Origin of the sequence: Massilia pinisoli, assembly GCF_024753285.1 — a bacterium.
Taxonomy (GTDB): Bacteria; Pseudomonadota; Gammaproteobacteria; order Burkholderiales; family Burkholderiaceae_D; genus Telluria; species Telluria pinisoli.
In genome coordinates, this window is record NZ_JANUGW010000029.1 from 1 (window position 1) to 57,671 (window position 57,671).

General features: G+C 68.5%; 50 protein-coding genes and 1 riboswitch (1 of these 51 running past the window's edge). Of the genes, 32 read left to right on the forward strand and 18 right to left on the reverse strand.

The genetic code is table 11. From position 1 onward, the window contains the following. Nucleotides 1–214: 214 nt before the first annotated feature. The 4 genes from NX784_RS26275 to NX784_RS26290 all read left to right on the forward strand — a co-directional run bounded on the left by NX784_RS26275 (nt 215) and on the right by NX784_RS26290 (nt 8,258). Nucleotides 215–1,048: a response regulator gene (locus NX784_RS26275; RefSeq protein ID WP_258819630.1), complete on the forward strand. Its 834-nt coding sequence runs from the start codon at nt 215–217 to the stop codon at nt 1,046–1,048. Between the two features lie 230 nt (nt 1,049–1,278). After that, nucleotides 1,279–4,353: a hybrid sensor histidine kinase/response regulator gene (locus tag NX784_RS26280; RefSeq protein WP_258819631.1), complete on the forward strand. Its 3,075-nt coding sequence runs from the start codon at nt 1,279–1,281 to the stop codon at nt 4,351–4,353. Nucleotides 4,354–4,508: 155 nt separating this feature from the next. Continuing rightward, nucleotides 4,509–5,534: a GGDEF domain-containing response regulator gene (locus NX784_RS26285; protein WP_258819632.1), complete on the forward strand. Its 1,026-nt coding sequence runs from the start codon at nt 4,509–4,511 to the stop codon at nt 5,532–5,534. Nucleotides 5,535–5,951: 417 nt separating this feature from the next. Next, nucleotides 5,952–8,258: a TonB-dependent receptor gene (locus NX784_RS26290; protein ID WP_258819633.1), complete on the forward strand. Its 2,307-nt coding sequence runs from the start codon at nt 5,952–5,954 to the stop codon at nt 8,256–8,258. A gap of 115 nt (nt 8,259–8,373) precedes the next feature. Here the strand turns inward: NX784_RS26290 and NX784_RS26295 are convergent, their stop codons facing one another. Then, a complete protein-coding gene (locus tag NX784_RS26295) occupies nt 8,374–8,820 on the reverse strand; it encodes a hypothetical protein (protein ID WP_229421059.1) in 447 nt (148 codons plus the stop codon). A gap of 236 nt (nt 8,821–9,056) precedes the next feature. Between NX784_RS26295 and NX784_RS26300 the strand changes: the two genes are divergently transcribed. Continuing rightward, a complete protein-coding gene (locus tag NX784_RS26300) occupies nt 9,057–10,712 on the forward strand; it encodes a response regulator (RefSeq protein ID WP_258819634.1) in 1,656 nt (551 codons plus the stop codon). 12 nt (nt 10,713–10,724) lie between these two features. Here NX784_RS26300 and NX784_RS26305 read toward each other — a convergent pair whose 3' ends face one another. Next, nucleotides 10,725–11,231 (reverse strand): hemerythrin domain-containing protein, encoded by a 507-nt coding sequence (locus NX784_RS26305; protein WP_370662977.1) that lies wholly within the window; start codon nt 11,229–11,231, stop codon nt 10,725–10,727. A gap of 145 nt (nt 11,232–11,376) precedes the next feature. Between NX784_RS26305 and NX784_RS26310 the strand changes: the two genes are divergently transcribed. Further along, nucleotides 11,377–12,084, forward strand: coding sequence for a sensor histidine kinase (locus NX784_RS26310; RefSeq protein ID WP_258819635.1), 708 nt, complete (start codon nt 11,377–11,379; stop codon nt 12,082–12,084). Nucleotides 12,085–12,121: 37 nt separating this feature from the next. Here the strand turns inward: NX784_RS26310 and NX784_RS26315 are convergent, their stop codons facing one another. Next, nucleotides 12,122–13,426, reverse strand: a complete 1,305-nt coding sequence (locus tag NX784_RS26315; RefSeq protein WP_258819636.1) for an NAD(P)/FAD-dependent oxidoreductase — start codon at nt 13,424–13,426, stop codon at nt 12,122–12,124. A gap of 79 nt (nt 13,427–13,505) precedes the next feature. Beyond that, entirely contained in the window at nt 13,506–14,003 is a 498-nt protein-coding gene (locus NX784_RS26320) for a hypothetical protein (protein ID WP_258819637.1), read from the reverse strand. A 204-nt stretch (nt 14,004–14,207) separates the two neighbouring features. On the opposite strand from NX784_RS26320, the gene NX784_RS26325 reads away from it, so the two are divergent. The 4 genes from NX784_RS26325 (at nt 14,208) to NX784_RS26340 (ending at nt 18,235) form a co-directional block, all read left to right on the forward strand. Beyond that, a complete protein-coding gene (locus NX784_RS26325; protein WP_258819638.1) occupies nt 14,208–14,336 on the forward strand; it encodes a hypothetical protein in 129 nt (42 codons plus the stop codon). A gap of 119 nt (nt 14,337–14,455) precedes the next feature. Beyond that, nucleotides 14,456–14,561, forward strand: a riboswitch (TPP riboswitch). A 121-nt stretch (nt 14,562–14,682) separates the two neighbouring features. Further along, nucleotides 14,683–15,939: a D-amino acid dehydrogenase gene (locus NX784_RS26330; RefSeq protein WP_258819639.1), complete on the forward strand. Its 1,257-nt coding sequence runs from the start codon at nt 14,683–14,685 to the stop codon at nt 15,937–15,939. 179 nt (nt 15,940–16,118) lie between these two features. After that, nucleotides 16,119–16,829 (forward strand): PEP-CTERM sorting domain-containing protein, encoded by a 711-nt coding sequence (locus NX784_RS26335; protein WP_258819640.1) that lies wholly within the window; start codon nt 16,119–16,121, stop codon nt 16,827–16,829. Between the two features lie 140 nt (nt 16,830–16,969). Next, nucleotides 16,970–18,235 (forward strand): DEAD/DEAH box helicase, encoded by a 1,266-nt coding sequence (locus tag NX784_RS26340; protein WP_258819641.1) that lies wholly within the window; start codon nt 16,970–16,972, stop codon nt 18,233–18,235. A gap of 6 nt (nt 18,236–18,241) precedes the next feature. Here NX784_RS26340 and NX784_RS26345 read toward each other — a convergent pair whose 3' ends face one another. Further along, nucleotides 18,242–20,932: a bifunctional acetate--CoA ligase family protein/GNAT family N-acetyltransferase gene (locus tag NX784_RS26345; RefSeq protein ID WP_258819642.1), complete on the reverse strand. Its 2,691-nt coding sequence runs from the start codon at nt 20,930–20,932 to the stop codon at nt 18,242–18,244. 76 nt (nt 20,933–21,008) lie between these two features. On the opposite strand from NX784_RS26345, the gene NX784_RS26350 reads away from it, so the two are divergent. Continuing rightward, nucleotides 21,009–21,974, forward strand: a complete 966-nt coding sequence (locus tag NX784_RS26350) for a cation diffusion facilitator family transporter (RefSeq protein ID WP_258819643.1) — start codon at nt 21,009–21,011, stop codon at nt 21,972–21,974. 13 nt (nt 21,975–21,987) lie between these two features. On the opposite strand, the gene NX784_RS26355 is transcribed toward NX784_RS26350, so the two are convergent. Beyond that, nucleotides 21,988–22,323, reverse strand: a complete 336-nt coding sequence (locus NX784_RS26355; RefSeq protein WP_258819644.1) for a hypothetical protein — start codon at nt 22,321–22,323, stop codon at nt 21,988–21,990. A gap of 126 nt (nt 22,324–22,449) precedes the next feature. Between NX784_RS26355 and NX784_RS26360 the strand changes: the two genes are divergently transcribed. The 5 genes from NX784_RS26360 to NX784_RS26380 all read left to right on the forward strand — a co-directional run bounded on the left by NX784_RS26360 (nt 22,450) and on the right by NX784_RS26380 (nt 28,230). Continuing rightward, the gene (locus tag NX784_RS26360; RefSeq protein ID WP_258819645.1) at nt 22,450–22,809 is read left to right on the forward strand and encodes a hypothetical protein; all 360 of its coding nucleotides are present in this window, start codon (nt 22,450–22,452) and stop codon (nt 22,807–22,809) included. A 64-nt stretch (nt 22,810–22,873) separates the two neighbouring features. Next, nucleotides 22,874–23,272: a hypothetical protein gene (locus tag NX784_RS26365; RefSeq protein WP_258819646.1), complete on the forward strand. Its 399-nt coding sequence runs from the start codon at nt 22,874–22,876 to the stop codon at nt 23,270–23,272. Next, the gene (locus NX784_RS26370; protein WP_258819647.1) at nt 23,272–24,681 is read left to right on the forward strand and encodes a TolC family protein; all 1,410 of its coding nucleotides are present in this window, start codon (nt 23,272–23,274) and stop codon (nt 24,679–24,681) included. The genes NX784_RS26365 and NX784_RS26370 overlap by 1 nt, the downstream gene beginning before the upstream one ends. Then, the gene (locus tag NX784_RS26375; protein WP_258819648.1) at nt 24,678–26,048 is read left to right on the forward strand and encodes a multicopper oxidase family protein; all 1,371 of its coding nucleotides are present in this window, start codon (nt 24,678–24,680) and stop codon (nt 26,046–26,048) included. The genes NX784_RS26370 and NX784_RS26375 overlap by 4 nt, the downstream gene beginning before the upstream one ends. A gap of 103 nt (nt 26,049–26,151) precedes the next feature. Further along, nucleotides 26,152–28,230 (forward strand): TonB-dependent receptor, encoded by a 2,079-nt coding sequence (locus tag NX784_RS26380; protein WP_258819649.1) that lies wholly within the window; start codon nt 26,152–26,154, stop codon nt 28,228–28,230. Here NX784_RS26380 and NX784_RS26385 read toward each other — a convergent pair whose 3' ends face one another. From NX784_RS26385 to tssF, 3 genes are read right to left on the reverse strand one after another with little or no spacing between them, the layout of a single operon-like run. Continuing rightward, entirely contained in the window at nt 28,231–30,705 is a 2,475-nt protein-coding gene (locus NX784_RS26385) for a heavy metal translocating P-type ATPase (protein WP_258819650.1), read from the reverse strand. It lies immediately after the preceding gene. Nucleotides 30,706–30,756: 51 nt separating this feature from the next. Continuing rightward, the gene (gene tssG, locus NX784_RS26390) at nt 30,757–31,758 is read right to left on the reverse strand and encodes a type VI secretion system baseplate subunit TssG (protein WP_258819651.1); all 1,002 of its coding nucleotides are present in this window, start codon (nt 31,756–31,758) and stop codon (nt 30,757–30,759) included. Further along, nucleotides 31,749–33,608, reverse strand: a complete 1,860-nt coding sequence (gene tssF, locus NX784_RS26395) for a type VI secretion system baseplate subunit TssF (RefSeq protein WP_258819652.1) — start codon at nt 33,606–33,608, stop codon at nt 31,749–31,751. The genes tssG and tssF overlap by 10 nt, the downstream gene beginning before the upstream one ends. Before the next feature lie 103 nt (nt 33,609–33,711). Here tssF and NX784_RS26400 point away from each other — a divergent pair, with 103 nt between their 5' ends. Continuing rightward, nucleotides 33,712–34,422, forward strand: coding sequence for a glutathione binding-like protein (locus NX784_RS26400; RefSeq protein ID WP_258819653.1), 711 nt, complete (start codon nt 33,712–33,714; stop codon nt 34,420–34,422). A 6-nt stretch (nt 34,423–34,428) separates the two neighbouring features. Here NX784_RS26400 and NX784_RS26405 read toward each other — a convergent pair whose 3' ends face one another. Continuing rightward, entirely contained in the window at nt 34,429–35,157 is a 729-nt protein-coding gene (locus tag NX784_RS26405) for an SDR family oxidoreductase (RefSeq protein WP_258819654.1), read from the reverse strand. 215 nt (nt 35,158–35,372) lie between these two features. On the opposite strand from NX784_RS26405, the gene NX784_RS26410 reads away from it, so the two are divergent. The 4 genes from NX784_RS26410 (at nt 35,373) to NX784_RS26425 (ending at nt 39,889) form a co-directional block, all read left to right on the forward strand. Beyond that, nucleotides 35,373–36,122, forward strand: coding sequence for an SDR family oxidoreductase (locus tag NX784_RS26410; protein WP_258819655.1), 750 nt, complete (start codon nt 35,373–35,375; stop codon nt 36,120–36,122). A 66-nt stretch (nt 36,123–36,188) separates the two neighbouring features. Then, complete coding sequence (locus tag NX784_RS26415; RefSeq protein WP_258819656.1) at nt 36,189–37,085, forward strand: LysR family transcriptional regulator; 897 nt, start codon at nt 36,189–36,191, stop codon at nt 37,083–37,085. Nucleotides 37,086–37,175: 90 nt separating this feature from the next. Next, a complete protein-coding gene (locus NX784_RS26420) occupies nt 37,176–39,095 on the forward strand; it encodes a putative bifunctional diguanylate cyclase/phosphodiesterase (RefSeq protein WP_258819657.1) in 1,920 nt (639 codons plus the stop codon). 188 nt (nt 39,096–39,283) lie between these two features. Then, nucleotides 39,284–39,889, forward strand: coding sequence for a TetR/AcrR family transcriptional regulator (locus NX784_RS26425; RefSeq protein WP_258819658.1), 606 nt, complete (start codon nt 39,284–39,286; stop codon nt 39,887–39,889). A gap of 13 nt (nt 39,890–39,902) precedes the next feature. Here NX784_RS26425 and NX784_RS26430 read toward each other — a convergent pair whose 3' ends face one another. Next, complete coding sequence (locus tag NX784_RS26430; RefSeq protein WP_258819659.1) at nt 39,903–40,892, reverse strand: aldo/keto reductase; 990 nt, start codon at nt 40,890–40,892, stop codon at nt 39,903–39,905. Between the two features lie 115 nt (nt 40,893–41,007). On the opposite strand from NX784_RS26430, the gene NX784_RS26435 reads away from it, so the two are divergent. Then, a complete protein-coding gene (locus NX784_RS26435; RefSeq protein WP_258819660.1) occupies nt 41,008–41,904 on the forward strand; it encodes a LysR family transcriptional regulator in 897 nt (298 codons plus the stop codon). 9 nt (nt 41,905–41,913) lie between these two features. Then, entirely contained in the window at nt 41,914–42,111 is a 198-nt protein-coding gene (locus NX784_RS26440; RefSeq protein WP_258819661.1) for a hypothetical protein, read from the forward strand. On the opposite strand, the gene NX784_RS26445 is transcribed toward NX784_RS26440, so the two are convergent. The 5 genes from NX784_RS26445 to NX784_RS26465 all read right to left on the reverse strand — a co-directional run bounded on the left by NX784_RS26445 (nt 42,112) and on the right by NX784_RS26465 (nt 44,852). Next, on the reverse strand, nt 42,112–43,041 hold the full coding sequence (locus tag NX784_RS26445) for a pirin family protein (RefSeq protein WP_258819662.1): 930 nt from the start codon (nt 43,039–43,041) through the stop codon (nt 42,112–42,114). 1 nt (nt 43,042) lies between these two features. Beyond that, a complete protein-coding gene (locus NX784_RS26450; protein ID WP_258819663.1) occupies nt 43,043–43,426 on the reverse strand; it encodes an OsmC family protein in 384 nt (127 codons plus the stop codon). A 78-nt stretch (nt 43,427–43,504) separates the two neighbouring features. After that, nucleotides 43,505–43,924 carry a DoxX family protein gene (locus tag NX784_RS26455; protein WP_258819664.1) on the reverse strand — a complete coding sequence of 140 codons (420 nt, stop codon included), beginning with the start codon at nt 43,922–43,924 and terminating at the stop codon, nt 43,505–43,507. Nucleotides 43,925–43,974: 50 nt separating this feature from the next. After that, on the reverse strand, nt 43,975–44,676 hold the full coding sequence (locus NX784_RS26460) for a pirin family protein (protein WP_258819665.1): 702 nt from the start codon (nt 44,674–44,676) through the stop codon (nt 43,975–43,977). 50 nt (nt 44,677–44,726) lie between these two features. Next, nucleotides 44,727–44,852: a hypothetical protein gene (locus NX784_RS26465; protein ID WP_258819666.1), complete on the reverse strand. Its 126-nt coding sequence runs from the start codon at nt 44,850–44,852 to the stop codon at nt 44,727–44,729. A gap of 62 nt (nt 44,853–44,914) precedes the next feature. On the opposite strand from NX784_RS26465, the gene NX784_RS26470 reads away from it, so the two are divergent. The 3 genes from NX784_RS26470 to NX784_RS26480 are packed head-to-tail and all read left to right on the forward strand — an operon-like array spanning nt 44,915 to nt 47,516. Next, nucleotides 44,915–46,597, forward strand: a complete 1,683-nt coding sequence (locus NX784_RS26470) for an AMP-binding protein (protein WP_258819667.1) — start codon at nt 44,915–44,917, stop codon at nt 46,595–46,597. Then, nucleotides 46,594–47,184 (forward strand): NAD(P)H-dependent oxidoreductase, encoded by a 591-nt coding sequence (locus NX784_RS26475; RefSeq protein ID WP_258819668.1) that lies wholly within the window; start codon nt 46,594–46,596, stop codon nt 47,182–47,184. The genes NX784_RS26470 and NX784_RS26475 overlap by 4 nt, the downstream gene beginning before the upstream one ends. Beyond that, complete coding sequence (locus NX784_RS26480) at nt 47,184–47,516, forward strand: MmcQ/YjbR family DNA-binding protein (RefSeq protein ID WP_258819669.1); 333 nt, start codon at nt 47,184–47,186, stop codon at nt 47,514–47,516. The genes NX784_RS26475 and NX784_RS26480 overlap by 1 nt, the downstream gene beginning before the upstream one ends. A 57-nt stretch (nt 47,517–47,573) precedes the next feature. On the opposite strand, the gene NX784_RS26485 is transcribed toward NX784_RS26480, so the two are convergent. Beyond that, the gene (locus NX784_RS26485; RefSeq protein WP_258819670.1) at nt 47,574–48,620 is read right to left on the reverse strand and encodes a nitroreductase family protein; all 1,047 of its coding nucleotides are present in this window, start codon (nt 48,618–48,620) and stop codon (nt 47,574–47,576) included. Nucleotides 48,621–48,752: 132 nt separating this feature from the next. Further along, on the reverse strand, nt 48,753–49,553 hold the full coding sequence (gene pepA / locus NX784_RS26490) for a flocculation-associated PEP-CTERM protein PepA (RefSeq protein WP_258819671.1): 801 nt from the start codon (nt 49,551–49,553) through the stop codon (nt 48,753–48,755). 952 nt (nt 49,554–50,505) lie between these two features. On the opposite strand from pepA, the gene NX784_RS26495 reads away from it, so the two are divergent. The 6 genes from NX784_RS26495 to NX784_RS26520 form a co-directional block, all read left to right on the forward strand. Beyond that, a complete protein-coding gene (locus NX784_RS26495; protein ID WP_258819672.1) occupies nt 50,506–51,477 on the forward strand; it encodes a LysR substrate-binding domain-containing protein in 972 nt (323 codons plus the stop codon). Nucleotides 51,478–51,572: 95 nt separating this feature from the next. Then, nucleotides 51,573–52,412, forward strand: coding sequence for an alpha/beta fold hydrolase (locus NX784_RS26500; RefSeq protein WP_258819673.1), 840 nt, complete (start codon nt 51,573–51,575; stop codon nt 52,410–52,412). Between the two features lie 190 nt (nt 52,413–52,602). Continuing rightward, complete coding sequence (locus NX784_RS26505; protein ID WP_258819674.1) at nt 52,603–54,621, forward strand: sensor histidine kinase; 2,019 nt, start codon at nt 52,603–52,605, stop codon at nt 54,619–54,621. A 75-nt stretch (nt 54,622–54,696) separates the two neighbouring features. Continuing rightward, entirely contained in the window at nt 54,697–56,559 is a 1,863-nt protein-coding gene (locus tag NX784_RS26510; protein WP_258819675.1) for an amidohydrolase, read from the forward strand. 13 nt (nt 56,560–56,572) lie between these two features. Further along, nucleotides 56,573–57,274: a YoaK family protein gene (locus NX784_RS26515; protein WP_258819676.1), complete on the forward strand. Its 702-nt coding sequence runs from the start codon at nt 56,573–56,575 to the stop codon at nt 57,272–57,274. Nucleotides 57,275–57,537: 263 nt separating this feature from the next. Next, nucleotides 57,538–57,671: the start of an alpha/beta fold hydrolase gene (locus NX784_RS26520; protein WP_258819703.1), read on the forward strand. It continues 697 nt past the right edge of the window; the window shows 134 of its 831 coding nt (coding positions 1–134); it begins with the start codon at nt 57,538–57,540; its stop codon lies off the right edge, out of view.

Here is a 57,671-nt window from a genome sequence, read left to right on the forward strand (position 1 = left end):
GCGCACCGACGCCGGCGTCGGCGGGACATTTCGTCAGCGCATTTATGCTGTGGTGCAAAATCGACGCCGCCGCATGTTGTTGTTTTGCGACCGCTCCCTCGTCCCATCCGACCGCTTTTCTCCTGCGGAAACGTATCCAGTCGTGCCGCCCCCGCCTTCCGATTTGGTGTACGATGCATCCTCTTTTCGTTTAGATAACATTATCGACTGCGCTATGCTTTTTCCCGGCAGGTCCGCCCAATCCTCCAGTTCGTTCGACTGGTCCACTTCCCGGCTCGGCGATCCGCAGCAGTGGCCACCGGCGCTCCGGCTGGCCGCCGACTTCATGTTCAACACCCCGCTGCCGCTGCTGCTCGTGTGGGGACGCGACATGACGGTCCTGTTCAACGATGCGTACGGCGCGCTGGCCGGCCCCGCGTACGGACGGGTTCCGGGCGGGAACGTGCCCCCGGTGATGCCGCCGCCGCTGGCGGTCGGGGGCACCGAACTGGAGCGGGCGTGGGACGGCGAAGCCACCTGCGCGGCCGATCGCGACCTCGCGTTCGCGGGCAGCGTGGGCGGCGGCCGCTACGACGTGCACTTCACGCCCGTACGCGCGGACGACGGCAACGTGGCCGGTGTGCTGTGCGCTCTGGCGCCCGCCCCGGCCCCGGCGGAAACGGATCTGGACGAAGCGGGCGGCCCCATGCGCATCCTCGTCGTCGAGGACAACGTCGATTCGCAATACCTCGTGTGCGAGATGCTGCGCGCCTTCGGCCACGAGGCGGACGGCGTCGGCCATCCCCACGACGCGCTGGCGCGGCTGGCGGCCGGCCGCTACGACGTGTTGTTCACGGACGTCAGCCTGCCCGGCATGTCCGGCGTGGAACTGGCGCGCCAGGCCGTCGCGCAGGCACCCGACATGCGCGTCATCTTCGCGTCGGGCTACGGCGACACGCTGCTGCGCCACGTCGAATTCCCCTACCTGTCGCTGCAGAAGCCCTACGAGCTCGACCAGCTCCAGCAGGCCCTCGACAAGGTGGCGCACCCGCTGCCGGCGCGCACCTGACCGATGCGGCAAAGGTGTGCAACGCCAGGCCCGGGCTGGGCTAGAATCGATGTACGGCTCGTGACGCGCCGTGGACCGACATGCCCGCACGTTCCGCGCGGCCCGACGGTCCTGCGCGCAGAGGCCGGACCAATGATCGAATTCGAGCCCACCGGCAACGCATCCCGCCCTTCCGAGCCAGGCGCGCTCGGCCTGGCGCCGTCCTCGGTGATCTCGCTGGGAGGCGTACGGTGAACGACGAGCGCGACGAGTTGCGGCAGCCTCCGGCGCAGCCCACTGCCGCCGCGCCCGCTGTTGCCTCCGATCCGGCCACGGCCGCGCGCGAACTGCAGGAAGCGCGCGCCGCGCTTGGCCTGGCCAATGCGCGCATGGAAAACATGCTCGAGAGCCTGACCGACGGCTTCTGCGCCGTCGATCATCATTGGCGCATCATGTTCATCAACGGGCGCGCGCTGGAAATGCTCGCGCCGCTGCAAAAGACCCGCCCCAGCCTCATCGGCCACGACCTGTGGGCCACGTTCCCCGAGCTGCGCGGCAGCATGCTGGAAACCGTGTACCGGCGCGCGATGGTCAGCCGCGAGACGGCGATCCAGGAATTCTTCTGGCCCGCGCTGAAGCGCTGGTTCGAAGTGCGCGCCCATCCGTCGCCGGACGGCCTCACCTTGTACTTCCAGGACATCGACCGGCGCAAGGCCGATCAGCAGGCCCTGCAGCAAGGCAACAGCCGCCTGCAGGTGGCACTGGCCGCGGGCCGCCTGGGCGACTGGCGCTGGGACGCCAGCACCGACCGCGTGATGCTGGGTGAACGGGCGGCCGCCATCTTCGGCCTGCCCGCCGAGCAGCCGCTCGCGTGGAGCGAACTGCGCGCCCGCCTCGACCCCGGCGACCGCGAAAGCGTGCGCCGCGCCGTGCTGCAGGCGTTTGCCGGCCACAGCGACCTCGAACTCGAATGCCGCCTGCCGGGCCCGAACGGTGAACCGCGCTGGGTGGCGCTCGTCGGCCGCGCCGATTACGCCGACCCCGTGCGGCGCGACGGCGTCCTGGGCATGACGGGCGTCGTGCAGGACATCACCGCGCGCCGCAGCGCCGCCGACGCCTTGCGCCAGAGCGAGGAAGTGCTGCGTGCCCTCGCCAACACGATCCCGCAGCTGGCCTGGATGGCCCAGTCCGACGGCGCCATCGTCTGGTTCAACGAACGCTGGTTCGAATACACCGGCACGACACCGGACCAGGTCGTCGGCTGGGGCTGGCAAACGACCGTGGAACCCAGCGTGCTGCCGGCCGTGCTGGAACGCTGGAATACCAGCATCAAGACCGGCAACCCGTGCGAGATGGAATACCCGATCCGCAGCGGCGACGGCACGTACCGCTGGTTCCTGACGCGCGTGAATCCCGTGCGCGACCGCCACGGCAAGGTGTTGCGCTGGTTCGGGACGAACACGGACGTGGACGAGGTCAAGCGCGCCGAGCAGGCGCTGCGCGACGAATCGCACGTGCTCGAACTGCTCAACAGCACGGGCAGCGCGCTCACGTCCACGCGCGACCTGCGCTCGCTGCTGCAGGTCGCCACGGACGCCGCCACCGGCATCGCCGGGGCGCGCCAGGGCGCGTTCCTGTACCTGGGCCGCGACGACGGCATCGACGGCGACGGCAAGGGCGGCAGCCTGTTCACCTTGTACACCGTGTCGGGCGGCAGCCCGGCCGGCATCGAGGCGTTCGGCGCGGCGGGCCCCAGCGGACTGTTCGGGCCGGGCCTGGCCGACCGCCCCGCCGGCCTCTTGCGCTCGGACGACGTAACGCACGACCCGCGCTTCCGCGAGGCGAAGCCGTTCGGCCTGCCCGCCAGCCACCCGGCCGTGCGCAGCTATCTGGCCGTCCCCGTGGTCGCCCACTCCGGCGAATTGCTGGGCACGATGTTCTTCGGCCACCCGGAACCGGGCGTGTTCGGCGAACGCACGGAGCGCATCGTGAGCGGCATCGCTGCGCAAGCCGCCGTCGCCATCGACAACGTGCGGCTGTACGAAGCGGCGCAGCGATCGGCCGAGGAACGCAAGATCCTGCTGGAGAGCGAACGCCAGGCGCGCGCCGAGGCCGAGCGCACGAGCCAGATGAAGGACGAATTCCTCGCCACCTTGTCGCACGAGCTGCGCACCCCGCTGTCGGCGATCCTCGGCTGGGCGCAGGTGCTCCGCCGCGGCAGCCGCGACCAGAACGACCTGCAGAAAGGCCTGCAGACGATCGAACGCAATGCCCGCGCGCAGGCCCAGTTGATCGAAGACCTGCTCGACATGAGCCGCATCACGTCCGGCAAGGTGTTGCTCGACATGCAGTCGGTGGCACCGGCCGGCTTCATCGACGCCGCCATCGAGACCGTCCGCCCCGCCGCCGACGCGAAGAACATCCGCATCGAGAAGCATTACGCCGCCGACCCCGGCCTCGTCGCCGGCGATCCGGCCCGGCTGCAACAGGTCGTGTGGAATCTGCTGTCGAACGCGATCAAGTTCACGCCGCGCGACGGCCTCGTCAGCATCGACCTGGACCGCAACGACACGAGCGTCGTCATCACCGTGCGCGATAACGGCGCCGGCATCCGGCCGGAATTCATCACCCACGTATTCGAACGCTTCCGCCAGGCCGACGCGTCGATGACGCGGCGCCACGGCGGCCTCGGCCTGGGTCTCGCGATCGTGAAGCACCTGATCGAGCAGCACGGCGGCACGGTGCGCGCGGAAAGCGCCGGCGAAGGCAATGGCGCCACGTTCACGATCGAATTGCCGCTCGCGAAGCAGCAGCCGGGGCCGTCCGCGCGCAACGCCCGCAGCGCCATGATCCTGCCGACGCCGGCCACGCCGGAAATGACGGTGCTCGACCTGTCCGGCGTCAACGTGCTCGTCGTCGACGACGACCGCGATGCGCGCGAACTGATCAAGCGCATCCTGAGCGATTGCGGCGCGTCCGTGCGCATGGCCGCGAGCGCCCGCGACGCGTTCGCGCTGTTCAAGGAGCGCGCGCCCGACCTCCTGATCAGCGACCTGGGCATGCCGGAAGTGGACGGGTTCGAGCTGCTCGACTGGGTGCGCCACCTGGGGCGCGAGCAAGGCAGCCACGTGCCGGCCATCGCCTTGACGGCGTTCGCCCGCTCGGAAGACCGGTTGAGTGCGCTGGAAGCTGGGTTCTCCGCGCATATTTCCAAACCGGTCGAGCCGAGTGAACTAATTGCAACAGTTGCATCGGTCGTCGGCCCGTCCGGCCCCCTCGCGAATCGTGCTGCCGCATCCGCTGCGGGCAGAAATGGCGTACGCTAGCGTCATGGAAAATAGTGAATAATGTTCCTACCCACGCACGCGGCGCTGTCCTACAAGAAATTCTTTGGGGTTTTGCTAGACTTAGGAATGTTGCGCTAGAGTCGGTTTAACGTTGAGAAATCAGCGGTGCCGGCCTTGATTTGATGAGATTACGCATGCCCAGCCGACAAGACATCCTGAACGCGAAGATCCTGGTCGTAGACGATTCCCCCGACAATATCGAGTTGATGGAAGAGATATTGCGCGAGGAAGGCTACACCGACGGCAGTTCGACGATGCTGCCGGAACAAGTATGCCCGCTGCATCGCGAACACAACTACGACCTGATCCTGCTCGACCTGCAAATGCCCGGCCTGAACGGGTTCCAGGTCATGAAGGGCCTGAAGGAAATCGAACAGGGCGGCTACCTGCCCGTGCTCGCCCTGACGGCGCAGCCTAGCTTCAAGATCGCCGCGCTGGAAGCGGGCGCCCGCGACTTCATCAGCAAGCCGTTCGACTTGCTGGAGGTGCACAAGCGCATCCACAACATGCTGGAAGTGCGCCTGCTGTACAAGGAGCTGGCGCAGTACAGCCGCGCCCAGCAGGAACTGGCGCTGCACGACGCTCTCACCGGCCTGCCGAACCGCCGCCTGCTGGAAGACCGTATCGAGACGGCGCTGCAGCACGCCAACCGCAACCACCACAAGGCCGCGGTGATGTACCTCGACCTGGACGGCTTCAAGGCCATCAACGACACGTACGGCCACGCCTACGGCGACGAGATCCTCAAAATGGTGTCGCAACGCCTGCTGTCGAATTCGCGCAAGGAAGACACGGTGGCGCGCCTCGGCGGCGACGAGTTCATCGTCCTGCTGGCCGACGTGCACAGCCTGGCCGATGCGCAAGGGCCGGCCGCCAAGCTCGTCGAAGCGTTGTCCGAGCCGTTCTTCATCAACGACCTCACCCTGCAGCTGTCGACGAGCATCGGCATCAGCCTGTATCCGGACGATGCGGAGAATGTCGTCGACCTGATCAGCATCGCCGACTACGCGCTGTACGAAGCCAAGCGCGCCGGCAAGAACCGCTATTGCGCCAATGGCAGCGCCGCGCGCCAGGCCGCGCTGGCCGTCAAGCCGACCATCGCGCCACCGGCGCCCGCGCCGGCCGTCGTGCCGTCGCCGGAACTGGCGCAGCATCGCTGACGGCGCCGCTCCCGCTCGCGAACAGGGCTGCCTCGGCAGCCCTTTTTCATGCTTTTAACGTTGTTGCCTGTTGGGTATTAGCAACGCATTTTTGTTGCTGAAAACATACGGCATGTACCGGCCGGTGCCCGACCGGGCGCCGTACGTACGCCGGCGCGGCCGCCTTGCCCTCACACCCCGACTGTTACACGGTTAGACCGAACCGACCACTATGCACGAGCGCGCCATGACATGGCAAATATCATTTATGTAACTAATTTATCTGTTTTTCAAATAAATCGGCGGTAATCTTTCCCAAATCCTTTTGCTGTTAGGATGCATATTCTTTGCTAAATCACAAAGAAACAAAAACGAGAGAGTTTCGATTATTGCAACGTCGACTGACATCCAGCTCCAACAAAGGAAGAGATGCGTAACATGCCCGTACGTCCCAACAGACTGTTTGCCCGCACCCTGCTCGCCGCCGCGGTGACGAGCGCTTTCCCCCTGTACGCCCTGGCCGACGAGCCGGACCAGGCGACGGCACAGGAATCCACGGCCAAGCCGGCCCAGCAGCTGGAAACGGTGATCGTGACCGCCCAGCGCCGCGCCGAGAACCTCAAGGACGTGCCGATGTCGGTCACCGCGATCAAGGGCGACAAGCTCGACGTGCTGACGTCCGGCGGCGCCGACATCCGCTTCCTGGCCGGCCGCTCGCCGTCGCTGAACGTCGAGTCCGACTACGGCCGCTCGTTCCCGCGCTTCTACATCCGCGGCCAGGGCAATACCGACTTCGACCTGAACGCGTCGCAGCCGGTAGGCCTCGTCGTCGACGACATCGTGCAGGAAAGCCCCATGCTGAAGGGTTTCCCCGTGTTCGACGTGGACCAGGTCGAAGTGCTGCGCGGCCCGCAGGGCACGCTGTTCGGCCGTAACTCCCCGGCCGGCGTGATCAAGTTCGACTCCGCGAAACCTGTATTCAAGACGGAAGGCTATGCCGTCCTCGGCGCCGGCAACTACGGCACCGTGAACGCGGAAGGCGCGTACAACATGCCGCTGTCGGACACGATGGCCCTGCGCGTCTCCCTGCAGTCGCAGCACCGCAACGACCGCGTACACAACCCGCAGCCGAACGCGTACACGAAGGACTTCGAAGGCTACGACGACAACGCCGCCCGCGTGCAACTGCTGGTCAAGCCGACGCGCGACTTCTCGGCCCTCTTCAACGTGCATGCGCGCGACATGAAGGGCAATGCGACGTTGTTCCGCGCCAACATCATCAAGAAGGGCACGAACGACCTCGTCGACGGCTTCGACTACGGCAGCTACCCGACCGACGGCGGCAACAACCAGACCTTGCGCACGAGCGGCGCCAACCTGCGCCTGCGCTGGGACCTGGACGGCATGACCCTGCACTCGATCACGGGTTACGAGCACGCCTATTTCTACAGCCGCGGCGACGTCGACGGCGGCGTGGGCGCCGTGTATGCGCCGCCGATGGGCCCGAACTATCCGGGCCAGCCGGCATTCATCCCCTTCACGGTCGAGACGGCCGACCTGCTGCCGGAACACCACCAATATACGCAGGAAGTCCGCCTCGAATCGAACACGAAGGATCCGCTGCAGTGGATGGCCGGCGTGTTCTACTTCGACGAGCACATCCGCATCGATTCCATCAGCTTCAACACGCTGGCTCCGGGCAATCCGCAGAACGCCGCCTACGCGACGCAGACCCAGGATGCCAAGTCGTCGGCCGTGTTCGGCACGTTGACCTACAAGCTGTCCGACCAGCTGAAGGTCCGCGGTGGCCTGCGCTACACGAGCGACAAGAAGGACTTCGTGGCCCAGCGCTTCGAACCGCCGCAGACGAGCGGCCCGCTGCCGCTGCACAGCGATTCGCACAACATCAGCTGGGACGGTTCCGCCACCTATGCGCTGGACGCCGACACGAATTTGTTCGCACGCGTCGCCACCGGCTACCGCGCACCGTCGATGCAGGGCCGCCTGAACGGCTTGGCCGACAAGCCGTCGATGGCCGGCGCCGAGAAAGCGCTGTCGTATGAAGCGGGCATCAAGGCCGACTTGCTGGATCGCCGCGCGCGCGTGTCCGCGACCGCGTTCCAGTACCGAGTGAAGGACAAGCAGCTGACGGCCGGCAGCGGCACGATCAACATGAACCAGCTGATCAACGCGGACAAGGTCACGGGCCAGGGCGTGGAACTGGACATGCAGGCGATCCTGTCGGACGACTGGCGCGCGAGCCTCGGTGCCAGCTACAACGACACCGAGATCAAGGACGCGAACCTGTTCGTGCAGACCTGCGGCAACCAGCCCAACACGAACGGCGTGAACGGCTGCACCCCGACCGGCACGCCGGGCCCGTTCCCGTACACGCAGAAGCTGAACGGCCTGCCGCTGCCGCGTTCGCCGAAATGGCAGACCAACTTCACGCTGCGCTATTCGCACGCGCTGGCCGACGGCGAGCTGTACGCGCTCACGGACTGGTCATACCGCACCGAGTACAACATGTTCCTGTACGAAGCGAAGGAATACCGTGCGAAGGCCCTGCTGGAAGGCGGGCTGCGCGTCGGCTACAAGTGGGACAACGGCAAGTATGAAGTCGCCGCGTTCGCCCGCAACATCACCAACCGCATCCAGGTGGTGGCCGCGATCGACTTCGACAACCTGACCGGCATCGTCAACGAACCGCGCAACATCGGCGCGCAGTTCCGTGTGAACTTCTAAACCCGTTCACCGCGCACGAAGCACCGCGGGCCCGCGCCGGAGCATATCCGGACGGGCCCGCAGCCGTTAACGTGTCGTTGCGGGCGCCTCGCCCGGCAATGCTTCCCGCGCGGGATCAGGCCGCGCCGGCCGTCTTTTCGCCGCCCGGGCCCAGCGCCCGGCAGCCGATCGCCTGCTCGTTGTGCGCCTCGATCGCGGCGGCGTTCTGGTGGTCGGAACTCGCGTCCACTTTTTCCGGCGGCACCTCGATGCGGGTGATGCTGGACGTGACGGAGACGGGGTCGCTGGCCGGGAACGTCATTTCCACGGCGTCGTCCAGCAGCGTCTCCTTGGCGACGGCTTCGCGCGGCTCGGTCTCGGCGCTGGCCATCGTCCGGATCGCGCGCGCCCACTTGACCAGCTTCAGGTCGGCCAGCTCGGCGATGGTATTGATACCGAACGCATCACGCAGCGCGTCGGCCTGCTGCTGGGTGACATGGCGCAGCGCCGTCACCGGCTCGTTGACCAGTTCGCGGAAACATTTATCGTGATGGGTGTCGTTGACGATGATCTGGATGTTCATGTCGGTCCTTTCAAGTTGGCGCCTGTCTTCCGAACCCACTATCGCATACGGTCTTGCCACGGTATGTGCGGCAGCGAACGATGCCCTGACGGTTGCCGCGCACGATTGATTTTTGGCCCCGGCCGGGCCATGCTATCATGACGAATTGCAACAGTTTTTATTAACTTATTTTGCAAAGCGGCATGCTCTGTTATTCTGAAGAGCTTGTAAATCGTGTACCGACCCGTACGAACGCCGTGTCCAACATCGACAAACCGAAGATTCTCGTCGTCAACGACGATGCCGCCAGCCTGCTTGCATTGACGAGCCTCCTGGAGCAATGGGCCGACGAAAGCAATTACGAAGTCTTGTCCGCGCGCTCCGGGCAGGACGCGCTGCGCGAAGTGCTGCGCCACGATTTCGCCGTGATCCTGCTGGACGTGAACATGCCCGGCATGGACGGCTTCGAGACGGCCGAGGCGATCCACCAGCGCCCTCGCTCGGCCGACATCCCGATCATTTTCGTGACGGCCTTCCTGGCCGACGAGATCGACCGCCTGAAGGCCTACCAGCGCGGCGCCGCCGATTTCCTGTTCACGCCCGTCATCCCGCAGGTGTTGCGCGCCAAGGTGCAGGTGTTCGTCGCGCTGGCAATGAAGAACGACCAGCTCAAGCGCCAGGCCGAGAAACTGTCGCAGCGCACGACCGAACTCATCGCAACCAATAAGCGCCTCGTGCGCGAGATGGAAGAGCGCCGCGCGGCCGAACGCACGAGCAGCGCGAAGGACGAATTCCTCGCGATGCTGGGCCATGAATTGCGCAATCCGCTGTCCGCCATCAGCAGCGCGTCGTCGCTGCTGGGCATGCCGGGTGTCGGGCCCGATTCCGTCGGCCGCGCGCGCGTCATCATCCAGCGCCAGAGCCAGCACCTGTCGCGCATCGTCGACGACCTGCTCGACCTGTCGCGCGCCATGTCGGGCAAGATCCTACTGTCGCGCAAGCGCCTCGACATCGCGACGCTCGTATCGAGCTGCCTCGACACGTTCCGCGCCACGGGCCGCACGAATGGCTACGACATCGATGCGCAACTGACGCCGGGCTGGGTCGACGGCGATGCGACGCGGCTGGAACAGATCGCGACGAATCTCATCGACAACGCGCTCAAGTACACGCCGGCCGGCGGGCGCATCGAGATCACCGTCGCGGCGATCGGCACCGAGGTCGTGCTGCGCGTCAGCGATTCCGGCGTGGGCATCGCGCCCGACCTCCTGCCGCACGTGTTCGACGTGTTCGTGCAGGGCGCGATCTCGATCGACCGCTCGCAGGGCGGCCTGGGCATCGGCCTGTCGCTCGTGCGGCGGCTCGTCGAGCTGCATGGCGGCACGGTGAGCGCGAGCAGCCCCGGCAACAGCAGCGGCAGTACGTTCGAGATCCGCCTGCCGCGCACGGAAGCCGCCGCGTCCGCGGACGCGCCCGCGCCGGAAGCGGCGCTCGAGGCCGGCAAGCCCACTGTGCTGCTGATCGAGGACAACGACGACGGCCGCGAAATGATGGCCACGATGCTGGGTACGTTCGGCTACCCCGTGCTGCAGGCCGGCGACGGGCTGGAAGGCGTGCGCATGGCGTGCGCCCACGTGCCGGACGTCGCCCTCGTCGACATCGGGCTGCCCGGCATCGACGGCTACGAAGTGGCGCGCCGCCTGCGCCAGGAAGCGGCGACGAGCGGCGTGCGCCTGATCGCGCTGACGGGATACGGCCTGGCGGAAGACCAGCGCCGCGTGCTGGAAGCGGGCTTCGACACGCACCTCGTCAAGCCCGTCGAACTGAATACCCTCCTCGACCAGCTGGCCAGCGTGACGGCCCGTCCGACCGGTCAGGGGTTGCCGTTGGCCCAGCCGGCAGCTGCCGGCTGAGCAGTCCCGGGCTTACAGCGTATCCATCAATTCCTGCTTGCGCATGGCCATTTCCTGGCCCAGCGCGAGCAGGTCGAGGCCGCTCTTCTTCACTTTCGGGAACATTTCCTTTTCTTCTTCCTCGACGTGGTGGTCGATCTGCTCGCCGAGCACCTTCACCTTCGCATCGAACAGCTCGTCGTCCGGCTCCATTTCCTGCAGTTGCTGGATGAGGTCCTTCGCCGCGGCGTGCTCGACGGTGGCCTCGTCGACCATGTCCTCGCCGTCCTCGATCTGTTCGCGCACGGCCGGATAAAAAATTTCTTCCTCGATCGTCGTGTGCGCGATCAGTGCCTTGCAGATTTTTTCCTTCAGCTTTTCCTTGCTCGCGCGGGCGCGGTCGCCCAACTGCTCGAACTGCTCGAACATGTCGTGGACTTCGCGGTGGTCCGCTGTCAGCAGGGCGATGGCGTCCTGGCGCGCGGCCATGGCGTTCGACTGGGTGCCGGACTGGGTGCCGGATTGCGATCTCGTGCTCATGTGTATCTCCTTGCGTGGGGGTTGTCAGCCTTCAGCATCGCTCGAAATGCAACATCGGACTGTACGGGAACTCACAAAGACGATTCCTGCGCCGTCTTGGCGCAAGCTGTTGTATCATCCAGAGAAACATAAATTGGTTGCTTCCATGAAAGTCTCTCATCCGCCGGATTCCGGAGAAGACAGCCAGCATGCGGCGCGCGCCGCCGAGCTGGCCGAACTCCTGGCCCACCTGACGACCTGCTGGGACGAAGAGCGGCGCCAGCTGGCGCGCCGGCTGCACGACAGTCTCGGTTCGTCGATGACGGCGCTGACGATGCACCTCGGCCTGTTGTCGCAACACTTGCACGAACAGCCGCAGCGTGACCGCGCCGCGCAGATGAAGCAACTGCTCAACAACATCATCGAGACCAACCGCAAGATGCAGTTGGCGCTCTGGAACGACAAGCTGGAATTCCTCGGCCCCAAGGCCGCCATTGCGGAACTCGTGCAGGACTGGGGCCGCGAGCACGGCATCAAGGCTCGCGCCAGCATGCCCGACGACGATCCCGACTACACGCGCGCCCAGGGCGTCGCGCTGCTGCGCTGCGCCGAGGAAGGCTTGCGCAACGTCGCCAAGCACGCGCAGGCGACGTCCGTCGACGTCATCCTCGACGACGATGGCGACCAGGCCATGCTGACCGTCCGCGACAATGGCGTCGGCCCCGGCACAGGCGGCGCCATGCCCGTGAGCTGCCACGGCTTGCGCATGCTGCGCGAACGGGCACGCGTGCTGAACGGCACGCTCACGCTGACCCCCGGCCCGGACGGTACAGGGACGGCGCTGACCTTGATCCTGCCGAAACAGACCGCCTGAACGCGGGCCGCCTGAACGGCCGCGCCGTCGCGCCGGCTCAATGCAGCTTCACGATGGGCGTCGTCCTGCGAATCAGGAAGCGCCCCAGCGCCATCAGCCCGGTGCGTAACCCGCCCAGTACGGCCTGGTGATGCATCAGGTGCAGGCTCATGTACATGATGCGGGCCATGAACCCTTCCACGAACAGGCTCGCGCCGCGCAGCGACCCCATCAGGTTGCCGACCGTCGTCTCGCGGCCGATCGACACGAGCGAGCCATAGTCGCGGTAGACGTACGGGTCCTTCCGGGGCGGCCCGCCGGCGGCCTGGGCAACGAATTCCTTGACGAGGTAGTCGGCCTGCTGGTGCGCGGCCTGGGCGCGGGGCGGGACGTGAGTGCCGTTGCCGTCCGTGCAGGCGGCGCAATCGCCCAGCGCGTACACGTCCGGTACGCCCGGCACGCGCAGGTGCGCGTCGACCTCGATCTGGCCACCCTTCGCGAGCGGCAGGCCGAGTGAGCCTAAAAATTCGGGCGCGCGGATGCCGGCCGCCCACACGCACAGGTCGGCCGGGTAGACGTTGCCCTGGTTGTCGCTGACCTGTTTCTTGTCGATGCGGCTCACGCGACAGTCCGGCACGACGCGGATGGCACGCTGGTCGAGCAGGCGCGCGGCCGCCGTCGACACGCGCTCCGGCAACGGCGCGAGGATCCGCGGCGCGCCTTCGAGCAAGGTGATGCGCACGTCGCGCCGCACGTGCAGCCGGCGGAAGCCGTACGCGGCATAGGCCCCGGACGCTTCGCGCAATTCCGCCGCCAGCTCGACGCCTGTCGCGCCGCCGCCGATGATGACGATGTCGAGGCCGGAGTCGGCCGCGCCGTCCTCCTTCTGCTGCTCGACCTGGGCGAGCAGGCGCAACAGGCGCAGGCGGAACCGCTCCGCGTCCTCGGTGGCATTCAGGGAAATGGTGTGTTCGCGCGCGCCAGGCACGCCGAAATAATTCGACGTGCTGCCGACGGCGATCACGAGGGAACGGTAGCCGAGCGTGCGTTCGGGCAGCACTTCTTCGCCGTCACCCGGGGCCGTCACGGGCGCGATCGTGATGTGCCGCGCCGCCGCGTCGAGCGCCGTCATGGCGCCGTACACGAAAGAAAAACCGCGATCGTGCGCGAGCATCTGGTACGACAGGCCTTCCTGGTGGATGTCCAGCGTGCCCGCCGCCACCTCGTGCAGCGACGGCTTCCACACGTGGTACAGCCGGCTGTCGACGAGGGTCACCTTGTCCGGCCCCAGTTTGCGGCCCAGCTTGCAGGCGAGCTCCAGCCCGCCCGCACCGCCGCCCACGATCACGATATCGCTCTGCAATCCTGCCTCCGTCGGTCGCGCCCGCTGTCGGGCAAACGGAAACAGTCTACTACGGGGCGCTTGAAGCGCCCGTCACGGATCAGTCGCGGTCGTGACCGTGGCCGTGTCCGTGTCCGTGACCATGGCCCTCGCCGTGGCCTTCGCCGTGGCCGCGGCCATGCTCCCAGCCTTCGCGGCCCGGACCGTCACGGTATTCGACGCGCTCGACGACGCGCGGCGCGCGGTATTCCTCGCGGTAGCCGACATGCTCGCGGTAGCGCGGCACGTACGTGTTCGTGTACCACTCGTCGCGCACGAACAGCACCGGACGGCCGCAGGCGCCGTAGCGGCCGCAGAACTTGGCCCAGTGCTTGCGGTGGCCCGGCGGTACGCGCAGATACACGGGTTCCGCGATGTACTGCGGCGCCGGCGTGATGATCACCGGCTGCGGCGCGTACACGACGGGACGGGGCACGTAGTCGCCGATGTCGATGCGGCCGTAGAAGCCGGGCTGGCCGACGCTGACGGAGACGTTGGTCTGGGCCAGCGCGGGGTACGCGGCGGCGCACAGGACTGCGCCGAAGATCAGGGATTTCATAGGATGACCTCGTTATGGTTTTATATGCACAGTAGTTTATCAAACGAAACGTTGCGCCCGATTGCCTGCAACAGATGCTTACATTGTCACGACGCGGGAAAACGACAAACGCGGCGATGGGTCTCGGTTGCCGTTTCTGAACCGCCGCGAGCGGCGCGCCGCCTGCGGCCGCGTTGGGCTAAGCTGGCGCCAAAGGAGAGCGTCATGAAACATCGTGCACGCTGGAGCCTGCTCCTGCTGGCCTGCCTCATGCTGGTGGCCTGCCAGGACAGGCGCGAACCGGTGAAACCCACCGTCACCGTGGCCGCAGCCACTGCCGCCATCGCCGGCTGACGCGCCACGCGCGGCCAGCCGCCCTCTTCCGGCCCCGTCCGCGTGCCGGCGCCCTCGTTCAGCCGTTCGCAGGCGCTTTACCGCCGCGCCGCCCAGCGGTTAGAATCCACCCTGCCATAAGGCAACGCTAGGGGTCCTGCAGCCGCACACGCGGCCCGCGGGTGAGACACACCCTTCGAACCTGATCTGGGTAATGCCAGCGAAGGGAAGCATGCGGACACCGGTCGCGTACCGGGTCCGGCCCTCCCTTGCCGGCTCCACCCGTCACCGAGACGTCAACGAGGAGCGGCATGCAGCACCACCCGGTTTCCCGCATTTCCATGTACCCAGCCGCGGCGGTACGACCATGAACGTCATCGTCCTCGGTGCCGGCGTCGTCGGCACCGCCTCCGCCTGGTACCTGGCCGAAGCTGGCCACGACGTCACCGTCATCGAACGCCAGCCCGGCCCCGCCCAGGAAACGAGTTTCGCGAACGGTTGCCAGATTTCCGTGTCGCATGCGGAGCCGTGGGCCACGCCGGCCGGCCTCGTCAAGGTGCTGCGGTCGCTGGGGCGCGAGGACGCCCCGCTGCTGTTCCGCCTGCGCGCCGATCCGCTGCAATGGCGCTGGTGCCTGCAATTCGTGCGCGAGTGCGCGCCCGGGCGCGTGGCCGCGAACCTGCGCAACATCGTCGCCCTGGCCGACTACAGCCGCCGCAGCCTGCAGGCGCTGCGCGCGCAGACGGGCATCGCCTACGACGATCTCACGCGCGGCATCCTGCATTTCTATACGGACGAACGGGAATTCGCGCACGCCAGCCGCGCCGCGGCCGCGATGCGCGAGCTGGGCTGCCCGCGCATGACGGTCGATGCCGACGAGGCCGTGCGCATCGAGCCGGCGCTGGCGTCCGTGCGGCGCCACCTCGTCGGCGCCGACTTCACGGCCAGCGACGAGTCCGGCGACGTCTACCGGTTCACGTCGCAACTGGCGGCGCGCGGCGCGGCAGCCGGCATCCGCTTCCTGTACAACACGACGGCGACGCGCCTGCGCGAAGCCGGCGGCGCAGTGGACGCCGTGGAAATCATCGATGATGCCGGCCGGCACCGGATGCTGGAGGCGGACGCCGTCGTCGTCGCCCTGGGCAGTTTTTCCGTGCAGCTGCTCGCGCCGCTGGGCATCCGGCTGATGATCTATCCGGGCAAGGGCTATTCCGCCACCTACCCCATCGTCGACCCGCATGCGGCGCCCACGGTCTCGCTGACGGACGACGGCCACAAGCTCGTGTTTTCCCGGCTGGGCGACCGCCTGCGCGTGGCCGGCACCTGCGAGCTGAACGGTTACACGCGCGACCTGAATCCCGTGCGCTGCGCCGCCATCACGCGCCGCGTGCGCGCGCTGTTCCCCGGTGCCTGCGACTACGACGATCCGGTGTACTGGGCGGGCCTGCGGCCGCTGACGCCGTCGAACGTCCCGTACGTGGGCCGCACGCGCCTGGCGAACCTGTACTTGAACACGGGGCACGGCACGCTGGGCTGGACGATGGGATGCGGCTCCGGAAAAGCCATCGCCGACATCGTCTCCGGACGCCGGCCGGAGGTGGATATCGCGTTTTTTGTGAACTAATGATTACCACATATTACATTCGGTAAATTTTACATCGCGCCACGAAGTTACAAGAAGCAAGATCCAAGGCTTTGATTTATATCAAATCGTATGTATTGGAACGCGACTTGCTTTTCACGTGAATTGCACCTGACCCAGGTGTATTTAGGAGCTAGCGTGATGAATCTACATTTCTGAAAGTGGCAGCCGCCGCCGCGATCCTGACCGGGGCGTCGCCGGCGTTCGCAGACCTCTTGTACGTCAACGGCGTGCAAGTGAAAGGGACGGGGCTCGGTGCCGTCTCGACCGTCGTGACCGTCCAGGACAACAATCGCCCCGGCGGTTCTGACAATGGCACCGAGTCCGGCTGCGTGACCTACTCCGGCAATCTGGCCAACGCGACGTACGACTGCCAGATGGGCTTGCAGGGTGGCGACAACACGGCCGGCAGCGCGGGCAACAACACCTACCTGCTCAGCAGCATCACCGGCCTGACCGACGCGAGCCATCTTGGCCTCGTCGTCAACGTCAGCGAAGGCGCCCCGGCCAATGACGCCACCCTCACCGACCTGTATCTGAGCTTGTACAACAAGACAAAGGGCACGACGGAGTACTTCGCCTATACGGGGCCGGACCTGATCCTCAAGGACAGCGACGGCGTGGGCGTGTCGGGCAAGCACCGCTTCGTCCTGGACAGCGCGCAGGGCCTGGCGGCCAAGGCGTTCTGTCCCGTACTGAGCGATTGCGTGGTCGGGGGCGGCGTGCAGTTCGCGTACGGCACCACCGAGGCGACGCCCGACACCGTGTACGTGGGCGCGTTCGAGCGCGAGTTGCCCGAACCGGCTTCGATCGCCCTGTTCGGCGCCGGCTTGCTCGCATTCCGCGCGAAGCGCCGCCAGGCAAAGAAGTAAGCAAGGCAGCACCTGCCTCCAGGCGCCGTCAGGGCATGTAGCTGACGGCGCCTGTCAACATTCCCCATCGCGCATTCGCGTCGCGCGGCGAGGCGGCACGACAGGTTACACTGTCGCCTTTTACACACGTCACCACCGCCATGTCGTTCGCTTCGCTCGGCCTGATCGACCAGATCACGCGCACCCTCGCCTCGCTCTCGTACCATACGCCCACCGCCGTCCAGGCGCAGGCCATTCCCGCCGTGCTGGCCGGCCGCGACGTCATGGCCGCCGCCCAGACGGGCACCGGCAAGACGGCCGGCTTCGTGCTGCCGCTGCTGCAGCGCCTCGTGATGGATGGCGGCCAGGTCGCGAGCAATGCGGCGCGATCGTTGATCCTCGTCCCCACGCGCGAACTGGCGGAGCAGGTGCATGAAAGCGTGCGGGCCTATGGCGCGGGCCTGCCGCTGCGCACGATGGTGGCGTACGGCGGCGTCAGCATCAATCCGCAGATGATGCGCCTGCGCAAGGGCGTCGACGTCCTCGTCGCGACGCCGGGGCGCCTTTTGGACCTGCAGCGCCAGAACGCCGTCCGTTTCAACCAGGTGCAGACGCTCGTCCTCGACGAGGCGGACCGCATGCTCGACCTCGGTTTTTCGCGCGACATCGACAACCTGCTCGCGCTGCTGCCGAAGCAGCGCCAGACCCTGCTGTTCTCGGCCACGTTCTCCGATCCGATCCGTGCGCTCGCCACGAAGCTGCTGCACGACCCCGTCGGCATCGAGGCGACGCCGCGCAACACGACGGTCAAGGCGATCCGCCAGTGGATCGTCCCCGTCGACAAGAAGCGCAAGCCCGAGCTGTTCCTGCACCTGCTGGCGCGCCACGACTGGCCGCAGGTGCTCGCGTTCGTCAAGACGCGCAAGGGCGTCGATCAGCTCGTCGACCTCCTGGCGGCGCGCGGCATCGCGGCCGACTCGATCCACGGCGACAAGCCGCAGCCCGCGCGCCTGCGCGCGCTCGACCGCTTCAAGGCGGGCGACGTGCGCGTCCTCGTCGCCACGGACGTCGCCGCGCGCGGCCTGGACATCGACGACCTGCCCGTCGTCGTCAACGTCGACCTCCCGATCGTCGCGGAAGACTATGTGCACCGCACGGGGCGCACGGGCCGCGCCGGCGCGTCGGGCGAGGCGGTGTCGCTCGTCTGCGCGGACGAGGTCCAGCAGCTCGCCGCGATCGAGGCGCTGACGCAGCAGGCGTTGACGCGCGAGGAGGAAGCGGGCTTCGAACCCGAGCACCGCGTGCCGCAGACGACGGCGTCCGGCGCCATCGTCAAGAAGCCGAAGAAACCGAAGAAACCGAAAGGCGCCAAGGACACGCGCGCCGATGCGCCCGTCGTGCAGGAAGACGTACGGTTCCGGCGCTGAGCCTCGTCACCGCAGATCCAGCCAGAACTTGCGCACGCCCTCGTCTTCGTCGACCGGCCCCACCGTGAACCCGAGCTTCTTGACGAGGCCGATGACGGGCGCGTTCTGCGGCAGCGCCTCGCCGACGATCTCGCGCGTGCCGCGCGCCCGGCAATAGGCGATCAGCTTGTTCATCAGCATGACGCCGAGGCCCTTGCCCTTCAGGTCGGAGCGCACGGTGACGGCGAATTCCGCGCTCATATTATCCGGGTCGGCCACGACGCGACTGACGGCCAGCGTTTCCGGATGGCCGTCCGGCCCGGTGCGCGTGGCGATGAAGGCCATCTCGCGGTCGTAGTCGATCTGCGTAAAGCGCGCCAGCTGCGCCGGCTGCAGCTCGCGCACGCGCACGAACATGCGGTAGCGCACGTCGTCCGGCGTGAGCGCGTTGAAGAACGCCACGTGCGCGGCGCCGTCCTCGGGGCGGATGGGGCGCAGCAGGATCGTCCCGCCCTGCCACGGCACCACTTCCTCCAGCTCGACCGGGTACGGACGGATCGCGAGGCGGTCGAGCGCATTGCCCGCGCGGTCGGGCGGCGCGACGCGCATGCGCGCGTCCAGCACGACGGCGCCGTTGCCATCGGCCAGCAGCGGATTGATGTCCAGCTCCACGATCTCCGGCACCTCGGCCACGAGGCGCGCCACCTGCACCAGCACGGCGGCGATCGCGTCCAGGTCGGCGGGCGGGTGGTTGCGGTAGCCTGCCAGCTGGCGCGCCACGCGTGTGCGCGAGATCAGGTCGCGCGCCAGCACCGTGTTCAGCGGCGGCAGCGCGACAGCGTGGTCGTTCACGGCTTCCACGGCAAGGCCGCCCTGCCCGAACAGGATCACGGGCCCGAACACGGGGTCGAGCGCGGCGCCCGCGATCAGCTCGTGCGCCTCCGGATTCCGGGCCATCGCCTGCACGATGAAGCCGTCCAGGCGCGCATCCGGCTTCAGTTCCGCAAGCCGCTTCGCCATCCGCTCCGTCGCGGCGCGCACGGCTTCCGGCGTGTCCAGGTCGAGCGAGACGCCGCCCACGTCGGACTTTTGCACGACGTCCGGCGACAGGATTTTCACCGCGACCGGATAGCCGATGTCGGTCGCCATCGCCACCGCGTCGTCCGGCGTGGCGGCGGCGCGCGTGGGCACGGTCGGGATGCCGTAGGCGTCCAGGATGGCCTTCGTGTCCGGGTCGTCCAGCAGGTAGCGGCCCGTACGGCGGCCCCGCTCCAGCGCGGCACGCACGAGGGTGCGCGCCCGTTGGCGATCCGGTTCGCCGTCGCCGATCGACGCCGGCACTTCCATCAGCAGTTGCTGGTTGCGGCGGAAGTGGACGATCTGCAGGAAGCCGTTCACCGCCGCTTCCGGCGTGCGGTAGGCGGGCATGCCGGCCTCGTACGCGATCGCACGCGCCTCGCCCACGGATTGCAGTCCGAGCCAGCATGCGAGCACGTTGCGCGACGACGCCTTCGCCAGCGGCGCCACGGCGCGCGCCACGTCGGCCGGATCGACGACGGCGTTCGGCGCGTGGATCATCACGACGCCATGCGCCTCGGGGTCGTGCAGCAGCACGTCGATCACGTCGCGGTAGCGCTCCGGCGGCGCGTCGCCGCGCAGGTTCAATTCGCCGCTGCCGCTCCACTCGGGCACGAGGTGGCGCAGCCTGGCTACCGTCTCCGCGGACAGCACGGCCTGGTGGCCGCCGCCGTATTGCAGCGCGTCCGCCGCGAGCACGACGGGCCCCGCGCCGTTGCCGATCAGCGCCAGCCGTTCGCCGAACAGGGGTTTCGCACGCGCCAAGGTCTCGACCGCGGCGAACAACTGGTCCGTCGTGTACACGCGCAGCATGCCGGCGCGGCGGATCGCGGCGTCGTACACGTCGTCCGGCCGCGCCAGCACGCCGGACAGGCAGGCGCCCGCGGTCGCCGCCTCGAGCGAGCGGCCCGCCTTCAGCATCAACGTGGGCTTGCTGCGGGCCGCCGCGCGCGCCGCCGACATGAATTTGCGGGCATAGCGCACGCTCTCCGCATGGACGAGGATCGCGGACGTGCCGGGGTCGCTGGCCAGGTAGTCGAGCACGTCGCCGAAGTCGACGTCGGCCGAATCGCCCAGCGCGAGGAACGTGGAAAAGCCGACGTTGCGCGTGCGCGCCCAATCGAGCACGCCCGCCATCAGCGCGCCCGATTCCGACACGAACGCGATCCGCCCCGGCGCCGCGCCGCCCACGGCGATGCTCGCGTTCAGCCCGATGCCGGGCGCCAGCAGGCCGGAACTGTTCGGGCCCAGGATGCGCAGCAGGTACGGGTTGGCGGCATCGAGCATCGCCTGCTTGATGCTGCGGCCGCGCAGGTCGCGCGCCGTCGACACGCCGGCGCTCATCACGATGGCGGCGCGCGTCCCCAGTTCGCCCAGGCGGCGCACGATGGCGGGGATCGTCGCCGGCGGCGTGCAGATGATCGCGAGGTCCGGCGCCTGCGGCAGATCGCCCACGTCGGCCCAGACCTGCAACCTGTCCAGCGTCTCGTACTTCGGATTCACGGGGTACAGCGCGCCCGTGAAGCCGCCTTCGCGCAGGTTGTGGAGCATGGTCGCGCCCACGCTGCCGGGGCGATTCGATGCGCCGACGAGGGCCACCGACCCCGGCGCAAACAGTTGCTTGAGATTACGTACGCTCATCGGCGCTCCCAGCCGTGCAAGCCGCCCGCGGCGGATTGGCTACACTTGGTTCGACATTCAATGACGACGACAGCCCATGACGGACACCGACAACGAACGAGACGCCGGCGACAGCGGCCACGAGGAAAGCGGATCGCGCAAGGTGATCTACGCGGCCGTCTTCGCCAACCTGGGCATCGCCGTCGCCAAGTTCACCGTGGCCGCCATCACGGGCAGCGCCGCCATGCTGGCCGAGGGCATCCACTCCGCCGTCGACACGGGCAACGAGCTCCTGCTGCTGATCGGCGAGCGCAACAGCGCCAAGCCCGCCGACAAGAGCCACCCGTTCGGCTACGGCAAGGCATTGTACTTCTGGGCGCTGCTCGTCGCGCTGTCCGTGTTCTCGCTGGGCGGCGGGCTGTCGATCTACCACGGCATCAGCGCCTGGCGCCACCCGGATCCGTTCGAAGACCCGCTGTGGAACTACGTCGTGCTGGCCGTCTCCGCGTGCTTCGAAGGCTATAGCTGGAACGTGTCGCGGCGCGCGTTGAACAAGCGGCGCAAGCCGGGCGCGTCGCTGTGGCAGACCGTCCATGCGAGCAAGGACGCGTCCGTGTTCACCGTCTTCATCGAAGACACGGCCGCATTGCTGGGCCTCGCCATCGCGGCCGTGGGCATCACGCTGGGCTGGCTGTTCGACAGCCCCTACTTCGACGCCGGCGCGTCGGTGATGATCGGCCTGCTGCTCGTGGGCGCCGCGTTCGCCCTCGCGCGCGAGACGGGCGCGCTGCTCGTGGGCGAAGGCATCGGCACGGACGCCACGCGGCGCGTGTGCCAGATCCTGCGCGACGACCCGTCGATCGAGGACGTCGGCAAGGTACTCAGCATGCAGCTGGGGCCGGACGAGGTGCTGTTGACGGCGGCCGTGCGGTTCAACCGCGGCATGCGCATCGACGAAGTGGAGGCCGCGATCGAACGGCTGGAGAACGCGGTGGCGGCCGCGTATCCGCCGATCCGCCACATCTATTTCGAATCGGGCGCGCTGCGCTCGGCGATGCGGTGACATCGTCCGCGCCCTAGTCCGCGGACGCCGCGGGCAGTGCGCGAAACCGCGCCGAGCGGGCCTCGAACTCGCGCAGCAGGCCCGCGACGACGGCCGCCGTATGCGCCCGCAGCGCCTCCGGATCGGCGTCGGAGCCGGCCGCGGCCCGCAGCGCGGCGCATTCCTCCAGCTGTGCCAGCGCCACGACGACGTCGGCGCGGCCCGGTTCTGCGCAGGCGCTGGAAAAATACGGGCGGCAGCGCCGGTCGAGCGCGAACGTGCCCTGCACCAGGCGATCGACGCCCATGTCGAAGATCACCCGGTCGATGACGTGCGCGGCACGTTCGCCCACCTGGCGCCGGCTGCGCATGGTCCGCCTCGCAAACAAGTGCCTCAAGATGCCCATGCTGCGTCGCCCCTTTCTTCGTTGTCGACATGCTACCACGCGCGTCCGGCGCGGCGCGTCGGCATGGCGGCACCATGCTAGAATCGCGGCGTGAATACCGTCCTGCGCTCGCTGTTCGTGTGGTTGTTGTTGCTGGCCCTGCCCGTCCAGGGCGTGGCGGCGGCGGCACGCATGCTGCCGCACGTGGCCGCCCCGGCCGCCATGACAGCCCCGCAGCATTGCCACGACACCGCACCGGCCGCATGTGCCGCGAAGGCCGCAGGCGAGCATCATCCCGACAAGCACCACGGTGCCTGCGCCGACTGCTGCATCGCCGCCGCGCCGGTGCCGGCGCGGTTCGTCCCGCCGGCATGCGCGCCCCCATCGGTCGCCATCCCCTTCCGCGCCGGCCACCTGCCCAGCGTCGACCTGTCGCTGCCGGAACGTCCTCCCCGCCACCTCGTCGCCTGAATTGCAATCCGCCGCCCCGCGCACCATGCGCGGCGGCGTCCTTCACGCATTCGAACGAGACGATATGAAACGAGTACACCTGACCTGTGCGCTGGCCTGGCTGTTGGCCGGCGCGGGCACGCACGCCATCGCGCAGACCGCATCTGGCGGCGTCGCCGATCCGCAGACACCGGCGCCTGCCACGCGCGCGCAGCCAGCCATCGACTACCACACCGAACCCGAAGCGGACGCACGCCCCGACGAGGCCTGGCGCGCCGCCAACGCCACCGTCGGCGGGCGCAATCCGATGCGGCTGACCATGCCCGCCATGCAGGGCGGCCACGACCACCATGCCGGCATGGACATGGGCGCGACGCCGGCGACGAACGGCATGCAGTGCATGGCAGGCGGTGGCTGCGGATGCTGCAGCGGCAGGCCGATGAAGGGCGACGCGGGCTGCTGCGACCACAAGGAGGGCATGTAATGCGGCGCCCCCTTCTCCGCACCGGCCCGGCCGCCGCGTTCGCGGCGCTCGCGCTGCTGTCCGGCTGCGCGACCGTCACGTCGGATGGCGGCTTCGGCGACGTGGCGGCCGCGACGCAGTCCCGCATCGGCGCGATGCCGCAACTGACGCGCGACGGCGCCGGCGAAGGCGCCCTCGCCGCCTCGCTGCGGGGCCTGCCCGTGTTCGCGCAAGGCGCGCCGCTCGACATGGACACGGCCGTGCGCATCGCCGTCGTCAACCACCCGGGCCTGCAGGCCACGTACTGGAACGTCGGCATCGCGCAGGCCGATCTCGTCACCGCGTCGCGGCCGCCGAATCCGACATTCGACTTCAAGCGGCTGGCGGGCGGTGGCGCCCTCGAGATCGAACGCGGCATCACGTTCGACCTCGTCGGCCTGCTGACGGCGCCGCTGGCCGCGCGCATGGAAACGCGTCGCTTCGAACAGGCCAAACGCGAGGTGGGCGCCGCCATCGAACGGCATGCGCTGGAGACGCGCACGGCGTGGATCGAGGCGGTGGCGAGCCGGCAGGCGCTCGACTACGCGCGCCGCGTGCTGGCCGCGAGCGCCGCGGGTGCCGAACTGACGGGCCGCATGGCCAGCGTCGGCAACACGAACCAGCTGGAACTGGCGCGCGAGCAGGTCTTCCATGCGCAGGCGGCGGGCGACGTCGCGCGCGCGGCACGGCGCGCGACGGCCGCGCGCGAACGCCTCACGCGCGCGCTGGGCCTGTGGGGCAAGGATGCGGACTATGCGCTGCCCGGCCACCTGCCCGATCTGCCGGCCGCGCCGGCGAACCTGCCGGACGTCGAACGCCTTGCACTGGCGCAGCGCCTGGACGTGCAGGCGGCACGGGCAGACGCTGCCGCCGCGGCGGCCGACCTGGGTCTCACGCGCACGACACGCTTCATCAACGTGCTCGATGCGGGCTACGCGAACAAGTCGCAATCGGACGGCCCGAAGGAACACGGCTACACGCTGTCGCTGGAACTGCCGCTGTTCGACTGGGGCGGCGCGCGCGTCGCCCGCGCCGAGGCCACGTATATGCAGGCCGTGAACCGGGTCGCGCTCGCGGCCGTCACGGCGCGCAGCGAAGCGCGCGAGCGCTATCTCGCCTACCGCAACGCGTACGATGTCGCGCGCCACTACCGCGACACCGTCATCCCGCTGCGCAAGAAGATCGGGGACGAAGTCCTGCTGCGCTACAACGGCATGCTCGCGAGCCCGCAGGACTTGCTGGCTGACGCGCGCGCGCAGGCCGAGGCGGTCACCGCCTACATCGAGGCGCAACAGGCGTTCTGGGACGCGCACGCCGAACTGGAAGCCGCCCTGGGTACGCAGATCGCCCCGCAGACCGCCCCCGTAACGCACAAGGAACACGCAGAATGACGAACCGCAGAAACTTCATCACCGGCGCGGCCGGCGCCATGGTCGGCGCCTCGCTCGTGTCGAAGGCCGCCGCGGCCGCCATCCCGGAAGCCCCGGTCCAGGCATCGCCGGCCACGCAGCCGCCGCTGCATCCGGCGAGCGGCCGGCCCTACAACCCCGTCGTCACATTGAATGGCTGGAGCCTGCCGTGGCGCATGAAGGACGGCGTCAAGGAATTCCACCTCGTGGCCGAACCCGTCGTGCGCGAGATCGCGCCCGGCATGAAAGCGAACCTGTGGGGCTATAACGGGCAGAGCCCGGGCCCGACGATCGAAGTCGTCGAGGGCGACCGGGTGCGCATCTTCGTCACGAACAAACTGCCGGAGGCGACGACGATCCACTGGCACGGCCAGATCCTGCCCAGCGGGATGGACGGCGTCGCGGGCCTGTCGCAGCCCGCGATCGCACCCGGCAAGACCTTCGTCTACGAATTCGTCGCGCGCCACGCGGGCACCTTCATGTACCACCCGCACAGCGACGAGATGACGCAGATGGCGATGGGCATGATGGGCTTCTGGGTCACGCACCCGAAGGACCCGCGCCAGCATGCCGTCGACCGCGACTTCGTGTTCCTGCTGAACGCGTACGACATCGCCCCCGGCAACTACACGCCGAACGTGAACACGATGCTGGACTTTAACCTGTGGACCATCAACAGCCGCGCCTTCCCCGGTACCGACCCGATGGTCGTGCGCAAGGACGACAGGGTGCGCATCCGCATGGGCAACCTGACGATGACGAACCACCCGTTCCACATCCACGGCCACCGCTTCGAAGTGACGGGCACCGATGGCGGCTGGCTCCTGCCGGCCGCGCGCTGGCCCGAGGTGACGGTCGACATCGGCGTGGGCCAGATGCGCGCCATCGAATTCGTCGCGGACAATCCCGGCGACTGGGCGCTCCACTGCCATAAATCGCACCACACGATGAACGCCATGAGCCATGCCGTGCCGAACCTGATCGGCGTCGACCAGGCAGGCGTGGCGAAGACCATCAACGACCTCGTGCCCGGCTATATGGTCATGGGCGACAAGGGCGGTTCGATGGGCGGCATGCAGATGCCGCTGCCGGAAAACACGCTGCCGATGATGGCCGGCAGCGGGCCGTTCGGCGACATCGAGATGGGCGGCATGTTCACCGTCATCAAGGTGCGCGAAGGCCTGGCACGGGGCGATTACCGCGACCCGGGCTGGTACGAGCACCCCGCCGGGACGGTCGCGCGCGAGTGGACGGGTGCGCTGCCGGACGCGCCGACTGCCCCGGCCGCACCCGCGCAGGGTCAGGTGATCGGCACCGCCAAGCGCGGCGGCGGGCACGCAGGCCACTGAGCGCGGCGCGCCGTCACGCGCAACCGGCCGCCGGTCACACACCGTGACGCACGCGGCCGCGCGTCGCCGACAATCCTCTGCATCGGATAGCCAAGGACATCACATGCAGAGAACGAAGGTATGCGCGGCCGTGCTCGGACTCGCGGCACAGGCGGCGCTCGCGGGCGACGGCGACGAACCGGCCGCGCCGACGGTGACGGTCACCGCGAAAAAAGAAGCCGTCGCACGCAAGCTTGACCGCACGGTCTACGACGTCTCGGCCATGCCGCGCGCGGCCAACGGGTCCGCGCAGGACGTCCTGCAGGCGACACCCGAGGTGTCCGTCACGGCCGATGGCCGGATCGCCGTCAAGGGCAGCACGCAGGTCACGGTCCTCGTCGACGGTAAGCCGACGGCCTTGCTGTCAGGGTCCGCGGACGACCGTGCCGTCGCGCTGCAGACGATGAGCGGCGCCGGCATCGCCAGCGTCGAAGTGATCACGAATCCGTCCGCGGCGCAGGACGCCAACGGCGGCGCGATCGTGAACATCGTATTGAAGCGCAACCGCAAACCCGGTGCGCATGCGCAGTTGCGGGGCAGCGCGACGGACCAGGGCTTGTGGAATACGGGCGCGTCGGCCGATGCGACCCGCGGGCCGCTGAGCGTGCACGGCAGCCTCGCCTACCGGCACGACGGCACACTGAAAATCCGCGGCTCGGAGGTCGACTGGAACGATCCGCTGTCCGGGCGCCCGGCCCGCACGGTGCAGACGTCGCGGGTGTTCGTCCGCCGCGTCGTCGACAGCGCGGCGCTTGGCGCGGACTACGCGCTCGGTGCGGCGGACAGCGTCAGCGTATCGGCCAGCCACAACGAACGCCGCTCGCGTCCCCTGTTCGACGTGCTCGTCGCAGACCGCGCGGGCGCCACCGACACGATCTACCACCGCATTTCCCAGGGTCCCAACGAACAGTCGGACGACAGCGCCAGCCTGGCCTACAGCCGCCAGGGCGACGGCACGGCGCTCAAGGCGGCCTTCCAGCACAGCGCCACGCGCACGCTCGTGGACAAATCGTACCGCGACGTGTTCGTCGACCCCGTGCGCGCGAGCGCCTACAGTCACGGCGCCACGCGGTCGGCGCGCCGCCTCGACCAGGCGACCGTCGACTGGAGTGGCGCGGCGCCGCGCGGCCAGTGGGGCGCGGGCCTGGACCTGCACGACCGGAGCGACGACATCGGCAATGGCGAGGCGCGGCTCGATCCCGCGACGGGTGCCGAGACGCCCGACCCCTCGACCACCAACGCCTATACGGTGACGACGACCGTGCGCGCCGCGTACGTGACCGGCAAGGCCCGGCATGGCGACTGGGAGGCCCTGGCCGGCGCACGGGCCGAGCGCATGGCGTTGCGCGTCGACGCGATCCAGGGCGCCGCGCACGCGGACCACTGGCAAGCCGTGAACCCGAGCCTGCACGTGCGGCGCGCGTTCGGCGACGACGCCGACGTGACGCTCTCCTACCGCGGCAGCCTGCAGATGCCCGACCCGCGCGACCTGAATCCGTTCACCACGTATGTCGACGCGCAGAACCGCAGCCGCGGCAATCCGGCCTTGCGACCGCAGCGCCTCGCGTCATGGGAGATCGGCGGCCATGCCCAGGTGGCGCACGTCGATGCGAACGTCGGCCTGTTCTACCGGACGAGCCGCGACACGGTGGTCGAGGCGCGCAGCGTCGCGGACGGCGTGCTCGTCACGTCAAAGCAAAATGGCGGGCGAGGCCGCTCCGCAGGCATCACGGGCTCGCTCGACTGGACACCGGCGGCGGCACTGCGCCTGGGCATCGACTGCGGCGCGTACCGCGTGGTGCTCGACACGCCGGATGGCGCCGGCCCTGTGCGCCAGCACGGTGTCGCGGGCTATGCGAACGTACGGGCCGCGTACATGGCCGGCGACGACGACCTGTCGCTCGACGCGCACGCGCAATCGGCCGGCATCACGCCGCTCGGCCGCTACGGCCCGACGAGCAGCGTGAACGCGACGTGGAAGCATGTGCTGGACAGGACGCTCAGCCTGACCGTCAACGCCAACGACATGTTCGACGGCAGCCTGCGCACGTACCGGACGGACACCGGCACGTTCCACCACGCCGGGTTCGACCATTTCGTCGCCCGGCGGATCTATGTCGGATTCGTCAAGACGATCGAGTGATCAGGCGCTTTTGGCCGTCACCGGATAGCCGGCCGCGTCGATCGCGCGCGCGATCGCATCGAGGTCCGCCTTGCTGTCCACCTTCACCTTCTTCGTCGCCAGGTCGACCTCGACCTTTGCATCCTGGTCGAGCGCCTGCACGGACTTCGTGACGCGGCCCACGCAGTGGCCGCAGCTCATGTCTTCGACGGTCAATTCATACATCGTATGTGCTCCTTGTGCCGGGACCGGTGCGGCCCCGTTGGTTGAATGGGTGGTGAACAGCGGCGCATCCGGCAGCGGATCGGCCGCCGTGTCGACGGCAGGACGGGGCGCGGGCCGCCAGCGCCGCAGCAGCAGCGCATTGGTCACGACACTGACGGAACTGAGCGCCATCGCCGCCCCCGCCAGCACGGGGTTCAACAGGCCCAGCGCCGCGACGGGAATGCCGACGACGTTGTAGACGAATGCCCACGCGAGGTTCTGGCGGATCTTGCGCCACGTGCGGTCCGAGATGTCGATGGCGTCCGCCACGAGCAGCGGATCGCCGCGCATCAGCGTGATGCCGGCCGTGTGCAGCGCGACGTCCGTGCCGCCCGCCATCGCGATCCCGACGTGGGCGGCGGCCAGCGCGGGGGCGTCGTTGATGCCGTCGCCGACCATGCCGACCTGGCGTCCCTCCTTCATCAGCCCGCGCACGACGTCGGCCTTGTCCTGCGGCTGCACGTGCGCGACCCAGCGGTCCAGGCCCACCGCCTGGGCGACCGCGCGGGCACTGCCTTCGTTATCGCCGCTGAGCATCATGCTGTCCACGCCGAGCGCGCGCAGGCGGGCGATGGCGGCGGCGCTCGTCGCCTTCGCGCGGTCGCCGAACGCAAGTACGCCTTCCACGACGGTCTCGCCGCCACGCACGCGCACGAGCCACGACACCGTGCGACCGTCCGCCTCGTGGCGCTCGGCCGCCGCGAGCAGCGCAGCAGGCAGCACGACACCACCACCGATTTCGTCGACAAGGCGCCGGTTGCCGACATAGACGACGTCGTCGCCCACTCGGGCGCGCACGCCGCGGCCCGGCAGCGCGGCGGCGTCGACGGCCGCCGGCGCCGCGATGCCGCGCGCCGCCGCCAGTTCCGCGACGGCCCGCGCCAGCGGGTGCGCGCTGCCCTGCTGCACGGCCGCGGCCAGCGCCAGCACGTTGGCCAGGTCGGCGCCTTCCAGCGCGACGACGCGCGGCCGGCCTTCCGTCAGCGTGCCCGTCTTGTCGAAGACGACCATGTCGAGCGCGTGCGCCGTCTCCAGCGCTTCCGCGTCCTTGATGAGGATGCCGTGGCGCGCGGCCGCACCGGTGCCGACCATGATGCTCGTCGGCGTGGCGAGGCCCAGCGCGCACGGGCACGCGATCACCTGCACGGCGACGGCGTTCAGCAAGGCTGCCTGCCAGTCGCCGGTGATGAAACCCCACGCCAGCAGGGTGACGAGCGAGATCACCAGCACGACCGGCACGAACACGGCGCTGACCTTGTCGACGAGGCGCTGGATGGGCGCCTTCGCGGCTTGCGCATCCTCGACCATGCGGATGATCCGCGCGAGCATGCTGTCCGCGCCGACGGCCGTGGCCTCGGCCAGCAGCAGGCCCTCGCCGTTGACGGCGCCGCCCGTCACCCGGTCGCCGGTGCCTTTCGCGACGGGCAGGCTTTCGCCCGTCAGCAGCGCTTCGTCCAGGTGGCTCGCGCCTTCCACGATGCGCCCGTCGGCCGGCACGCGTTCGCCCGGCCGCACGACCATCAGGTCGCCGGCGCGCAGCGCGTCGAGGGGAACCGTCTCGTCGCGGCCGTTGCGGCGCACGATGGCGGTCGACGGGCGCAGCGCCTCCAGCGCGCGGATCGCCGCGACGGTCTGGTGGCGCGCGCGCCCTTCCAGCCACTTGCCGAGCAGGACGAGCGTGATGACGAAGGCCGCCGATTCGAAATACAGGTGCGGCATCGCGTGGCCGCCCTCCGCGCGCAGTAACTGATACAGCGACAGGAAGTACGCGGCCGACGTGCCGATCGCCACGAGCAGGTCCATATTGCCGGCGCCGGCGCGCGCAGCCTTCCAGCCGGCCCGATAAAACCGGGCGCCGAGCCAGAACTGGACGGGTGTCGCCAACGCCAGCTGCAGCCAGCCGGGCAGCATCCATTCGACGCCGAACACGCGCAACACCATCGGCGCGACGAGAGGAAGACTCAGCACCGCGGCCGCCGCGACGGGCCACCAGTCCGGCAGCGCGCGCGCATCGGCGGGCTCGCGCTTGCCCGCGCCCGCCGGCCTCGCTTCGTAGCCGGCCTGCTCGACGGCGACGACGATGGCCCGCAGGTCGAGATCGCGCCCTTTCACCGCAGCCCGTTCCGTGGCCAGGTTGACGCTCGCGTCGACCACGCCCGGCACGGCCTTGATCGCCTTTTCGACGCGCGCGACGCAGGACGCGCAGGTCATGCCCCCGATGTCGATGTCCATGGTTCCTCCTGTGATGACATACACAGGATATGGCTTCCCACAATGGGAAGGTCAAGGGAATTGTAGCGCGGGCAGCGGATCCAGCGGGCGGAGTTCGTAGCAGAGGTCCGCGCGATCGGCCGGGGCCGGGGCCGAGAACAGATAGCTGTCCAGGCCGAGACGGCGGCCGGACGGGCCCAGTTGCACGGCGCCTAGGTCCGCCCGCCGCAGCACGAGCACGACGTCATAGGCGAGCGTCGGGACGGCGAACAGGCCCAGCAAGGTGCGCAGCGCGCGGGCGCCGCGTGCGCCGGGCAGGAAGCGGTCGTAGCGGGCGCGGTCGAGGGGGCCGATGCGCACCCGGACGCGCAGGTCCGGGCGCCAGCTGCGCGCGCCCAGCAACGCGCGCCGGCCGAGCCAGGCGTCCATGCCGAGCACGCTCTGTTCGCGGGGCGACAGGCGGTCCCAGTGGCCGATGCCCTCCTCCACGTGCACCGCGACGCCGAAGTGACTGGACAGCACGCGCGCCAGCACGGCCGCCGACACGGGCCGCCGGCGCAGCAGGCCGGCGAACGCGGCCAGCGTCGTGTCGGCAACGCCGCCCTCCGCGAACGCGCCGCACGCGGGCAGGCCGGCCAGCGCCAGCAGCATGGGCAGGTAGGCGTCGCGCGGCCCGGCCACGAGATGCTCGACCCGGTACGCCCGCCACGCGCGGTACCACAGCGCGACCATGCGCGTGCTGAACATGTCGAGGAAGGCGCGGGCCGCCGGGGCTTCGGCCGTATCGTCCGGCAGGGACAGCAGGCGCTCCGTCACGTGCAGCGGCAGCGCGCCGTGCGCGCCCAGCAGGCCCATGAAAGCCGGCGTGAGGCGGTATGTGTCGCCGTCGCGCACCGCCGCCTCCAGCTGGCTGGGCGGGAACGCAAGGGCGACGCTGTTGGGAAAGCGCAGGTGGCGGTCCAGCGCGACGCGGTCGGGAATGCCCCGCTCGCCCAGCGCCAGCAGCAACAGGCGCACTGCCTGGACGAACTCGAAGCGCTCCGGCTCGGCCAGCAGGCGGGCGATCAGATCCATTGGCGGTCGGACTGCGCGCCGGACCCGCGCGGGGCGCAGGCGACGATTTCCCGGCCCGTCTGGTGCGACACGACCTGCAGCCGCGTGAAGCCGTTGATCTGCCCGTTCAGCGCGAAATAATGGTCGAGCACCTGCACGAACGGGTACAGGCCCGTGCCCGCGAACGCCTCCTCGTCGACGGTGAGCCGGATGCCGATGCCGGGCACCAGTGTCGCGACAGGCGCCGTGACTATCCACTCGCGCACGCTGCCGTGTTCCAGCCCGACGATGCCGGCGATCTGGCGTTGCGCGACGGACGCGCGCGGCAAGTCGTACAGCGCGAGCATCCGGCGGAACTCATTTAGACCCGACATGGTCCACGCCGTGTGGTCCAGCGCCAGATGCGCGATCAGGCGCCAGTGCGTGCCGCGCGCGCCGGTGAAGCGCCGGCCCGGAGACGGCCTGCGCAGCATGCGGATGGGCGCCAGGCCGGACAGCTCGTCGCTGCGCAGGTCGCCCTGCGGCTGCCCCCACGCGAGGTGCGACGGCAGGTCGCGGTTGCTGCACGTGAGGTCCGTGGACAACGTGGCGCCGGCCGCGTCGAGCGGGCGGAAATCGCCGTCGACGAGGGCGATGCGCATCTCGTGGCCGGGGCTGACGGCAGCCGTCGCCTCGTCGCGCCGCGCGACCCAGTAATGCGCGGCGCCGGTGGACGGCGCGCTCGACGCCGGGACGCCGGACCGGTACAGCGGTTCGAAGGACGTGACGGTGCCTGTACCCGCGCGCACGAGGCGCACGGCGTCCACGCTGTGGATCTCGTACGCGCCCGCGTGCGCGCCGTCCGCCAGCAGCGGGTAGTCGGCGCTCGTGTACGGCAGCTGCAGCGGCGCACCCGCCTTGGGGAACAGGTTGACGACGGGCGTGCAGCCGGGCAGCAGCTTGTTCGCATCCAGCCCGGCCAGCAGGCACGCCGCGTCGGAGTCGGGCGCGATGCCGGACAGCGCGAAGTGCAGCGTAAAGCCGCGGCAGCGCGGCGGCAGCAGACCGGCCAGCGCCGCCAGGTCGACGTCAATGAAGTTGAATTTTTCCGGATAACAGAAATATTCGGTCAAGAGGCGCGGCGCGGGATGCGAGCGCGCGGGATACGGCAGCATCGCGTCCTCGTCCGTGAAACCCGCGAGGCGCAGCGGCACGCGGGGCAGCGGCAGCCAGCCCGCATCGCCGTCCGGCTGCAGCCACGCGGCGGCGCAGCGCAGGAACAGCGCGTCGACGAGCGCGGCGCGCAGCGACGCGTCGCCGTCGGCGAACAAGCGCAGCGCGGACAGGCAGTGCGGCGGCAGGCGGTCGAACGTGAACCCGGTGCGCGTGGCCTCGATCGTGAGGCTGATGGCGCACGTCGCCCCGCGCGGCGCGCGCGCGACACTGTGCAGCGGCCCGAACGCGAGCCGCGCCACGGAGAGCGGCGCCAGCAGCACGTCGTAGACCGTGCGGAAGCAGCATGGGCTGTCGGCGCCGGCGTTCGTCCTCAGCATCGTGCCGCGCGCGAGCACGGACGGATGCATGGGCACTTCCGCGGGCGCGCGGCCGCCGACCTGCACGATCGAATACGACGGCAGCGGTCGCAGGTAATGGGGATACAGGCTGTCGAGCAGCGCTTCCGTGAAGCGGGGATAATCGTCGTCGAGGCGCTTGTTGATGCGCGCGGACAGCAGCGCCACCGACTGCACGAGGCGGGCGACGCCGGGATCGTCCCACGCCTCGCCCGTCACGTGCAGCGCGCCGGCAGGCTTCGGATAGCGGGCGCGGAATTCGCGCGCGAACTGGCCGAACACGCCCAGCTCTTCCTCGTAGTAGCGCAGCAGCTCGTCCATCGCTCTCCACCGATCGTTGCCCGAGACCAAGATGTATGCTCCCACCCTGCACCGGCGCGTATCTTGAGTACAATCAACGCAATCCAACCGACAGGAGATGTCCGTGTCCGACCTGACCCCATTCCTCATCACGCAGCGATGGCCCGCGCAGCACCCCGACCGCCTGCAGCTGTATTCGCTGCCCACGCCGAACGGCGTCAAGGTGTCGATCATGCTCGAAGAGATCGGGCTGCCGTACGAAGTGCACCGCGTCGCGTTCGACAAGAACGAGCAGACGACGCCGGAATTCATGTCGCTGAACCCGAACAATAAAATCCCCGCGATCATCGACCCGGACGGCCCGGGCGGCAAGCCGCTCCCGCTGTTAGAGTCGGGCGCCATCCTGATCTACCTCGCCGAAAAGACGGGCAAGCTGCTGCCCGCGGACCCGGCCCTGCGCTACGAAACGATCCAGTGGCTGATGTTCCAGATGGGCGGCATCGGCCCCATGTTCGGCCAGCTGGGGTTCTTCCACAAATTCGCCGGCCGCGAATACGAGGACAAGCGCCCGCGCGACCGCTACGTGCACGAGGCGAAGCGCCTGCTGGGCGTGCTGGACGCGCACCTGAAGGGCCGCGCCTGGCTCGTGGGAGACGAGTACACGATCGCCGACGTCGCCACGTTCCCGTGGGTGAACAACCTGATCGGCTTCTACGATGCGGCCGAGATTGTCGGCTTCGACCGCTTCCCCGAAGTGGGCCGCGTGCTCGAGGCGTTCCGCGCCCGCCCCGCCGTCAAGGAAGGCCTGCAGATCCCGCGCGCGCCCGCCGCGTGACGGTACTTACGACAAGGTGCGCAGGTCGGCGATGACCTCCGCGCCGAAGCCGGCGCCGAGCAGGTAGTCGACGAGCTGTTCGGCGCACGTGTCCGGATCGAGCAGCGCCCCCGACTCCTTCAGGTCGATGAAGCGCTGGCGCATCGGGAAGCGTGCCTCGGGCACGGCGCGGATCTCGGACTGCATCCCCGTGTCGATGACACCCGGTGCGAGACTGCAGATGCGCACGCCCCGCTCGCGGTCGAGCGCGACGGCGCGCGCGTGCTGGTCGAGCGCCGCCTTGGTGGCGCAGTACACGCTCCAGCCAGGGTACGCGTTGCGGCCGGCGCCGCTGGAGATGTGCAGGATGCGCCGCTGCGCCCCGTCGCTGGCGCGCACGACGGCCGCCGCCAGCGCCATCGGCGCGGCCACGTTCAACTGCACGGCGCGGAGCACGGCTTGCGGGTCCTGCGCGTCGAGCGGGCCGACGGGGCTCACCATGCCCGCATTATTCAACAGCAGGACGGCGCCCGTGCCGTCCAGGTAGTCGCCCAGCGCGCCGCCGGCCAGCCAGCCGGACAGCGCGACGCTGTCGGCCAGGTCCAGCTCGACTTCCTCGAACAGGTCGGGATACGCGTCCGCCAGGTCGGCCGAACGGCTGCGCGCCAGGCCGAGCACGGGGACGCCGCGTGCCAGCAGGTTGCCGGCAAGCGCGGCGCCGAGGCCCTTGGTGTGGCCGGTCACAATCGCTTTCATGGTGGTCTCCAGGTGCCCGCCGCGGGCCGCTCACGCATGTTAGCGCAAGGCTGCGCCCCCGGCCAATCGTGCGCCGGGGGCGGCATGCCGGGCGGTCGCCGCGGTACCAGTCCATTGTTATCCAAAATGGAATTCTGAAACTTTTTCATCCTGGATTATCCGCAGGAGGAAATCAATCATCATGACCTCACCGTCAACCCACCCAGGAGATCACGATGACCACCCAAGCGAACCCCACCACCCGCGTCGCCCTCGTCACCGGCGCCTCGCGCGGCATCGGCGCCACCGTCGCCACGCGCCTCGCGGCCGACGGTTACGCCGTCGCCGTCAACTACGCCGGCAATGAAGCCGCGGCGCACGCCACCGTCGCCGCCATCGAAGCGGCCGGCGGCCGCGCCATCGCCGTGCGGGCCGACGTGGCCGACGCGGAAGCGGTGAAGCGCATGTTCGCGACGATCGAAGACACGCTCGGCCGCGTCGACGTCCTCGTCAACAATGCGGGCGTCCTCCCGTACGTCACGATCGCCGAGACGAGCGACGACGTGTTCGCCCGCACGATGGCCATCAACGTCACGGGCACGTTCAACACGATGCGCGAGGCGGCCACGCGCATGAACGAGGGCGGACGCATCGTCAACTTCTCGACGAGCGTGCTGCACATGGCGCCGCCCACGTACGGCGTGTACGCCGCCACGAAGGGCGCCGTCGAAGCGCTGACGCGCGTGTTCGCGAAAGAACTGCGCGGCCGCGCCATCACCTGCAACGCCGTGGCGCCGGGCCCCGTCGCGACGGAGCTGTTCCTGAACGGGAAATCGGACGCGCTCGTCGAGCAGATCGCCAAGTCGGCACCGCTGGAGCGGCTGGGCCAGCCGGACGACATCGCCGGCGTCGTCGCCTTCCTCGCCGGCCCGGACGGCGGCTGGGTCAACGGTCAGGTGCTGCGCGCCAACGGCGGCATGGCCTGAGAAGACGGATATCGGCAAGGCTCCCCCGTATAATCGCGGCGGGAGGTGGCACGCATGGCGACGCAGATGGACCGGTTTCAGGAGATGCAGATCTTCGTGCGCATCGTGGAGCGCAGGAGCTTCACGCAGGCCGCCGAGGACCTGCTGATTCCGCGCGCCACCGCCACCAACGCCATCAAGCGGCTGGAGAACCGCCTCGGCACGCGCCTGCTGGACCGCACGACGCGCGCCGTCGCGCCCACGCAGGACGGCGCCGCGTACTACGAACGGTGCGTGCGCCTGCTGGCCGACCTCGACGAAGCGGAAGACGCGTTCCGCGGCAGCGAGCCCGCCGGCCTCTTGCGCGTGAACCTGCAGCCCACGCTCGCGCGCTATTTCGTGTTCCCCGCGCTGCCCGCGTTCCTCGCCCGCTACCCGCGCATCCAGCTGCACGTGGGCGAGGACGACCGCCTCGTCGACCTCGTGCGCGAAGGCGTCGACTGCGTGCTGCGCGCGGGCCAGTTGCACGACTCGTCGATGGTCGCGCGGCGCGCGGCCGACCTCGAACAGGTGACGGTCGCGAGTCCCGCCTACATCGAACGGTTCGGCATGCCCGCGACGCTCGCCGACCTCGTGCACCACCAGGCCGTGCACTACGTGTCGACGGCGACGGGGCGCCCGTATCCGCTGGAATTCATGACGGACGGCGGCCTGAAGCTGGCGACGCCGCCCGGCGTCGTCTCCGTCACGGGCACGGAAGCCTACACGGCGGCCGCCCTCGCGGGCCTGGGCCTCGTGCAGGTGCCGCGCTACCGCATCGCCGACCCGTTGCGGGATGGGCAGCTCGTCGAGGTGCTGACCGACGTGCCGCCCCCGACGATCCCCGTCTCCGTGCTGTACCCGCATGCGCGCCAGCTGTCCGCGCGCGTGCGCGTGTTCGCGGACTTCCTCGTGCAGCGCTTCCGCGACGTCGGCAGTGCCTGACAGCAAGCTTGCATGGCAGGCCGCAAGCTGGTGCCTCGGCTTTGGCGCCCGTGGCAGAATGTGTCTCAGACGACCTCCACAACACACGCCATGCAGACCCCATCGATTCCGCTCGACGAAGCACGCCGGCTGACGGCGCTGCACGCCACCCGCCTCCTCCACAGCGCCCCGGAAGACGCCTTCGACCGCATCACCCGCATGGCCAGCCGCCTGCTGAAGATGCCGATCGCGCTCGTGTCGCTCGTCGACAAGGAAGACCAGTGGTTCAAGTCGCGCTGCGGGATCGACTTCGCGGGGACGCGGCGCGCAGTGTCGTTCTGCGGCCATGCGATCCTCGACCGCGAACCGCTCATCGTGCCCGACGCGACGCAGGACCCGCGCTTCGCCGACAACCCGATGGTCGTGAACCCGCCAAACGTGCGCTTCTATGCGGGCGTGCAGCTGTACTCGATCGACCGCATGCCGCTGGGCACCCTGTGCGTGCTCGACCGCGTGCCGCGCACGCTCGACGACGACGACCTCGACATCCTGATCGACCTCGCGCGGATGACGGAGCAGCTGATCTACTTCCGCCAGCTCGCGACGGCCGCGCAGTCGCTGCGCGCGCACGTGTACGTCGACGGCGCGGACCCCGACCTCGCGGCGGCCGCCGGCCAGGTCGAGTTCCTGCTCACGCACGATGCGCTGACGGGCCTCGCGAACCGCCAGGTCCTCGTGCGCACGATCGGCGACAACCTGGAGACGTGGAAGCGCGACGGCCAGCACGTGCTCGTCGCGACGGTCAACGTCGACAAGTTCAAGCGCCTCAACGAACAGCTGGGCCACCACGCGGGCGACAAGGCCCTCGTGGCGATCACGGCGAGCCTGCAGAACCTGCTGCGCCCCGGCGACCTGCTGGCGCGCGCGGGCAGCGACGAATTCGTATTGTTGCTGCCCGGCCTCGGCGACGACAGCGTCGCGCGCGACCGCCTGCGCCAGTTGCTGCAGGCCGTCACGCGCGAATTCACGGCAGACGGCGCCGGCACCGGCGGCGCCGTCCCGCTCACGTGCAGCATCGGCTACGCCATCTTCCCGGAAGACGGCGCCGACGCCGACGTGCTGCTCAACGATGCGACGATGGCCGTGCGCCGCGCCAAGGCGCTGGGCGGCGGCCAGATCCAGCGCTATTCGGAAGAGCTGAGCCAGGCCATGCAGCGCAAGGTCACGCTCGAAAACCAGCTCCGGCACGCGCTCGAACGGGGCGAGTTGTCGCTGAACTACCAGCCCAAGACCGACCTGCACGACGGCGGCGTGGCGGGCCTCGAAGTGCTCGTGCGCTGGAAGCATCCGGAACACGGCGCGATCTCGCCCGCCGAATTCATCCCCATCGCGGAGGAATCCGGCCTCGTCGTGCCGATCGGCGAATGGGTGCTGCGCACGGCCGTGGCCCAGCGCCGCGCATGGAGCGACGCCGGCGTGCCCGACGTCCCCGTGGCCGTCAACCTGTCCGGCAAGCAGTTTTTGGGTACGGACGTCGTCGCGCTCGTCGACGGCGTGCTGCGCGAGTCCGGCCTGCCCCCGCGCCTGCTGGAACTGGAACTCACGGAAAGCATCTCGATGGACGACCCGGCCCGCACGGCCGACCTGATGCGCCAATTGCGCGAGCTGGGCACCACGCTCAGCATCGACGATTTCGGCACCGGCTATTCGAGCCTCAGCTACCTCAAGCGCCTCCCGGTCGACAAGCTGAAGGTCGACCGCTCATTCGTCCTCGACGTCCATCAGAGCGCCGATTCGCTGGCGATGGTCAAGGCGATCATCGGCATGGCGCACACCCTGCGGCTGACCGTGATCGCCGAGGGCGTCGAGACCGACGAGCAGGTGGCCGCGCTGCGCAGCGCCGGCTGCGACCAGATCCAGGGCGATTATTTCAGCAAGCCGCTCGACGCGGACGCCTGCGCCGACTACCTGCGCCTCCACGCGGCCCCTGCGGAAGCACCTCGGGTCGCCGCCGCCGGCGGGCTCGCGTAACCGCGTATGTACGGCACGATGCAACACCAATTCCGGCAAATCGATGGCCGGGATTGTGGTATCCCATATGAAGGATTACAATGATGACACGGGGCGTTGCCTAAATTCATTAAACGCACCGATGCCAGGCAGGTTCGTCGCTCCCGGCCGCACGAACCTCAAACAACTATTCCAAACCATCCAAGAGCATGCGTTACTCGAGTAACCATAAGGCCGAAACGCGGCAGCGCATCATCGGCGAAGCCGCGCGCCGTTTCCGCAAGCACGGCATCGAAGGCACCGGTCTGGTGCCGCTGATGAAGGCGCTCGGCCTCACCCATGGCGGTTTCTACGCCCATTTCGAATCGAAGGACGCGCTCGTGCAGGCTTCGCTGGAAGCCGCCGCCGAGCAGACGCTGGAACGCTGGCAGGCTTCGACTGCCGCCGCGCCCGCGGATGCCATGCTCACGCCAGCCACGCCGGCCGGCGACGAGCCGGTGCGCGCCGTCATCGACGACTACCTGTCCGCGCGCCACCGCGACGAGCCGGGCGAAGGCTGCCCGCTCCCCACATTGGCCGCGGAACTCGGCGTGCGCGGCCAGCCCAGCGCGACGGCGGACGCGATGATCGAACAGATGACGGCGCTGCTTGCCGATTGCCACCTGGAGGCCGGCCCCGGCGACGGCGGCATCGTGGCGCTCGCCGCGATGGTCGGCGCTCTTACGTTGGCGCGCGCCGTGTCGGACCGGGCCGCGTCGGACGGCATCCTGGCCGCCGTGCGCGCCGCGCTGCAGCCGGCGCCGCGCGAAGCGTGACCGGCGGCCCGCGTCAGCGGTCGACCATCGCCAGCGCCTTCTCCGTGTAGCGCGCACCGGCGACGCCGATCTCCTGCAGCGCCCCGTCCAGCCGGCGCATATCGTCCGCATCCAGCCGCAGGTCGGCCGCGGCCACGTTCTGCTCCAGGTACGTGCGGCGCTTGGTGCCGGGGATCGGCACGATGTCGTCGCCCTTGGCCAGCAGCCACGCCAGCGCCACCTGGCCGGGCAGCGCGTGGTGCGCGGCCGCGATCGCTTTCACCAGGGCCGCGATGGCCTGGTTGCGGTCGAAATTGTCTCCCTGCAGGCGCGGGTCGTTCTGGGCGCGGAAATCGTCGGCCGGATAGTCTTCCGCGCGCTTCGCGGTGCCGGTGAGGAAACCCCGGCCGAGGGGACTGAACGGCACGAAGCCGATGCCCAGTTCGCGCAGCACCGGGAGCACGTCCGCCTCGATGTTGCGCTCCCAGATCGAATACTCGCTCTGCAGCGCCGTCACGGGCTGCACGGCGTGGGCGCGGCGGATCGTCGCGGCGCCCGCTTCCGACATGCCGAAATACAGCACCTTGCCTTCGCGGATCAGGTCCTTCACCGTACCCGCCACGTCCTCGATGGGCACGGCCGGGTCGACGCGGTGCTGGTACAGCAAGTCGATGCGGTCCGTGCGCAGGCGTTTCAGCGACGCCTCGACCACGGCGCGGATGTGTTCCGGGCGGCTGTCGGCGCCGGCGAAATGCCCTTTGCCGATGACGAAGCCGAACTTCGTCGCGATCTGCACCCGGTCGCGCCGGCCGGCCAGCGCGCGGCCCAGCAATTCCTCGTTCGTGAACGGGCCATACACTTCCGCCGTGTCGAGGAAGGTGCACCCCAGGTCGATGGCACGGTGGATCGTCGCGATCGATTCCGCGTCGTCCGGTGTGCCGTACGCATGGCTCATGCCCATGCAGCCCAGGCCGATGGCGGAAACTTTCAGGCCCTGCGTTCCAAGGCGTCGTGTCGTCAGCATGTCGTTGTCCTTTGCTCGTGATGCCGCCCGCGGCGGCTTGGTGACAATGTAAGCGTTGCGTCTTGCAAAGAAAACACCAATAATCGGCGGATCATTTTCCAAAAATGGAAAACCCGTGGATTGGAACGACCTGAAATACTTCCTCGAAGTGGCGCGCGGCGGCAGCCTTACGCGGGCGTCGGACGTGCTGCGCGTGAGCCAGTCGACCGTGAGCCGGCGCATCGCCGAACTGGAGACGCGCCTCGGCACCCGGCTGTTCGCGCGCCACCAGACGGGCTACTGCCTCACGGACGAGGGCCGCGAACTGCTCGGCCGCGCGGAAGCCGTCGAGGACAATATGCTCGCGTTCGAACGGGGCGCATCGGGCCTGGCGCCCGCCGTGTCGGGCCTCGTGCGTCTCGCCACGTCGGAAAACCTCGCGACGGACCTCGTGATCCCCGCGCTGCCCGCCTTCGTGGCGCGCCATCCGCAGCTGCGGCTGGAAATCGTCACGACGACGGCCACCGTGGAACTGGGCCGGCGCGACGCCGACCTCGCGCTGCGCGTCGTCCGTCCCAGCCACGGCAACCTCAAAACGCGCCGCCTCGGCGAGATGACACACGGCGTGTACGGCCACCGCGATTATCTCGCCCGGCATCCGGCGCGCGGCGACGATCCGCTGGCCGGCCGCGCCGTCGTCACGTGGGACGAGGCGCACGCGCACCTGCCGGCCGCGCAATGGCTGGCGCGGCGCGCGCCGGATGCGCGTGTGGTGCTGGCCGCGTCGACGTTGCGCGCGCAGATCGCGGCCGTGCGCGCGGGACTCGGGCTCGGCGTCCTGCCGGATTTCCTCGTCGCCGACACGGACCTCGTGCGCGTGCTCGCGCCCGACCAGGTGTTCAGCGACGGCGTGTGGCTCGTCATCCACGCCGACCTGGCCGCGTCCGCGCGCGTGCGGGCCGTCGCCGATTTCCTCGCGGACGCGGTGGCTGCCAGTGCGCTGTCTGGCCGGCCCGGCGCGGCTTCGTGTTAGCATCTGGCGATGGAAAAACGAAGCGACTACAAGACCGCCTTGCTGATCGAGGCGGCAATCCACGAAGCCGAGGAAGAACGCCGCTCGCCCGCGCGCGCGCTCGCGGCGCTGGGCGTGCCGTTCGAGGTCACGATGCGCGTGCTCACGCGCCCGGACGAGCGGCGCCACGTCGTGCCGCCGCCGCGCAGCCCCGGCGCGCAGGGGTAGTCACGGGTAGCGCACGGGCCGGCCCGGCAGGTCGGGCAGCGGGATGAATTCCGTCTCGCCCGGCACGTGCGGGAAGCGCTGCGCTTGCCAGTCTTCCTTCGCCTGATCGATCCGGTCGGCGGAACTCGACACGAAATTCCACGTCAGGTAGCGCGGGCCGTCCATCGGTTCGCCGCCCAGCAGCATCACGCGCGCGCCGGCGCCCGCCCCCGCGGCCAAGGTCACCGCGGCGCCCGGTTTCAGCACGAGCAGCTGGCCCTGTTCGAAGCGGCCGTCGCGGCCCAGGTCGAGCGTGCCGGCGACGACGTACAGCGCCTGTTCCGGATACTCGGCCGGCAACGTGAGGCGCGCACCCGGCTGCAGCGCCAGGTCGACGTAGAACAGCGGCGACTGCACGGGCACGGGCGACGTCTTGCCGAAATAGCTGCCGGCGATGATGCGCGCCGTGGCGCCGTCGCCATCGAGGATAGGCAATTCCTGCGAACCCGTGTGCGAAAACGCGGGGTCGCATTCTTCCTTATCCTTGGGCAGCGCCACCCAGCACTGCAGGCCGAACAGGTTGGAACCGGCGGCCCGGACGTCCGGCCCCGTCCGTTCCGAGTGGACGATGCCCTTCCCGGCCGTCATCCAGTTCACCTCGCCCGGCTTGATGTCCTGCACGGTGCCGAGGCTGTCGCGGTGGCGGATCTGGCCATCCAGCAGGTACGTGACGGTGGCCAGGCCGATGTGCGGATGCGGACGCACGTCGATGCCCTCGCCCGCGTGGAACACGTGGGGGCCCATCTGGTCGAGGAAGACGAAGGGGCCCACCATGCGCCGGTCCTTGTGCGGCAGCGCGCGCCGCACCTCGAAGCCGCCGCCCAGGTCGTGCGTGCGCGGGATGATGACGGTGTCCAGGCCACTGCCGTACTCTTGGTCGAGCGTGCTCATGTCAGCGTGCCTCCGTGGTGATCTGGATCGTGCCCGACAAGGTCTTGTGCACCGGGCATTTGTTGGCGATGTCGGTCAGGCGCGCCTTCGCTTCGTCATCGAGCGCGCCCACGTATTCGATCGTGCGGTGCAGGCCATATGCTGCCCCCTCCTGGCCGTGCTTGATAGCGACCTTCACTTCGTCCAGCGCATACCCCTTGCGCTTGGCGTACAGGCTGACCGTCAGCGTCGTGCACGCGGCCAGCGCGGCCGCGAGGATGTCGTGCGGCTCGGGGCCGCTGTCCTCGCCGCCGAATTCCGGCTTCACGTCCGTCAGAATGCGGTGCTTGCCGATCTCGATCACCTGTTGCAGCGGCCCCATGCCGCGATGCGTCGTCACTTCCATGGCTCGTTCTCCTCGTCTCTTTCGTTTGCGTGGACGTCCGCCACCCATGCGCCAGGTCGCGGACTGATTGTACCCGTGTCAGGCCGTGCGGCCGCGCAGCACGTCGACCCGTGCGGTGATGCGGTCGCGCTGGCGCTCCGCATCGAACAGCGCGAGCAAGCCGCCGAAGATCGCCACGTTCTTGAGGAAGTGGTTCAGCTGGTTCTGGAACTCGGCGGCGTCCACATGCCAGAAGCCGTGGAAGATCAGCGTGACGGGCACGGTGAACAACGCGAGCGCCAGCGCCGCCGTCTTCGCCTGGAATCCCGTGACGAGCGCGAGCCCGCCGACGATCTCGAGCACGATCGCCCCCGCCAGCAACAGCCCGGCCGCGGGGAAGCCCAGGCTGTTCATCCACCCGGCCACGTAACCGAAGCCGAGAATCTTGTTGATGCCCGATGCGAGGAACAAGACGCCCACCAGGGCGCGGGCGACGGGAAAAAGTTTCGTGGTTTCCATGTGATTCTCCTTGAATATCGTTGCGTTTGATTCGTTACGTTTCATCGGGTTCAGGCCGGCAGGTCGAACAGCAGCACTTCGGCGTCCTGCGCGTCCGACAGCGTCACGACGGCTTCCTCGCCGACTTCGACGGCGTCGCCCGCTTCGAGGGCGCAGCCGTTCACCGTCACGCTGCCGCGCGCCACCTGGACATAGGCCTGGCGGCCGGGCAGCAGCGCATGGTCGACGCGCTCGCTGCCGTCGAGGATCGTCGCGTAGATGGCGGCGTCCTGGCGGAGCGACACGGAACCGTCGCGGCCGTCGTGCGATGCGACCAGGCGCAGCGCGCCCCGCTTGCTCTCCGCGTCGAAGTGCTTCTCTTCGTAGCCGGGCGCACCGCCCGTCTCGTTCGGGATCACCCAGATCTGCAGGAAGTGCACGGGTTCCGTCGCCGAGTGGTTGTACTCGCTGTGCGTGACGCCCGTCCCGGCGCTCATGCGCTGCACGTCGCCGTAGCGCAGCACGGAGCCGTTGCCCATGCTGTCCTTGTGCGCCAGCGCGCCGTCCAGCACGTAGGAAATGATCTCCATGTCCTTGTGGCCGTGCGGGTCGAAGCCGCGGCCCGGGGCCACGCGGTCCTCGTTGATCACCCGCAGCGGGCCGACGTGCATATGCGCCGGATCGTAGTAGTGGCCGAACGAGAAGGTGTGCTGCGAACGCAGCCAGCCGAAACTGGCGACACCGCGATCCGCGCTTTTACGTACTTTCAGCATGATGCTCTCCTTGTGATGGTGTTCGAACCGTTCGAACACGCCGCGCCTTGTCAGCCTTGCGGCACCGCCGCCGATGCCGGCGCAAGCGCGTTTGCATGGAAAGTATTATGGGTGCTGCGCAGGGAGAAGAAAAACGGATTGTTTTGTGATCTATGATCGAATTTTTCGATAATCATGCCGCGTCCGGGGACGCTACACTGTGGCGAGAACGTCAACGCATCCGCAACGGGAGACCACCATGCAGCAGGCGAGCTACGTCCACGGGGCGCATCCGCTCCCCCTCATCGGCGACACGATCGGTGCCCACCTGGACCGCGTCGCGGCGCGCTTTCCCCACCGCGACGCGCTCGTCGTACCGCACCAGAACGTGCGCTGGACGTGGCACGAATTGCGCGAACGCGCGGACCGGCTCGCGGCCGGGCTGCTGGGCCTCGGGCTGCAGCCCGGCGACCGCATCGGCATCTGGTCGCAGAACCGCGCCGAATGGGTGCTCACGCAATTCGCGACGGCGAAGGCCGGCCTGGTCATGGTCAACATTAACCCCGCATATCAGCGCGCCGAGCTCGAATATGCGCTGGCCAAGGTGGGCTGCCGCGCCCTGATCCTCGCGCCGGGCTTCAAGTCCAGCGACTACCTCGGCATGCTGCGCGACCTCGTGCCGGAACTCGACGGCGCCCTCCCCGGCGACCTGCGCGCCGCGCGCCTGCCCGAGCTGCGCCACGTGATCCGCCTCGGTCACGAAGCGACACAAGGCATGCTGAACTTCGACGCGGTCGCGCAGTGCGCCGGCTCGGCCGAGATGGCGCGCCTGCACGACGTCGCGCGCACGTTGCAGTTCGACGACGCCGTCAACATCCAGTTCACGTCCGGCACGACGGGCGCGCCGAAAGGCGCCACGCTCACGCACCACAACATCCTCAACAACGGCTTCTTCATCGGCGAGGCGATGCGCCTGTCGGAACACGACCGCCTGTGCATCCCCGTCCCGCTGTACCACTGCTTCGGCATGGTGCTGGGGAACCTCGCCTGCATGACGCATGGCGCCGCGATGGTCTACCCGGGCGAAGGCTTCGACGCGGGCACCGTGCTCGCCACCGTGCAGGCCGAGCGCTGCACGGCGCTGCATGGCGTGCCGACGATGTTCATCGCGATGCTGGACCATCCGGACTTCGCCTCGTTCGACCTGGCCAGCCTGCGTACGGGGATCATGGCCGGCTCCCCGTGCCCGGAGGAAGTCATGCAGCGCGTGATGCGCCAGATGCACATGGACGAGATCACGATCGCCTACGGCATGACGGAGACGTCCCCGGTGAGCTTCCAGACGTCGGTCGACGACCCGCTCGCGTGCCGCGTGGGCACGGTCGGGCGCATCCATCCGCACCTGGAGGTCAAGATCGTCGACGCCGATGGCCGCATCGTCCCGCGCGGGGAGACGGGCGAGTTACTCACGCGCGGCTATTCCGTGATGCTCGGCTACTGGGGCGACGACGCGCGCACGCGCGAGGCAATCGACGCCGCCGGCTGGATGCATACGGGCGACCTGGCGACCTTGGACGCGGACGGCTATTGCCGCATCGTGGGCCGCGCGAAAGACATGGTGATCCGCGGCGGCGAGAACATCTACCCGCGCGAAGTCGAGGAATTTTTATATCGCCATCCGAAGGTGCTGGACGTGCAATGCGTGGGCGTGCCCGACGCGAAGTACGGTGAGGAGCTGTGCGCATGCATCGTACTGCGGCCCGGCGCGCAGGCGGATGCGGACGAGATCCGCGAATTCTGCCGCGGGCAGATCGCGCATTACAAGATTCCGCGCTATGTGCGCTTCGTGGAGGGGTTTCCGATGACGGTGACGGGCAAGATCCAGAAATTCGTGCTGCGCGGCCAGATGGCCGACCAACTCGGTCTCGGGGACCGTGCATGAAGTGTCTCGTCGTGATCGCCCATCCCCTTCATGACAGCCTGTGTCACGCGCTGGCGCAGCACGCCATCTCCACCTTGATCGCGCACGGGCATGACGTCGTCGTCGACGACTTGCATGCCGCCGGCTTCGCGCCGGCATTGACGGCGGCGGAACGCCAGAGCTACTACGGCCCCGCGTTCGACGGCGCCGCCACCGAGTCGCACGCGCAGCGCCTGCTGGACGCCGAAGCCCTCGTGCTCGTGTTCCCGACGTGGTGGTTCGGCTTCCCGGCGATGCTCAAGGGCTGGTTCGATCGCGTCTGGGCGCCAGGCGTCGCCTATGACCATGCCGGCGACCTCGGCCCGATCAAGCCGCGCCTCGGCAAGCTCAAGCGGGCCGTGGCGATCACCACGCTGGGGTCGCCGTGGTGGGTCGACCGGTTCGTGCTGCGGCAACCCGTGAAACGCGTGCTGAAACTGGCCCTGCTCGGTACGTGCGCGCCGAGATGCCGCTTCGAGATGCTGTCGCTGTACCAGGCCGAGTCGCTGTCGCCCGACAACGTGAACGCGTTTCGCGCGCGCATCGGCCGAACGTTGAAAGGCATGTGATGAAATACTCGACGGTTCGCAATTATGCGCTGTCGCTGCCCGAAGCGACGGAGGCACCGCACTTCAAGTACCAGTCGTTTCGCGTGCGGGACAAGATCTTCGTGACGGTGCCGCCGGGAGAAGAGGCCATCCACATCTTCCTGCCCGAGGCGCAGCGCGAGCAGGCGCTTGCGCTGCATCCGCACTTCATCGAAAAACTCGTGTGGGGCAGTTCGGTGACGGGCGTGCGCGTGACGCTGGCCGGTGCCGAGCCAGCCGTCGTGAAGGCGTTGGTCCTCGCGGCCTGGCAGCACAAGGCGCCCAAAGCCTTGCGTGACGCGCACGGTCGTTGATTGACGCTGCAAACGTCCCGATCGTCGCCGCCGAAGGTTCGTTCAAGCGCCGTGCAACTACAGTTCGCTGACGAATACCTGTGACAGGGGAAGGCGGCGCGAGCGTGCCGGAGCCTTCGTCGGATAGCCGACACGCAGGATCATGTGCAGCATCTCGCCCTGGGCCAGCCCTAACAGCCTGTGCAGTTCCTGTTCCACGGCCCCGATCTTGTCCTCGAAGCCCGGCGCCAGTTTGCCGGTGTGCAGGCGGTTGACCTGGTCGGTCACGACATAATACGGTTGCACTGCCGCGCCGTGCTCGTTGAGCTGCGTCCAGACGCGCGTCAGCAGGCGTCCGGCGTCGATCGCATTGCGCTCGCTTCCGCTACCAACGACGCACAACAGCGCCGGCGCCGCCGAGATGAGCCCGGTTTCGGTCTTGGCCAGAAATTTGTAGGCACCGAACCGGTTCAGTTTGGCCATCCGCTTCCAGTTCGACATAAAGTTGAGCATGGTCTTGCCGCCGGGCGGCAAGCCCAACGTCGCGACGTCGAGTCCGTCGCCGCTGGCGACTTCCTGGGGCGTTTCGCGCAGGCTGCCGAACAGCCAGCGGTGCAGGTCACGGTTGCAGAAACGCGCCTGGGAGCTCAATTCGACGAGTCTTACCAGCGCCTTGCGCGCTGCATTGTCCTGCAGCACGACCATGCGCTGCTGGCCCTGCCGGGCCGCGGCGACCTTGTCCCGCAAACCCGGCTCGAGTGCATCCGTTCGATACGGAAGACGGTTCGTGTGGCGCGCCTCTACCCCCGGAGGAATTGTAAAATTTTCCGGCAAGTCATGTGGCAACTCCAGTTGCCCGTACGGCTGTTTACCCGGCCGGCTCCATTCCCATTGCCCTCGCACACCATTCGCCGCCAGCGTCACATCGATGTATTCGGCAAGGCCACCGATGGCAAGCAGCGTGCCATGGCTATCGGCATCGAACACATTGGTGCTCGGGTGACGCGACACATAATGCAGCTCGAGCGCATCGCCGGTCCAGCGCATCTGCCACGGCTGGCTATTATCGGCCGACGGAGCCAGTGCGGCGCACGCGGCAAGATGCTCGATGAAGGGCTTGGTCATAGAAATTATATGGCTGCACAAGATAGCACTCACTTTGTGTACGTAAAAAAGCCCGTCGGAGGACGGGCTTCTTGCCATTAAGACACTACTTCCCGACCAGCGAGGCCGATCGGGAGAGCCGATTGGACACGATTACTTGGCGCGACGGCGCTTGCTGGTTGCCAGGCCCAGCAGTCCCAGGCCCAGCAGGGACAGCGACGCAGGTTCCGGCACGCGGTTGAAGTCGATCGAGCCGCTTGCCTGGTTGATGGCGACCAGGTTGCCAGAAATTTGCGCGCCTTGCGTCGTGTTGTTGAACTCATCGAACGCGAGGTCGTAGAACGGGTTAGGATCGAAGAAGTAGGACTGGCCCAGAGCGGTCACGTTGAACGTCTGTTCCGAGTTCAGGTGGGCACCCAGCAGATCGTTGAAGCCGGCAACGCCTTTGATCAGGCTACCACTGGCCAGCAGCAGGTCGTCGCCCGTGTTGCTGACGGTCGCTCCCGTTGCGGTTGCTGCATTCGCATTGGTATAGGTGTTGTCCATGTTCTTGTCGACCCAGAACTGGAAGTTCAGCGACGTCAGATCGTTGATGCTGTTCGGGGTGTTGATGCCCGAGCCCGTGCCGGCACGATACTTGTCGGTCAGGTCGAACGTGATGTAGAGCAGGTAGTTACTGCCCAGGCCCGTGTTGAACACCGGGTTGCCGTTCAGCGCGAACGCGCTCATCTGCAGCCAGCCCGAACCGCTGTGGGTGTTGCCGCTGGTCGTCAGCAATTCGGACGAGGTGCCCGCGATCTGGTTCGCCGTGAACTTGGGGGCCGGGCTACCCAGGGCCGACGGATCGACCTGGAAGCTCGGCGCCGTGGCTTGAGCAAACATCGGCATCGCTGCGCCGGTGACCAGGGTCAGGGCGGCAACGGACTTGGCGATCAGGGACTTGTTCAGCTTCATAAGGTTCTCCTCAAGGATACGAGTTGGACGGTACGTTTGGTGCTACGACAGCTCATTCCCCATAAAGCACAATTTAGGCCAGACTTAACGCTTACTTTAGAATCAATAACTTATAAAACCACCTTAATCGATGTTAAACGGAATTGTAAATTCCGCCGACAGTAATTATCCACAATAAATTACTCGAGGAAATTGAATTATGGAAAAATTTCCGAATGTTATCTCGAGATGAAACACGACAATAAATACCGAGCGGGTAATCCGCTCCTGCCCACCGGAACTTTATTGCTTTGCGAGCTCATTAATTTCCACTAAACAATTCTCCGGTCGCTTTGCTGGAGCCGACGTATGGACAGCTGGCTATCGGAACATCCGCCACGCATCGTCTTCCGGCGGTTGGCATCGCGCGAACTGCGGCGAGGCGTGGTCGCCTTGAGAGCACGTTGGCGCGGACTATCTGCTGGCCATTAGGCTCCTGCGAGAGATGGAAAATAACTCGATTGACCAGAACTACGATCTCGAATTTTATTTTATTTTGCGCCATATCAATTCCGAACGTGAACTTCTCGCATATCTATTGCGAAGAATCAGCAAATATCGAAAATGGGTGAGACTTGCAAGGATAACGCGAAAGGTTTCCGGAAGAATCGAAGAATACAGGCAGTTTATTCCAGGCCGCGCTCAGGAATAAATCGGGTCAGTTGAAAACGATGCAAGCAGTTAACAATTCACGATAGGCACCCTATTCTTTCAGAGGCAACAATTACCTTTTTGTCCGCGCCCGATATTCGATCGAAATACCGTGGAACAGCGTGATGCTTTTTCCCGGACGACCACGCGAGCCGTCGTCATAAGCGATGACAAGGTGCCTCGCAAATCGGCTGCCACCATGCACCGACGACGCGCCCCCGCTTTTTTGATACGATGCGCTCCCCTCTTAACTCATCCGCACATGCTCAGACTCAGCCTGGACGCCCTCCTCACCGTCGATACGATTGCCCGCCGCGGCAGCTTCTCCGCCGCCGCCAAGGAGCTGTACCGCGTGCCGTCGACGATCTCGTACACCGTCTCCAAGCTGGAGGACGACCTGGGCGTGCAGTTGTTCGAGCGCTTCGGGCCGCGCGTCGTTCTCACGCCGGCCGGCGAGGAGCTCCTGAAGGAAGGCCGCTACCTGCTCAAGGCGGCGGGCGACCTGGAAAGCCGCGTGCGGCGCGTCGCGTCCGGATGGGAGACGGAATTCGCCATCGGCATGGATTCCGCGCTCGCTCCGCTGGGCCTGCAGGACGACATCCGCGCGTTCTACGACGTGGCCGACCAGACCCGCCTGCGCATCGTGCGCGAAGCGTTGTCCGGCACGTGGGAAAGCCTGCTGGACCGGCGCGTCGACCTGCTCGTCGGTGCGGCCGGCGAAGGGCCGTCCGGCGGCGGCTACACGGCGGAGCCGCTCGGCACGATGTCGTTCGTGTTCGCCGTCGCCCCGTCGCATCCGCTCGCTGCGGTCCGCCACCGGCTCGGCAAGGCCGAGCTGACGGCGCATCGCGCCATCTCCGTCGCCGATTCCGTCCGCGTGCTGCAGGCGCGCACGGTGGGCCTGCTGTTCGGCCAGGACACGCTCACCGTGCCCGACCTGCAGACGAAGTACGAATTCCAGCTGGCGGGCCTCGGCTTCGGCTTCCTGCCCCAAGCGTGGGCGCGGGCCGACATCGCGGCCGGGCGCCTCGTCGAGAAGGAAGTCGAGGAACCGAAGCCGGACGAAACGCTGTACATGGCGTGGCGCACGGGCGAGGAAGGCGCCGCGCTGAAGTGGTGGCGCGAGCGCCTGCGCGCGAGCATGCCGCTGGCCCGCATGCTTGCGCTCAACTGCCCGATCGAGCGGGCAACGATTGATAGCGCACGGCAAGTACCTATACGTTCGTATGACTAGACCTCGGCCGTGGCCCTCCCGACAATGACCGGGTCCGGATGCGGCGGCCGCGCCGTCCCTTCCGGTCTCCTGCCACTCCACCGAAGGGACACGCCATGACCATCACGCGCACGAGCAATACCGTCACCACCCGCGACGGCACCACCATCTACTTCACCGACTGGGGCCACGGTCCCGCCGTCGTGTTCAGCCACGGCTGGCCGCTGCAGGGCGACGCGTGGGAAGACCAGATGATGTTCCTGGCCGGGCACGGCTACCGCGTCGTCGCCCACGACCGCCGCGGCCACGGCCGGTCGAGCAAGACCTGGCACGGCAACCACATGAACGACTACGCCGACGACCTGGCCCAGGTGATCGAGGCGCTGGACCTGAACGACGTCACCCTCGTCGGCCACTCGACGGGCGGCGGCGAGGTCGCGCGCTACGTCGGCCGCCACGGCACTGGCCGCGTCAAGGGCGCCGTGCTCGTCGGCGCCGTCACGCCGCAGATGGGCCAGTCGGACGCCAATCCGAACGGCGTGCCGATGTCCGTGTTCGACGGCATCCGCGCAGGTGTCAAGGCCGATCGCGCGCAATTCTTCAAGGACCTCACGGGCCCGTTCTACGGCTTCAACCGCGAGGGCGCCAAGGATTCGCAAGGCATGCGCGACACGTTCTGGCTGCAGGGCATGCAGTGCAGCCTGCGCGCCGCCTATGAATGCATCAAGCAGTTCTCGGAAACGGACTTCACGGAAGACCTCAAGAAGATGACGGTGCCGACGCTCGTCATCCATGGCGACGACGACCAGATCCTCCCCATCGACACGACGGCCCGCCGCGCCGTCGAGCTGCTGCCGCAAGGCCGCCTGCTGGTCTACGAAGGCGGCTCGCACGGCCTCGCGTACACCCACAAGGACCGCCTGAACGCCGACCTGCTGGCCTTCCTGCGCGCCTGATCCCGCGGCGGCGCCGGCCCGTCAGCCGGCGCCGCCCCGCTCCCCGAGCACCGCGATGCGCGTCCACGCCACTCTCCCGTCGTTCCCGCACGCCGCGATCCTCCTTTCGTATGAGGGCATCGCCCGGCTTTGCCGCGATACTGGTTTCGCCCCGGCCCAACTCCCGCCGGCGGCGATTCCGAGCGTGCAGATGAACCGACCGTACCTACCGATACCATCCGCTCCCGCGCCACACGCGTTGCCCGACGGCGCCGTGGCGACGTCCGAGCCCGACTTGCTCGCCTGCCGGCACGCATGGCGCCTGCTGTGCGATACGACGGACCTGGCCTCGCTGGCCGCTGCGCCGCAGCTGCGCGCCGATCCCGCGCTTGCCGACGCGCTGCAGGACGCCTTCCATGCCGGCCGGCTGCCCGGCGCATTGATCGAAACGGAAGTCCGCCGCGCCTTGCTGGACGGCCCGACGGACGCCACCCTGCTGGCCGCCGTGCTCCTCGCGGCCGTCGCCCTCGTGCGCTTGCGCGGCGGCCGCCGCGCCCTGCTGCTGGCCGACGCCTGCGCCGGGCGCGCGCGCCGGCCCGACGCGGGGCGCGTGGGCGGCGCCGTGCTGCGCGCCCACGCCACCCTCGTGCTGGCGCGGCGCGCCCCGCTGCGCGACGCCGCGCTCGTGCAGGCCGAAGCGTGCCGCATCGAGGCGGGACGCCCCGATACGCTGGCGCGCAGCGCCGTGCTGTGGACGGGCGTGCGCCTGCTGTGCGGCGCGCCGCTCGCCGAGCTGCAGCATTACGGCGAGGCCGTGCGGCTTGCCATCCCGGCCGGACCCGCGTCCGCCGCCACGAGCCAGCTGGACGGTCGCATCGCGCTGTTCCGTGCCCTCGCCGACGGCACGCACGCGCCGTTCGTCCCGGCCGTGGCGCCGGACGCGATGCAGTTCGGCTGCTGGCTCGGGTGCCTGCAGGCCGCGTGGCTGCGCGGCCGGATGGGCGTGGCGCGTGCGGCGCTGGCCGCCGCCCGCCAGCTCGTCACGCCGCTCACTGCGCCGTGCGAGCTGCTGCCCTACCACCTGTTCGGCGTGCTGAGCCTCGCCCGCGTGCAGGGCGTACCCGGCGCGACGGCGCAGCTGCGCGTGCACCGCCGGGCGCTGGGCGACTGGGCCCGCCGTGCGCCCGATCTCGCCGCTGCCATGGCGCTGCTCGCGGACGCCGCCGGACAGGACGCCGGCGGCGGCGTGCGCGCGCTCGCCGTCTACGAGCGCGCGGCCGCGCTGGCGCAGGCACGCGGCCAGGCGTGGCTTGCCGCGCTCGCGTGGGAAGGTGCAGCCGGCCTGTGCGCCCGCGAGGGCCTCGCCGGCGCGCTGCCGGGCTACCGCGGCCTCGCGCTGGACACGTGGCGCGCCTGGGGCGCGCACGGCCGCGTGCGCGACCTGACCGTGGCCTGGGGCACCGTCCCGACCGCGCTCGACCACGCCCAACAGGCACGCGCCGCGCGTGCGGACACGGTCGGGGAACTCGGCATCGCCATCGCGCACGAGGTGAATCAACCGCTGGCGGCGATCCTGCTGCACGCGGCCGCCGCGCGGCGCTGGCTGCGCCGTGGCCAGCCCGACACGGCGCGCGCGCTGGAAGCGCTGGAGCAGATCAGCACCTGCGGACGCCAGGCCGGCGACATCGTGCGCAGCGTGCGCGGGCTCGCGCGACGCGAGGGCGAGGCCGCCAGCACGTTCGCGCTCGATGCCGCCGTCGCCGAAGTCACGCAGTTGCTGCGCGCGCTGATGGTGCGCCAGAACGTGCAGCTGGACACCCGCCTGCAGCTGCCGGGCCGGCACATCCACGCGAGCCGCGCGCAGATCCAGCAAGTGCTCATCAACCTGCTGCTGAATGCGATCGAGGCGCTGGCCGCCATCAGCGACCGGCCGCGCCGCATCGTGCTCGAATCGGCGTCCGCCGGCCCGGCCCTCGTCGAACTGCGCGTGCGCGACAACGGCCCCGGCATCGCGCCCGCCGACCGCGAGCGCATCTTCGACGCCCTGTATTCCACCAAACCGCAAGGCACGGGCGTCGGCCTGTCGATCAGCCGCGCCATCGTCGCCGCGCACGGTGGCCGCATCGAATGCGTGCCCGCCGAGCCGCACGGCGCCCTGTTCCGTGTCGTGCTGCCGATGCCCGACGCCGAACGCGCGGCGGCGCCGTCCGCGGCCCGCGACCATGCCTGAGCCCCGGTCCACCGGAGCGTGGCGCGCGCGCACCGACGACACGGATATGTCAACATAATCACCTGGAGAGACCCCATGAACACACCCGCCATCGCCGACCTGATCCTCACCAACGGCCGCTTCCACACGCTGGACCGGTCCAACCCGCAGGCCGACGCGGTCGCCATCGCCGACGGCCGCTTCGTCGCCGTCGGCTCGGCGGCCGACGTGATGCGCCACCGCGGCGACAGCACGCGCGTCGTCGACCTCGACGGCCATACCGTGATCCCCGGCCTGAACGATTCGCACCTGCACCTGATCCGCGGCGGCCTCAATTACAACCTCGAGCTGCGCTGGGAAGGCGTGCCGTCGCTGGCCGACGCGCTGCGCATGCTGCGCGAGCAGGCGCTGCGCACGCCGAGCCCGCAATGGGTGCGCGTGGTGGGCGGCTGGAACGAATTCCAGTTCGCCGAGCGGCGCATGCCCACGATCGAGGAGTTGAACGCGGCCGCGCCCGACACGCCCGTGTTCGTGCTGCACCTGTACGACCGCGCGCTGCTCAACCGCGCAGCGCTGCGCGCCGTCGGCTACGACAAGGCGACGCCGAACCCGCCCGGCGGCGAGATCGTGCGCGACGCGGCCGGCAATCCGACCGGCATGCTGATCGCGCGCCCGAACGCGATGATCCTGTACGCCACGTTGGCCAAGGGCCCGAAACTGCCGCTCGACCAGCAGATCAATTCGACCCGCCACTTCATGCGCGAACTGAACCGCCTGGGCCTGACGAGCGCCATCGACGCCGGCGGCGGCTTCCAGAATTATCCCGAGGACTACCAGGTCGTCGAGCAGCTGGCCGCGCAAGACCAGCTGACGATCCGCATCGCCTACAACCTGTTCACGCAGAACAAGGGCCGTGAGCTCGACGATTTCAAGAAGTGGACGGAGATGGTGACGCCGGGCCAGGGCGACGACTGGTATCGCCACAACGGCGCCGGCGAGATGCTCGTATTTTCCGCCGCCGACTTCGAGGACTTCCTGGAACCGCGCCCCGACCTGCCGGCCGGGATGGAAGCGGAGCTGGAGCAGGTCGTGCGCCACCTCGTCGCCAACCGCTGGCCGTTCCGCCTGCACGCCACGTACGACGAGTCGATCTCCCGGATGCTGGACGTGTTCGAGACGGTCGACCGCGAGATCCCGTTCGCCGGCCTGCGCTGGATGTTCGACCATGCCGAGACCATCACCCCGCGCAACATCGAGCGCGTGAAAGCGCTGGGTGGCGGCATCGCGATCCAGCACCGCATGGCGTTCCAGGGCGAGTACTTCGTCGAGCGCTACGGCGCCAGGGCGGCCGAGACGACGCCGCCGATCAAGCGCATGCTGGACGCGGGCGTGCCCGTCGGCGCGGGGACGGATGCGACGCGCGTGGCCAGCTACAACCCGTGGACGGCGCTGTACTGGCTCGTCTCCGGCCGCACCGTCGGCGGACTGCGCCTGTACGATGCCAGTGCGCGCCTCGATCGCCACACGGCGCTCGAACTGTGGACGGCGGGCAGCGCGTGGTTCTCCAGCGAGCAGGGTCACAAGGGCCGCATCCAGGCAGGCATGCTGGCCGACCTCGCGGTGCTGTCGGCCGACTACTTCCGCGTGGACGAGGAGTCGATCAAGGCCATCGAATCCGTGCTGACCGTCGTCGGCGGCCGCATCGTGTTCGGCCAGGGTCCGTTCGACAAGCTGGCGCCGCCCGCGCTGCCCGTGCTGCCCGAGTGGTCGCCTGTCGCGAAGGTGCCTGGCCACTACCGCCCCGTGCCGCAAGCCGCCGTCGCGACATTGCCCCACCAGTGCCGCGGCGCGTGCGCCGTGCACGCGCACGCGCACGACCGCGCGCGCAAGTCCGACGTGCCGGTGTCCGATTTCAGCGGGTTCTGGGGCGCGTTCGGCTGCAGCTGCTTCGCGTTTTAAAACGGAGGCGAACATGTCCATGAAACCTTCCGACCTGACGCTCGGCGTCGGGCTTGGCCTCCTGGCCGGCTACATCGACACGTCCGCGTTCGTCGGCCTGTACGGCCTGTTCACGGCGCACGTGACGGGCAACTTCGTCCTCATCGGCAGCGAGCTCGCACGGCCGTCGCACGCCGGTGTGCTGCCGCTGAAATTCCTCGCGATCCCCGCGTTCGCGGCCGGCGTCGTCGCGGCGCGCCTGATGGACGTGCGCTGCGCGCGCCTGGGTCACAATCCGGCGCGGCCGCTGCTAGGCATGCAGCTCGTGCTGCTGGCGTTGTTCATGGCGGCGGGCATCGCCGCGTCGCCGCTGGCCGGGCCGGAAGCGCCGCTCGTCCTCGTGACGGGCATGCTCGGCACGGCGGCGATGGGCGTGCAGAACGCCGTCGGCAAGCTGCAGCTGGGTCGCATCGCACCGACGACCGTCATGACGGGCAACGTGACGGAACTCCTGATCGACATGACGGACCTCGCGTGCGGCCGCGCCACGCCGGCCGTCAAGGCGCGTTTCGTGAAATTCATCTGGCCCGTGCTGGCGTTCGCCGCCGGCTGCATTGGGGGCGGCACCGCGTGGATGACGTTCGGGTTCTGGTGCCTGCTGCCGGCGCTCGTGCTGCTCGCGTGGCTCGTGCTGCTGGATTGGCCGGCACTGGAAGCGGCGCCCGCGGCGGCTTGATCCCTGCCCGCGCGGCGTTTCGCGTGGGCGGAGGGCCGCCCACCCTACATTCCGGTGAGTGGTTTTTACTGCCCGCATCGGGCATCGTCGCGCTCGAACACCGATTCACCACGACATCCGAATAACAGACAAAGGAAAACGATATGAACGATATAAACGGAAAACGCCGCAACATGCTCGGCGGCGCGGCCGCGCTGCCGCTCGCCATGCTCGCCGCCGGCCCGGCGCAGGCCGAGACGGCACCGAAAGGCGGCGCCGCCCGCATGACGACGAGCTTCGTGCGCACGAAGGACGGCGTCGACATCTTCTACAAGGACTGGGGCAGCGGCACGCCGATCGTGTTCTCGCACGGCTGGCCCCTGAGTTCCGACGACTGGGACGCGCAGATGATGTACTT

Excerpts from the sequence above, each read along its gene's own strand:
- NX784_RS26380 (WP_258819649.1), top strand. The coding sequence starts at position 26,152 with ATGCAGAGAACGAAGGTATGCGCGGCCGTGCTCGGACTCGCGGCACAG.
- NX784_RS26370 (WP_258819647.1), top strand. The coding sequence starts at position 23,272 with ATGCGGCGCCCCCTTCTCCGCACCGGCCCGGCCGCCGCGTTCGCGGCG.
- NX784_RS26430 (WP_258819659.1), bottom strand. The coding sequence starts at position 40,892 with ATGCTGACGACACGACGCCTTGGAACGCAGGGCCTGAAAGTTTCCGCC.
- NX784_RS26305 (WP_370662977.1), bottom strand. The coding sequence starts at position 11,231 with ATGAGCACGAGATCGCAATCCGGCACCCAGTCCGGCACCCAGTCGAAC.
- NX784_RS26345 (WP_258819642.1), bottom strand. The coding sequence starts at position 20,932 with ATGAGCGTACGTAATCTCAAGCAACTGTTTGCGCCGGGGTCGGTGGCC.
- NX784_RS26445 (WP_258819662.1), bottom strand. The coding sequence starts at position 43,041 with ATGAGCACGCTCGACCAAGAGTACGGCAGTGGCCTGGACACCGTCATC.
- NX784_RS26470 (WP_258819667.1), top strand. The coding sequence starts at position 44,915 with ATGCAGCAGGCGAGCTACGTCCACGGGGCGCATCCGCTCCCCCTCATC.
- NX784_RS26365 (WP_258819646.1), top strand. The coding sequence starts at position 22,874 with ATGAAACGAGTACACCTGACCTGTGCGCTGGCCTGGCTGTTGGCCGGC.
- NX784_RS26385 (WP_258819650.1), bottom strand. The coding sequence starts at position 30,705 with ATGGACATCGACATCGGGGGCATGACCTGCGCGTCCTGCGTCGCGCGC.
- NX784_RS26495 (WP_258819672.1), top strand. The coding sequence starts at position 50,506 with ATGCTCAGACTCAGCCTGGACGCCCTCCTCACCGTCGATACGATTGCC.
- NX784_RS26410 (WP_258819655.1), top strand. The coding sequence starts at position 35,373 with ATGACCACCCAAGCGAACCCCACCACCCGCGTCGCCCTCGTCACCGGC.
- tssG (WP_258819651.1), bottom strand. The coding sequence starts at position 31,758 with ATGGATCTGATCGCCCGCCTGCTGGCCGAGCCGGAGCGCTTCGAGTTC.
- NX784_RS26510 (WP_258819675.1), top strand. The coding sequence starts at position 54,697 with ATGAACACACCCGCCATCGCCGACCTGATCCTCACCAACGGCCGCTTC.
- NX784_RS26455 (WP_258819664.1), bottom strand. The coding sequence starts at position 43,924 with ATGGAAACCACGAAACTTTTTCCCGTCGCCCGCGCCCTGGTGGGCGTC.
- NX784_RS26440 (WP_258819661.1), top strand. The coding sequence starts at position 41,914 with ATGGAAAAACGAAGCGACTACAAGACCGCCTTGCTGATCGAGGCGGCA.
- NX784_RS26290 (WP_258819633.1), top strand. The coding sequence starts at position 5,952 with ATGCCCGTACGTCCCAACAGACTGTTTGCCCGCACCCTGCTCGCCGCC.
- NX784_RS26285 (WP_258819632.1), top strand. The coding sequence starts at position 4,509 with ATGCCCAGCCGACAAGACATCCTGAACGCGAAGATCCTGGTCGTAGAC.
- NX784_RS26420 (WP_258819657.1), top strand. The coding sequence starts at position 37,176 with ATGCAGACCCCATCGATTCCGCTCGACGAAGCACGCCGGCTGACGGCG.
- NX784_RS26275 (WP_258819630.1), top strand. The coding sequence starts at position 215 with ATGCTTTTTCCCGGCAGGTCCGCCCAATCCTCCAGTTCGTTCGACTGG.
- NX784_RS26310 (WP_258819635.1), top strand. The coding sequence starts at position 11,377 with ATGAAAGTCTCTCATCCGCCGGATTCCGGAGAAGACAGCCAGCATGCG.
- NX784_RS26295 (WP_229421059.1), bottom strand. The coding sequence starts at position 8,820 with ATGAACATCCAGATCATCGTCAACGACACCCATCACGATAAATGTTTC.
- NX784_RS26465 (WP_258819666.1), bottom strand. The coding sequence starts at position 44,852 with ATGATTATCGAAAAATTCGATCATAGATCACAAAACAATCCGTTTTTC.
- NX784_RS26480 (WP_258819669.1), top strand. The coding sequence starts at position 47,184 with ATGAAATACTCGACGGTTCGCAATTATGCGCTGTCGCTGCCCGAAGCG.
- NX784_RS26320 (WP_258819637.1), bottom strand. The coding sequence starts at position 14,003 with ATGAAATCCCTGATCTTCGGCGCAGTCCTGTGCGCCGCCGCGTACCCC.
- NX784_RS26330 (WP_258819639.1), top strand. The coding sequence starts at position 14,683 with ATGAACGTCATCGTCCTCGGTGCCGGCGTCGTCGGCACCGCCTCCGCC.
- NX784_RS26485 (WP_258819670.1), bottom strand. The coding sequence starts at position 48,620 with ATGACCAAGCCCTTCATCGAGCATCTTGCCGCGTGCGCCGCACTGGCT.
- NX784_RS26405 (WP_258819654.1), bottom strand. The coding sequence starts at position 35,157 with ATGAAAGCGATTGTGACCGGCCACACCAAGGGCCTCGGCGCCGCGCTT.
- NX784_RS26515 (WP_258819676.1), top strand. The coding sequence starts at position 56,573 with ATGTCCATGAAACCTTCCGACCTGACGCTCGGCGTCGGGCTTGGCCTC.
- NX784_RS26350 (WP_258819643.1), top strand. The coding sequence starts at position 21,009 with ATGACGGACACCGACAACGAACGAGACGCCGGCGACAGCGGCCACGAG.
- NX784_RS26475 (WP_258819668.1), top strand. The coding sequence starts at position 46,594 with ATGAAGTGTCTCGTCGTGATCGCCCATCCCCTTCATGACAGCCTGTGT.
- NX784_RS26450 (WP_258819663.1), bottom strand. The coding sequence starts at position 43,426 with ATGGAAGTGACGACGCATCGCGGCATGGGGCCGCTGCAACAGGTGATC.
- NX784_RS26505 (WP_258819674.1), top strand. The coding sequence starts at position 52,603 with ATGAACCGACCGTACCTACCGATACCATCCGCTCCCGCGCCACACGCG.
- NX784_RS26425 (WP_258819658.1), top strand. The coding sequence starts at position 39,284 with ATGCGTTACTCGAGTAACCATAAGGCCGAAACGCGGCAGCGCATCATC.
- NX784_RS26355 (WP_258819644.1), bottom strand. The coding sequence starts at position 22,323 with ATGCGCAGCCGGCGCCAGGTGGGCGAACGTGCCGCGCACGTCATCGAC.
- NX784_RS26415 (WP_258819656.1), top strand. The coding sequence starts at position 36,189 with ATGGACCGGTTTCAGGAGATGCAGATCTTCGTGCGCATCGTGGAGCGC.
- NX784_RS26340 (WP_258819641.1), top strand. The coding sequence starts at position 16,970 with ATGTCGTTCGCTTCGCTCGGCCTGATCGACCAGATCACGCGCACCCTC.
- pepA (WP_258819671.1), bottom strand. The coding sequence starts at position 49,553 with ATGAAGCTGAACAAGTCCCTGATCGCCAAGTCCGTTGCCGCCCTGACC.
- NX784_RS26460 (WP_258819665.1), bottom strand. The coding sequence starts at position 44,676 with ATGCTGAAAGTACGTAAAAGCGCGGATCGCGGTGTCGCCAGTTTCGGC.
- NX784_RS26375 (WP_258819648.1), top strand. The coding sequence starts at position 24,678 with ATGACGAACCGCAGAAACTTCATCACCGGCGCGGCCGGCGCCATGGTC.
- tssF (WP_258819652.1), bottom strand. The coding sequence starts at position 33,608 with ATGGACGAGCTGCTGCGCTACTACGAGGAAGAGCTGGGCGTGTTCGGC.
- NX784_RS26325 (WP_258819638.1), top strand. The coding sequence starts at position 14,208 with ATGAAACATCGTGCACGCTGGAGCCTGCTCCTGCTGGCCTGCCTCATG.
- NX784_RS26500 (WP_258819673.1), top strand. The coding sequence starts at position 51,573 with ATGACCATCACGCGCACGAGCAATACCGTCACCACCCGCGACGGCACC.